Raw genomic sequence first — 56,189 nt, 5'->3', positions numbered from 1 at the left:
CGGAGCAGGTGCTGGATAAAGCGCGAATTGCCAAAAACGTCGGTATGACGATCGTCGCGTTTACCCGCGCCTCGGCCAATACGCTGGCGGGGATGGCGGACGTGCACTTTGCCCTCTATGACGAAGCGGTACACTTCGCCGCCGAAGCCGCGGGGGTGACGTCGTTTGAGTCGAATCTGGTGCTGCTGATGGATTTACTGCTGCTGGAAGCAACGGGGTGATATTCACCCCGCCGTAATCAGATGATGCGGTTGGTTTTGAGATCGCGCAGGAAGCCGCCCCAGCGACGCTCGTAGAACGGGGAGATGTGCTCGGTGATAAAGTGGCTGATGCCCTTCTCGCCGTTCTTCACCTGGCAGATATCAATCGGCTCGTCGCCCGGCAGCGTGTCGGTCGCCACGCTTCCCGCGGCCTGAATGATATCGTCGATATCGCCGTCCGCCTCAATACCAATCAGCAGAACCGGATGCTCGTCCGCACGCTCTTTAATGGAGCAGAGAAACGCGCGTCTAACCGGTTTCAGGGTTTTGAACAGCGTCGTCAGGGAATCAATCATCTGCGCGGGCGGCTCGGCCACTTCAGACAGCAGCAGCGTTTCGCCCCCTTCCAGCACTTCCTGGGTGCTGAGCGGGTTGCCCTCTTCACCTATCAGATGGCTGATTTCACGCGGGGTAAACTCTTTCCCGGTCGGCAGCTTCGCGTTAAGGAACAGCGTCTGGCCAAGCGTCATTTCGAACAGGGTACGCACCGGCATCACTACGAACGCCTGTTCGTCTTCTACCGCTTCCTGCAGGGCTTCCAGCGAGGTGAAGAACGGGATCACCGACGTGCCGTCGTCTTTCTCCCAGTGCAGCAGATCCAGCGCGCTGTCTTCGACAACCTGCTCACCTTCCGCCGCGGTGCCCGGCACCCAGACGGTGGATTCCAGCAGCGTGCGGAAAAATGCCGGACGGTGGGCGGGCTCGGTCGCCGCCTGCTCCAGCAGGGTTTCTAATTCGTTTTTGGTTTCGGACATAACAATTCCAGATGATGCATTTCCCCTCACCCCAGCCCTCTCCCTTGAGGGAGAGGGAGCAAACCATCCCCTCTCCCCTTGGGAGAGGGTTAGGGTGAGGGCAATAAAGATTACTCAGCCGTCAGCAGGTTCGCCACGGTACGCACGCCCAGACCGGTCGCGCCAGCGGACCACTGCTCAACCGCCGCTTTACGGTACGTTGCGGAACAGTCGATGTGCAGCCAGCCTTCGTGGTAGTTCTCAACGAAGTGGGACAGGAAGCCTGCCGCCGTGCTTGCACCCGCCGGGTACGCCGCGCTCGCGGTGTTGTTCAGCTCGGCAAAGTTGGACGGCAGCTGGCTGCGGTGGAACTCGGCCAGCGGCAGACGCCAGAACGGCTCGTTTTCCGCAGCGGCGCTTGCCAGCAGGCGAGCAGCCAGCTTGTCGTCAAAGCTGAACAGCGCGTGGTAGTCGTTACCCAGGGCGGTTTTTGCCGCGCCGGTCAGGGTCGCCATGTCGATAATCAGCTCTGGCTTCTGGGCAGACGCGTCGATCAGACCATCGGCCAGCACCAGACGGCCTTCGGCGTCGGTGTTCATCACTTCGACGTTTTTGCCGTTGCGATAGCGAATGATGTCGCCCAGCTTAAAGGCGTTACCGCTCACCATGTTATCAGCGCAGCACAGATACAGCTTCACGCGCTTGTTCAGACCGCGGGTGATGGCGAACGCCAGCGCGCCGGTGATGGTTGCCGCGCCGCCCATGTCGGACTTCATGGAGTCCATGAACGCGCTCTGCTTCAGGCTGTAGCCGCCGGTATCGAAGGTGATGCCTTTACCCACCAGGCAGGCAAAGACCGGCGCCGCTTTATCGCCGGTTGGGTTGTAATCCAGCGCCAGCAGGACCGGAGGACGCTCGGAACCACGGCCCACGGTGTGGATGCCCATGTAATTCTGCTCGCGCAGGTCTTCACCTTTGGTGATGCGGTAGGACATTTTCTCGCCCGCCACGCCGCACAGCAGGTCAACCGCGCGCTGCGCCAGCTGCTCAGGACCGAGCTCTTCCGCCGGGGCGTTGATGGTGTCGCGCACCCAGTCGATGATTTGCAGGCGGCTTTCCAGCTCTTTCTGACCGGCTTCGTCGAGGTTAGCCCACTCGATTTTGCGGGTGCCTTTCGGCCCTTTGTAGCCTGCCCAGAATGCCCAGCTGCGGTCGGTGTCCCAGCCTTCGCCTTCCAGGGACACATGCTTAATGCCCAGGCCGTCAATTTTGCGGGCGGCGCGCTGGATCAGGCCGGTATCATCTTTGCCCGTCAGGTGCAGGGTAATGCCGTCGTTATTAATGCTGTAGGTGGCTTTCTCGCCCCAGCGTGCGTCAGCAGGCTGATTCGAGAGCGTAATCTTCATCGCTTCGGTCATTTTATTTTTCCTTATTAGCAACTAGCAAACGGGCCGCCTGAAGGCAGCCCGTTATGTTATTTATTCTGCTTCATCTAACCAGACTAACAGAATCGCCTCCAGAATTTTTTCATTGGATGCGTTTGGATCGTCGTCGAAATCTTCTAAATCGCAGATCCACTGGTGCATGTCGGTGAATCGTACGGTCTTCGGATCGAGATCCGGGTTCGCGTCGTAGAGCGCTTCGCCGATTTCACGGCTGTCTGTCCACTTCAGTCCCATATCAATGCTCGCGTGCGTGGTTGATGGTGTAGCGTGGGAACTCCACGACCAGATCTTCATCGGTCACCGCGGCCTGGCAGCTCAGGCGGCTGTCAGGCTCCAGACCCCATGCTTTATCCAGCATGTCGTCTTCGTCTTCGGTGCTCTCGGCGAGAGAGTCGAAACCTTCACGCACGATGCAGTGGCAGGTGGTGCAGGCACAGGATTTTTCACAGGCGTGTTCCACTTCGATACCTGCACGCAGGGCAACATCGAGAATGGTTTCACCGGTCTTCGCTTCCAGAACAGCGCCATCCGGACAGAGGTCCGCATGAGGCAAAATAACAATCTTTGGCATATTAAACCTCGTCCACGGACTGGCCTTTCAGCGCGACGCGGACAGATTTGTCCATGCGGCGAGCAGCAAAGTCCTGGGTTTGTTTATCAACGTTTTTAATGGCTTCTTCTATTGCGTCAGCGTCATTGCCTTCTGCTACTGCGCTTAAATGCGCGGCAGCGTCGTCAATCACCTGGCGCTCAGCGGCGCTTAACAGCGCGGCATCGGCAGCGAGCGCGCCGTTCAGGCTCTCCAGCACGCGGGCGGCTTCAACTTTTTGTTCAGCCAGCATACGCGCCTTCACATCCTGTTCGGCGTAGCTCATTGAGTCCTGAATCATGGAGGCGATTTCGCCATCGGTAAGGCCGTAGGACGGCTTCACCTGAATGGACGATTCCACGCCGGTCGATTTTTCCATCGCAGTGACGCTCAGCAGACCGTCCGCATCCACCTGGAAGGTGACGCGAATATGCGCCCCGCCCGCAGGCAGCGCCGGGATACCGCGCAGCGCAAAGCGCGCCAGAGAGCGGCAGTCCTGCACCAGCTCGCGCTCGCCCTGCATCACGTGGATGGACATCGCGGTCTGGCCGTCTTTGAAGGTGGTGAACTCCTGCGCGCGCGCCACCGGAATGGTGGTATTACGCGGGATCACTTTCTCTACCAGGCCGCCCATGGTTTCTAACCCGAGCGACAGCGGGATGACGTCCAGCAGCAGCATTTCGCTGTCCGGCTTGTTGCCGACCAGGATATCGGCCTGGATTGCGGCGCCCACGGCAACCACTTTGTCCGGGTCGATGGAGGTCAGCGGCGTGCGGCCAAAGAATTCGCCCACGCGCTCGCGCACCAGCGGCACGCGAGTCGAACCGCCCACCATGACCACTTCCAGCACCTCGTTCGCCTCAACGCCCGCATCTTTCAGTGCGCGACGGCAGGCCAGCAGGGTGCGTTTCACCAGCGGGGCAATCAGATCGCTGAACTGGTCGCGGGCGATCTCACCCTGCCAGCCCGCAACGTTTACGCTAACCGTCTGCGCATCGCTCAGGGCGATTTTGGCGTCGATAGCCGCATCCAGCAATTCACGCTGCACGCGGGCATCGCTGCGATCGCTGATGCCCGCCTGCTCGCGAATATAATCCGCCAGCAGATGATCGAAGTCATCGCCGCCCAGCGCGGAATCCCCGCCGGTCGCCAGCACTTCAAATACCCCGCGGCTCAAGCGCAGGATCGAGATATCAAAGGTACCGCCGCCGAGATCGTAAACCGCAATCACCCCTTCCTGACCGGAGTCGAGGCCGTAGGCAATCGCCGCCGCCGTCGGTTCGTTCAGCAGGCGCAGCACGTGCAGGCCTGCCAGACGCGCGGCGTCTTTGGTGCCCTGACGCTGTGCATCGTCAAAATAGGCCGGAACGGTGATGACTACGCCGTCCAGATCGCCGCCGAGCGTCGCCGTAGCGCGAGCGGCCAGCGCTTTGAGGATGTCGGAGGAAACGCGAATCGGGTTCAGCAGACCGGCCGCGGTCGCAATCATCGGCAGGCCGTTTTCACTGGCCTGCAGCTGATACGGCAGATGCGGATAGCGGGTCTGAATATCGGCCAGAGAGCGGCCCATCATGCGCTTTACGGAGCTGATGGTGTTGGCCGGATCGCGCGCGGCGTTGGCGCGGGCGTCATAGCCGACCGCGTGACCCTGCTGCTGGTAGTGGACCACGGAAGGCAGCAGATGGCGGCCCTGCTCGTCAGCCAGCGTTTCCGCCTGGCCGCTGCGCACGGTCGCCACGAGGGAATTGGTGGTGCCCAGATCGATACCCACCGCCAGACGACGCTGGTGCGGTGCGGCACTTAAGCCAGGCTCACTAATTTGTAATAAGGCCATAATTGCTTCCGAAATTAAAAATCGAGCAGCTTTTCTTCGAGTTGTTCAGCACTGCTTCGCAGTTTATCGAGAAAACGGAGTTTGCGCACAGTGTCCGCCGCCGCGTCCCAGGTCTCGTTGTTCAGTTGCTCCACCATCTGCTGATGGCGGGTATCGAACATGCCCTTCACGCGCGTGATGAAGCTTTCCAGACGCGCTTCGTCTTTGGCCTGTTCAATCTCATCCAGCTCTTCGCGAAGCTCCAGCTGTTCCATCAGAAACGCGGTGTCGCGCACGGTATGCTGTTCGCTCGCCAGATCGAAACCGTGGAGCGAGAGCAGATATTCTGCACGCGCCAGCGGATGGCGCAGCGTCTGCCAGGCTTGGTTGATGGTCGCAGATTGGGAAACCGCAGCCAATTGCTCAGACTGAGTACCACTGGCGAATTTATCCGGGTGATACTGACGCTGAAGATCCTGAAAACGGATCGTCAGCGCCTGGAGATCAATCGGGTATTGAGCGGGTAGTCCGAAGAGAGTGAAGTAATCCATAACATTCTCAGGGGTAGCCTGTTAGAACAAACCCCACGCGCAGCGGGTAAGCCACGGTGGGGTTATACCTTCTTACTTCGCGCTGCAGATGCGTTGTCTGCGCTCGTTCACCCCAGTCACTTACTTATGTAAGCTCCCGGGGATTCACTCGCTTGCCGCCTTTCTGCAACGCGAATTAATCGGTATAACAGCGGAACGCGGTTAAACGTGGAAGCTTTCGCCGCAACCACACTCGTCTTTGACGTTCGGGTTCGTGAATTTGAACCCTTCGTTCAGGCCTTCTTTAACGAAGTCCAGCTGAGTGCCATTGAGGAATTGCAGGCTTTTGCCATCGACCACCACCTTCACGCCCTTGTCTTCAAACACGGTGTCGTCAGACGCCGGCTCGTCAACAAACTCCAGTACGTAAGCCATACCAGAACAGCCGGAGGTACGTACGCCCAGTCGCAGGCCAAAGCCTTTACCACGGTTCGCCAGAAAAGAGCTTACTCGCGCGGCAGCGCTGTCGCTAAGGGTAATCGACATACTCAAACCTCAATTATTTTGCTTCACGTTTGCTTTTGTAATCCGCAATGGCGGCTTTGATCGCGTCTTCTGCCAGAATTGAACAGTGAATTTTCACCGGTGGCAGTTCGAGTTCTTCAGCAATATCCGTGTTCTTGATTGCCTGTGCTTCGTCCAGAGACTTGCCCTTCACCCATTCGGTGACCAGGGAGCTGGACGCGATAGCAGAACCGCAGCCGTAGGTCTTGAAGCGCGCGTCTTCAATGATACCTTCATTGTTGACTTTAATCTGCAACTTCATCACGTCGCCACACGCCGGTGCGCCAACCATGCCGCTACCGACAGATTCGTCGCTGTTGTCAAAAGAGCCAACGTTGCGCGGGTTCTCGTAATGATCGATGACTTTTTCGCTGTATGCCATGATTGAATTCTCCTTATGTACCGATTAGTGATGTGACCATTCAATGCTGTTCAGATCCACGCCCTGCTTGAACATTTCCCACAGTGGAGAAAGGTCGCGCAGACGGCCGATGGAGTTGCGAACCAGCTTGATGGTGTAGTCAATCTCTTCTTCGGTAGTGAAACGACCTAAAGAGAAACGGATAGAGCTGTGCGCCAGCTCGTCGGTCATGCCCAGCGCGCGCAGCACGTAGGATGGCTCCAGGCTTGCAGACGTACAGGCAGAACCGGAAGAAACGGCCAGGTCTTTCAGCGCCATGATCAGCGATTCGCCTTCAACATAGTTGAAGCTGACGTTGAGGATGTTCGGAGCGCCCTGCTCGAGATCGCCGTTCAGATACACTTCTTCCATATCTTTCACGCCGTCCCACAGACGGTTACGCAGCGTGCGCAGGCGCGCCATCTCGGTTTCCATCTCTTCTTTCGCAATGCGGTACGCTTCGCCCATGCCCACGATCTGGTGAACAGGCAGCGTGCCGGAACGCATGCCGCGCTCGTGACCGCCGCCGTGCATCTGTGCTTCGATGCGGATACGCGGTTTACGACGAACGTACAGCGCGCCGATCCCTTTCGGGCCATAAATTTTGTGGCCGGAGAAGGACATCAGGTCCACTTTCAGCTGGCTCAGATCGATAGGCAGTTTGCCCACGCTCTGGGTCGCGTCAACGTGATAGATGATACCGCGCGCGCGGCACATTTCGCCGATGGTCGCGATGTCCTGAACGACGCCGATTTCGTTGTTAACGTGCATGATGGAAACCAGAATGGTGTCATCACGCATGGCCGCTTCGAGCTCTTTCAGGTCGATGATCCCGTTGCTCTGTGGCGCCAGGTAAGTCACTTCGTAACCTTCACGCTCCAGCTGGCGGCAGGTATCCAGCACGGCTTTGTGTTCGGTTTTGCTGGTGATGATGTGCTTGCCTTTTTTCTGATAAAAGTTGGCTGCACCTTTGATCGCCAGGTTGTCGGATTCGGTCGCACCGGAGGTGAAAACAATCTCACGCGGGTCGGCACCCACCAGGTCGGCAATCTGATTACGGGCGATATCAACCGCCTCTTCAGCATGCCAGCCAAAACGGTGTGAACGGGAAGCTGGGTTACCAAAGTTTCCGTCCAGGGTCAGACACTGCATCATTTTCTCGGCAACACGCGGGTCCACCGGCGTGGTTGCGGAGTAATCGAGATAAATCGGTAATTTCATTGCTCTTTAAACTCCGTACATCGCTTCAATGCAAGGAATCAGGCAACCGGCTGGATGTACGACCGAGTACGCGGGGCGTGACCGCCCCGGCCTGATTCTGAAATCTTTATCGTTTTATTACGCGCGCAGTTTGACGTCGATAGCGTCCTGCGCGCGGGTGCTGCGTTGGGAATCCTGACCGTGCTGACGACCAGAGACATCCAGAACTTCCTGGTTATTGACCAGTTCACCCAGGGTGATGTTGTTCAGGAAGCCGGTGAGACGGTCGCTCAGATCGCGCCACAGCGCGTGGGTCAGGCACTTATCGCCGCCCTGGCAGCCGCCTTTACCCTGGCAACGGGTCGCGTCAACGGATTCGTCAACTGCGCTAATCACTTCACCAACTGCAATACTGCCCGCGTCTTTACCCAACAGATAACCGCCGCCTGGGCCACGAACGCTGGAAACCAGTCCATTTTTACGCAGTCTGGAGAACAGCTGTTCCAGGTAAGAGAGGGAGATCCCTTGTCGTTCAGAAATATCAGCCAACGGAACCGGGCCCGCTTCGGAGTTGAGCGCAACGTCCAGCATCGCGGTCACGGCATAACGCCCTTTAGATGTCAGTCTCATGTCTTACTTAACCTCAAACTCGCCCCTGCCCGGGGTTTTTTATTGTAAAATGGGGGTATTGCATAGCAGGGCCAAGTCTGACATTCCTGACTAAAATGGTCAACTATTTACTTGACTGTTTTAGTCAGGTATTTAACGTTCCGTGCCTTCAAAATCCCGGTGCGGCCTGATGCCCTCACCCCAGCCCTCTCCCACGGGGAGAGGGGAAATCGACACTACTCTTTATTCTTCTGCTCAATCGACGCCAGAATCCCGCGCAGGATGTTAAGCTCCTGGCTTTCCGGGCGCGCGCGGGTAAACATGCGGCGCAGCTTGTTCATCACCTGGCCCGGGTGGCCTTCACGAATAAAGCCGGTTGAGAGCAGCGTCTGCTCCAGGTGACCGTAGAAGCGCTCAAGGTCGTCCACCAGCGGGTAGGCCGTTTCTTCTTTAGGCTCTACCTGTTTCTCCTGCGTCGCCAGCCACGCCATACGCACCTCATAGGCGATAACCTGCACCGCCATCGCCAGGTTCAGCGAGCTATATTCCGGGTTAGCCGCGATGGCGACGTGATAATGGCACTTCTGCAGCTCGTCGTTGGTCAGGCCAACGCGCTCGCGGCCAAACACCAGCGCAACCGGAGCCTGTTCCGCTTCTGAGACGCTTTTCAGGCCGCATTCGCGCGGGTCCAGCATCGGCCACGGCAGCGTGCGTGAACGCGCGCTGGTGCCAACAACGAGGCTGCAGCCGGCCAGCGCTTCGTCAAGGGTATCGACGATCTGAGCGTTGCCGATCACGTCGCTGGCACCGGCCGCCAGGGCGATAGCCTGCGAGTCAGGTTTGACCAGCGGGTTAACCAGCCACAGGTTCGTTAAGCCCATGGTTTTCATAGCGCGGGCAACGGAGCCCATGTTGCCGGTGTGCGATGTTTCGACCAGCACGATTCGAATGTTTTGCAGCATAATTTTTAATGTCTGAATTCAGCGTCTGAAGAATATTCCGGCATATTATCATAAACGGGAGACATAATCCGATCCCACTGCTATACTCTGCGCCGATTTTCCTGTTCTTTAACATCCAGTGAGAGAGACCGATGCATCCGATGCTGACCATCGCCGTGCGCGCAGCGCGCAAGGCGGGTAATGTAATTGCCAAACACTACGAAACGCCAGACTCCGTAGAAACCAGCCAGAAAGGCAGCAATGATTTCGTGACTAACGTCGATAAAGCCGCTGAAGCGATTATTATCGAAACGATCCGCAAATCTTACCCGCAGCACACCATCATCACCGAAGAAAGCGGTGAACATGAAGGTACCGATCAGGATGTTCAATGGGTTATCGATCCACTGGATGGCACCACCAACTTTGTTAAACGCCTGCCACACTTCTCTGTGTCTATCGCAGTACGCATTAAAGGCCGTACTGAAGTCGCCGTTGTTTACGATCCAATGCGTAATGAACTGTTCACCGCTACCCGCGGTCAGGGCGCACAGCTGAACGGCTACCGTCTGCGCTGCAGCAACGCACGCGATCTGGACGGCACCATTCTGGCGACCGGTTTCCCGTTCAAGGCGAAACAGCACGCGACCACCTATATGAATATCCTGGGCAAACTGTTTACCGAATGCGCTGACTTCCGCCGCACCGGTTCTGCCGCGCTGGATCTGGCTTATGTAGCAACAGGCCGCGTTGACGGTTACTTCGAGTTGTCGCTGAAGCCGTGGGACTTTGCTGCGGGCGAGCTGATCGCACGTGAAGCAGGCGCCATCGTGTGTGATTTCACCGGCGGCCATAACTATATGTCTACCGGCAACGTCGTTGCGGGTAACCCACGCGTTGTTAAAGCCATGCTGGCCAACATGCGTGATGAACTGAGCGATGCGCTGAAGCGTTAATCCCGGTCATTCCCTCTCCCCGTGGGAGAGGGAATCCCAACTAAAACGGCCGCAATCCTCTTCCCACCGGTACCGCGCTCATCCACATCGTCACCGCCGCTACCAGCAGAATCACGCCGCCCGCCAGCGCGAGCGTTGTCCAGCCAACCTGCCGCCACAGCACCGGGGTTTTATTGCCGCTGAGTTTGACCGCCAGCTGACGGAAGCTGTGAACCAGCAGAGCCAGAGACGAAATAGTCAATGACGTTCCCGCCGCCATCGCCAGCGCGGAAAGCATTCCCCAGCCAAACACGCCTATCACCTTGCTGAACAGCAGCACCATGATGGCCCCCGAACACGGGCGCATGCCCATCGAAAGAACAATCATCAGCCGCGCGCGCCAGTCGTCGCCGTTCTGCAATTGTTCCTGCGTGGGCAAATGCTGATGCCCGCAGCCGCAGTTTGCATCATGAACGTGGTGCGGCGTGAAGGTTTTGAATTTCGGTTTTTGCAGCAGCACGCGCAGCTTTTTCAGCGCCCGCCAGCAGAGGATCAGCCCCAGCACGCCCACCAGCGCGTAGCTTCCCTTCTCCAGCCAGAAACTGCTCATGTGCAGCTGGCGCGCGGGAAGCTGCAACAGCGAAAGCACGACTACGACGAGCGCAATCGCCACGCTGCCCTGAAGCAGCGAGGAGGCCAGCGTCAGCCCGATACTCGATTTCAGCTTCGACGGATGGGTGGCGAGCCAGGTCGTTATCACGATTTTGCCGTGCCCCGGCCCCAGCGCGTGCAGAACGCCATAGATAAAGCTGAACGCCAGCAGGGAACCACCCGCTTTGGTCGGGTTCTCGGCCACCGCCTTCAGCAGACCGCTCATCTGCTGGTTGACCTCACGCTGCCAGACGATGCTTTTCATCATGACCTGCGGCCAGGCCTGCCACAGCCAGAGCGAACCGCAAACGGCCAGCAGGAGAAAAAGCGCCAGCGGCCAGAGGTGCAGCCAGCGGCGCGGTTTCCGAACCGGAGAGGAGATCACTGACATTGTAACGTTACCTCCTGCGCGAACTGTTTACCCAACTCCATGTCCTCAGGCGGTGCATCTTCCTTATCAAGCGAGACCGCAAAGTTCAGCGTCTCCTCGCTGGGTTTCGGGGTGCGAACGCCAATTTTGCAGTTTTTTTGCAGAGCGTCCGGCAATCGTACGTCGCCGTCTTTGTCATAGCGCATATCGACATAGTAGGTAGGATCAAAAGTGGAAAACGTGTACGTTTGCCCGGCCAGCGGCTGCGGATGCGCCAGCGGGAGCACAAACGTCAGCACCGCCTGATGCCCGTCACGCGTCATCCCGTATTCCGTTGGCCGGTTCAGAAATTTGACCTTTTGCCCGTTGTGCCAGAATTCCGTGAAGTAGTGCTGGCCGAGCACGTTGGCCATCACTTCCGCCGCCAGCTTTTTCCAGATTTCATCGCCAGGCTTCGCGTTTCCCGCATCATAGAGCAGATCGGCCGAGGTGATTTCATCCATCGTCCAGCGCATCTTCAGGCCGCTCAGCTGCGTGCCGTCGGTAACCAGCTCGGTCTGGAGGTCAATAAAACTGTGAGGGTGTGCGCTGGCGGTGAAGCTGATAACCGCCAAAAATAACGCCATCGCACTTTGTTTAACTGTTTGCATCAATTCCTCACGTCAAAAATTCTGTGATGTTCCCCAGCAATCCTGAGTGAAAGGCCTGCCGGCGCGCTTTTCAGCGCTCATCCTTTAGCTATTCTTATCAAACATTCACACTGGATACCCGACAGATGATGACGACGCTTGAAATTCCATCTGTGCTTTCCAGTTCGCAGCGCCGCTGCCAGGTGCTTTTGATGCTTTACCTGCCCGATGCTGCCGTCACCGCACAGAGCATAATTGCTGCCAACGGGGTGGACGACGCGATGGCACGGCAAGATATAGCCGAGACGCGCGATGAAATCCAGCGCTATCACCGGCTGGACATCGTCACGCACCACGACGGCAGCTACCGGATTGAAGGCACAGCCCTGAATCAGCGTTTATGCCTGCTGCACTGGCTGCGCCGGGCGCTGCGGCTTTGCCCGCAGTTTGTCTCGCACCAGTTTACCCCCGCATTAAAAACCGCGCTTAAACAACACGGCATTGCGCGGCCGCTGTACGACGATGCGAACCTGCGGGCGCTGATCGGCTTCTGCTCACGCAAGCTGCAGCGCCAGTTTGAATGCCGCGACGTCCAGTTTTTACAGCTCTATCTGCAATACTGTCTTATTCAGCACCAGCTCGGGAATACGCCACAGTTTTCTCACGTTCAGCGCAGCTGGACCCAGTCGAGAGGGGAGTATTTTACGGCCCAGGAGATCGTGCGTCACTGGAGACGTCGCGTGCCGCAGGGAGCGCACGGGGATGAACAGCTGTTTCTGGCGCTGCTGTTTATGATGCTCCGCACGCCCGATCCGGTGCTCGATAAACACCAGCAGGATCAGCGCTTGCGCCGGGCCATAGTGCGCATGGTCGCCCGTTTTCGCTCGCAGACCGGGATGAACTTCAGCGATGAGCAAGGGCTGACCGATCAGCTGTATATCCATCTTGCTCAGGCGCTGGACCGCTCGCTGTTTGAAATTGGCATCGACAATAGCCTGCCGGAGGAGATCCATCGTCTCTATCCCCGGCTGTTACGCACCACGAAGGAAGCGCTGTTTGAGCTGGAAGCGGAGTTTGGGCTGCGTTTTTCTTATGAAGAGATGAGTCTTGTCGCGGTGATTTTCGGCGCCTGGCTGATGCAGGAGACCGATCTGCACGAAAAACAGGTGATCCTGCTGACGGGAGACGATAAAGCCAGCGAGGATCTGATTGAACAGCAGCTTCGCGAGCTGACGCTGCTGCCGCTCAACATTCGCTATCTGACGCTGCAGGCTTTCCAGAAAGAGGGGGCACCGCGCGAAGCCGCGCTGGTTATCACCCCCTACCCTACCGTTCTGCCGCTGTTCTCGCCGCCGCTGATACATGCCGTTGAAACATTGAACGCGCAGCAGCAAGAACATATTCGCGCCATGCTGGAATCATAGCGAGGCGCGAGCGGCCACTTTCGGGCGAACAACGATGGCGGGTAAGGCGACCAGCGCCATCACCCAGAAGACGCCATGCCCCAGATGCTGGTAGAGGAACCCCGCAAAGACCGTCATGATTGCGATACTGCCCCCCATCGCGACCGCCGAGTAGACGGCCTGCAGGCGAATAACGTCTCCGCCCTCGCGCGCTGCGATATAGCGCATAGCCGCCAGATGGCACACGGTAAAGGTGCCGCAGTGAAGAATTTGCGCCACTATCAGCCACGGCAGATCGGTCGTCCAGCCCATAATCCCCCAGCGCGCCACGCCGCACACGGCGGAAAGCAGCAGCAGGTCTCGCGCGCCAAAGCGACGGAACAGCTTTTTGCTCAGGGCAAAAATAATGACTTCGGCCACTACCCCCAGCGACCACAGATAGCCCACTGCGGAAGCAGAATATCCCGCCCCCTGCCAGTAGATGGCGCTGAAGCCATAGTACGCCGCATGCGCCCCCTGAAGCAGACAGACACACGCCAGAAAACGCCAGCTTTGTGCCACCAGGCTCCGCCAGGCGGGCCATCCTGCGCTCTCCTGATGGCGGCTTTCCCCTTGCGGCATCACCGACGGACGCAGCAGCATACCCAGCAGCATCGAGGCAATACCGATACTCAGCAGGGCGAGAATGGCGCGGTAATCGTAAAGGCTAACCAGTTTGCCCACCAGCGCGGAGCCAATCACAAAGGCAATTGAGCCCCACAGGCGCACGCGGCCGTAGTCCATGGTGATCTGCTTTTGCCAGGTGTTCGCCAGGGCATCCGTCAGCGGTACCAGCGGTGAGAAGAACAGGTTAAAGCCGACCATCACCACCATCAGCCAGGCAAACTGGTGGCTGACCCAGAAGCAGGCAACAAAGACCAGCGTCAGCAAAGCAAGAATGCGCACGGCCTTGATCAGTAAGGAGGGATCGCTGACGCGCGGGGCAATCAGCAGGCTGCCGAGGAAACGCGCCACCAGCCCGGCCCCCAGCAGGACACCGATAGTCTCAGGAGTCAGGCCGATACCCTTGAGCCAGACGCTCCAGAAAGGCAGAAAAATACCGTAGCTAAAGAAATAGGTGAAATAACTGAGCGCCAGCCAGCGCGTGGAATGCAAGACCATGAATCCCTCCCGAAATCGAGGCCATAGTCTGGCGAGAATATAAAAATTAAGCAAGTAGATAGCCTGCTATAAATTAACGAAAAATTAACATCTTGTGCAGTCGTCTGGCTTATGGCAGGGAATGAAAATATGTATTACGTTTAAATTACTCCACTTGCAGAGGTTTTTCTGCCATGAACTCACTACGTTATTTCGATTTCGGTCAGTCACGTCACCTGCTGCTGCTGATTGGCCGCATCGCGCTTGTCGTGCTGTTTATCATCTTTGGCTATCCAAAACTGACGGGGTTTAGCGGCACCGTACAATATATGACCTCGCTGGGTACGCCGATGCCCATGCTGGCGGCTATTATTGCGGTGGTGATGGAAGTCCCTGCCGCTATCCTGATCGTGCTGGGCTTTTTCACCCGCCCGCTCGCGGTACTGTTTGTATTCTATACGCTGGGCACGGCGATTATCGGTCACCATTACTGGGATATGACCGGTGATGCGGTCGTGCCGAATATGATTAACTTCTATAAGAACGTCAGTATTGCTGGCGCCTTTATTTTGCTGGCGATTGTCGGACCTGGAGCCATTTCCCTCGACCGGCGTTAAGCCATAAAAAAAGGCCGCAAGCGCGGCCTTTTTTATTTCTGCCAGGCAGAGGAATTACGCGTATACCGGGAAGCGTGCGCAGATATCCAGAACTTTACCTTTGACGCGCTCGATAACCGCTTCGTCATTGATGTTGTCCAGAACGTCACACATCCAGCCAGCCAGCTCTTTCACTTCCGCTTCTTTGAAGCCGCGGCGAGTCACGGCCGGAGAACCGATACGGATACCGGAAGTCACGAACGGGCTCTTCGGATCGTTTGGCACGCTGTTTTTGTTCACGGTGATGTTGGCGCGGCCCAGGGCTGCGTCAGCTTCTTTACCGGTCAGGTTCTTATCAACCAGATCCAGCAGGAACAGGTGGTTTTCAGTACCGCCGGAGACCACTTTGTAGCCACGGTTCAGGAACACTTCCACCATCGCTTTGGCGTTCTTAGCAACCTGCTGCTGATAAACCTTGAATTCTGGCTCCATCGCTTCTTTCAGCGCTACCGCTTTAGCCGCGATAACGTGCATCAGCGGGCCGCCCTGCGCGCTTGGGAATACAGCGGAGTTCAGTTTTTTGTACAGCTCTTCGTCACCGCCTTTCGCCAGGATCAGGCCACCGCGTGGACCCGCCAGGGTTTTGTGGGTGGTGGTGGTCACAACGTGAGCGTGTGGAACCGGGTTCGGGTAAACGCCAGCGGCAATCAGACCCGCAACGTGCGCCATGTCGACGAACAGGTAAGCACCAATGCTGTCTGCGATTTCACGCATTTTTGCCCAGTCAACGATACCGGAGTAAGCAGAGAAGCCACCGATGATCATCTTCGGTTTGTGCTCTTTAGCCTGCTTCGCCATGTCTTCATAGTCAATTTTGCCGGACTCATCAATACCGTAAGGGATGATGTTGTACAGTTTGCCGGAGAAGTTAACCGGGGAGCCGTGAGTCAGGTGGCCGCCCTGCGCCAGGTTCATACCCAGAACGGTATCGCCCGGCTGCAGCAGCGCGGTGTAGACCGCGAAGTTAGCCTGAGAGCCAGAGTGCGGCTGCACGTTCGCGTAGTCAGCGCCAAAGAGTTCTTTCGCACGGTCGATAGCCAGCTGCTCAACGATATCCACGTACTCGCAACCGCCGTAGTAGCGTTTGCCCGGGTAACCTTCAGCATATTTGTTAGTCAGCTGAGAACCCTGCGCCTGCATGACGCGCGGGCTGGTGTAGTTTTCGGAGGCGATCAGTTCGATGTGCTCTTCCTGACGTACTTTTTCCTGCTCCATAGCCTGCCACAGTTCGGCATCATAATCGGCAATGTTCATTTCACGCTTTAACATCCGCATCTCCTGACTCAGCTAACAAGTAAATTTTGGCCTGAAAAGGCAGTCCTGTTGGACGACGGGCAACAGTATAACTGATTAGTTCTGTGATAACAGGTCTTGACAAACGATTTTACGCAAACGTTTTCCTTCGCGCCACGCAAGGGTTTGAGGAATAAAGCTCTCGCCCTTTCCAGCGGATTTCTTTTCAGGTTTGTGATGCATATTTTTCATCTTGCAAAGAACCATTTACAACGCAGGGGTATTTTTTATAAGATGCATTTAAAATACATCATTAAAGTCACATCGGAAGGAAGCTGCCATGCTCGACGCTCAAACCATCGCTACCGTTAAAGCCACCATCCCCCTGCTGGTGGAAACCGGCCCTAAACTCACTGCCCATTTCTACGATCGCATGTTCACGCATAACCCGGAGCTCAAAGAAATTTTCAACATGAGCAACCAGCGTAACGGCGATCAGCGCGAAGCGCTTTTCAACGCCATCGCGGCCTACGCCAGCAATATTGAAAACCTGGCGGCACTGCTGCCCGCGGTGGAAAAAATCGCGCAGAAACACACCAGCTTCCAGATCCAGCCCGAGCAGTACAACATTGTGGGTAGCCACCTGCTGGCAACGCTGGACGAGATGTTCAGCCCGGGCCAGGAGGTGCTGGACGCGTGGGGTAAAGCCTACGGCGTGCTGGCAAACGTGTTTATCAACCGCGAAACGCAGATCTACAGCGAAAACGCCAGCAAGAACGGCGGCTGGGAAGGCACGCGCGCCTTCCGCATCGTTGAGAAAACGCCGCGCAGCGCGCTGATTACCAGCTTTGAATTTGAGCCGGTGGACGGACAGCCGGTTGCCGATTACCAGCCGGGCCAGTATCTGGGCGTGTGGCTGAAGCCTGAAGGTTTCCCGCATCAGGAGATCCGCCAGTATTCTCTTACCCGCAAGCCAAACGGCAAAGGCTATCGCATTGCGGTGAAGCGTGAGGACGGCGGTCAGGTCTCCAACTGGCTCCACAACGAAGCTAACGTGGGCGACGTGATCCATCTGGCCGCGCCGGCGGGCGATTTCTTCATGGCCATAGAAGCGAATACCCCGGTTACGCTGATCTCTGCGGGCGTCGGCCAAACGCCAATGCTGGCGATGCTCGATACGCTGGCGAAAGCCAATCACGGTGCGCAGGTCAACTGGTTCCACGCTGCGGATAACGGCGACGTGCACGCCTTTGCGGATGAAGTGAAAACGCTCGGGGCGTCCCTGCCGCGCTTCACCGCGCACACCTGGTATCGCCTGCCGACGGATGCAGACCGCGCGGCCGCACGGTTTGACACTGAAGGCCTGATGAATTTAAGCCAGATGGAAGGGGCGTTTAGCGCGCCAGACATGCAGTTCTACGTCTGCGGGCCGGTAGCGTTTATGCAGTATGCCGCCCAGCAGCTGGTGGATCTGGGCGTGAACAAAGACAACATTCACTACGAATGTTTCGGGCCGCATAAGGTGCTGTAATGAAAAAGCCCCTCGTTCGAGGGGCTTTTTTTTCGCCGGGTGGTTGCACCTTACCCGGCCTACAAAACCGTTGGTATTGTTAAATCGCGGCGTCGTCTTCTTCGCCGGTACGGATACGGATCACGCGCGCCACGTCAAAGACGAAGATTTTACCGTCGCCGATTTTGCCCGTCTGCGCGGTGCGGATAATGGTATCCACGCAGGTATCGACGATATCGTCGCTGACCACGATTTCAATTTTTACTTTCGGCAGAAAGTCGACCATGTATTCTGCGCCACGGTAAAGCTCGGTGTGGCCCTTCTGACGACCAAAACCTTTCACTTCCGTCACGGTCATCCCGGTGATGCCGACTTCCGCCAGCGCTTCACGCACGTCATCCAGTTTGAAAGGTTTAATAATCGCATCAATCTTTTTCATGGTGGGTCCTTAAACTCTTACCTGTAAGCTGCCTCGTAATCGATTGCTCACAGTATCATACGGCATTACTCTTTAAAATCGTTTGCTTCCAGCTCGTGGCGCGACAGCAGCTTGTAGAACTCGGTGCGGTTGCGTCCGGCCATGCGCGCCGCGTGGGTCACGTTGCCTTTGGTTATCTGCAATAGCTTGCGCAGATAGTTCAGCTCGAACTGATTCCGCGCTTCCGCAAACGTCGGCAGGGCCGTGTTTTCCCCTTCCAGCGCCTGCTCCACCAGCGCATCGCTGATCACCGGTGAGGAGGTCAGCGCCACGCACTGCTCAATCACGTTCACCAGCTGGCGCACGTTACCCGGCCAGCCTGCGGCCATCAGCCGCTTCATCGCGTCGGTGGAAAACGCGCGCACGAACGGTTTATGGCGATCGGCCGCCTGGCGCAAAAGATGGTTCGCCAGCAGCGGAATGTCTTCCGCGCGCTCCGCCAGCGCCGGGATCTTCAGATTCACCACGTTCAGACGGTAGTAGAGATCTTCGCGAAACTCGTTGCGCGCCATCACTTTTGGCAAGTCGCGGTGGGTGGCGGAAATAATGCGCACATTAATATCGATATCGCGGTTGCTGCCCAGCGGGCGAACTTTTCGCTCCTGCAACACGCGCAGCAGTTTGACCTGCAGCGGTGCGGGCATGTCGCCAATCTCGTCCAGGAACAGCGTGCCGCCTTCCGCGGCCTGGAACAGCCCTTCCCGGCTGCTCACCGCGCCGGTGAATGCGCCGCGGGCGTGTCCAAACAGTTCAGATTCGAGCAGCTGTTCCGGAAGCGCGCCGCAGTTAATGGCGATAAAGGCGTTTTTACTGCGCGGGCTGGCGTTATGGATCGCCTGCGCCAGGATCTCTTTCCCGGTTCCGCTCTGGCCGTTGATGAGCACGCTGACGTCGGACTGCGCCACCATCCGGGCCTGTTCAAGCAGACGCAGCATAATGGGGCTGCGGGTGACGATGGACTCCCGCCACGCTTCATCCCCCGCCGGGGCGGCATGTTCCAGCGCGCTGTCGATAGCCTTATACAGCGCGTCTTTGTCCACCGGCTTGGTCAGGAAGCTGAAGACCCCCTGCTGCGTCGCGGCAACCGCATCCGGGATCGACCCGTGCGCCGTCAGGATAATCACGGGCATACCCGGCTGCTGCTTCTGGATCTCCGCGAACAGCTGCAGGCCATCCATTTCGTCCATCCGCAGGTCGCTTATCACCAGATCGATTTTCTCGCGGCTGAGGATTTTTAGCCCTTCCAGCCCGCTTTCAGCGGTCACGACGCTGTAGCCTTCGCTCACCAGACGCATCCCCAGCAGCTTTAACAGCCCGGGATCGTCATCCACCAGTAAAAGATGGGCAGGTTTACGGCTCGTCATGCTTCACATCCTCTTGTTTCGGCGTATCGCTGTCCGGTGCAGCGGATGAGCTCCCCGGCTGATATTTACGCGACGAGAGCTGCCTTTCGATATCGGTCAGGTTTTCCAGCTTACGCGTCGTGGTATCCAGCTGCGTACGTAAATGTTGCTGCTGTTGACGCAGCGTATCAAGCTCGCTGTCGGTTGACTGCTGCAGCTTGCTGTAGCGGGAGCGCTCTTCAGACAGCTGAAGCTGTAATGTCTGCCCATCGCGCCAGAGCTGGTATACCGGGCGTACCTGCACGGGAAGATTGACCACGTACGTGTCCAGTCGGGTCACATTGACGCGACGTTCAACGGGGGTAATTTTCGCATCTGCGAGTAAAATCCCGCGCTTGAAAGCGTCCTGCCAGGTGTCGTCATCCAGCATCGCCGCCTTCGAGCGGGCGTCTACCGGCGCCAGACGCTGGGCGCAATCTATCCCACGCAGCCAGAACAGCGGGTTGCTTTCAACGTCATGTCCTGACAGGTTCCAGATGTCGTCACAGCGGGTTGAGAGGAAGTCTGCCAGCTGGTTATCGGGCCATTTATCTTCCTGTTTATCGCTAATGGCACTTTGTGGCGCATGGGAAACACACCCTGCCAGAAATAAACAGGGCAGGCTCAGGCGAAGCGTTTTGCTGGAAAACACCGCACGTACGGCGCGGAAAAAGACGTGTGACATACTCACCAGACATAGATTCATTTTATTGATTTTTCCGGCTCACGGGCAGTTCGATACGGAAGCAAACATCTGAACGTTCGTCCGCGGCAATGTTTAGCTCACCCTGCATGCGTCGTATGCAGTCCCGGGCGATGCTCAAGCCCAGACCGCTTCCTTTAACCGCGCCTTTCCGCTGATGACTTCCCTGGAAAAAGGGTTCGAAGATCATGGTTTTTTCGTCATCGGGGATCGGGGTGCCGGTGTTTGCGACGTCAATAAACACCCGTGAACCATTCGTATTACTTCGGATATAAATGTTACCGGATTCAGTACCATAGTGCACCGCATTGGAGTAAAGATTATCCAGAACGCTCATCAGCAGCATGGGTTCAGCCAGGCACGCAGGCGCATTCAGCTCGACGCCGGTATGCATCATTTTAGCTCTTGCTGGCAAGCTGTGGGCGGAGATCACCATATCCACCAGCGGCTCAATCTCAACGTTTTCCAGTTCAACCGCCCCGTCAGCCAGCTTGCGGTTGTAATCCAGCAGTTGCTCAATCAGCTTTTGCAGATTGCGGCTGCTGTTATCCAGGATCTCGACAATTTCTTTCTGTTCTGGCGTAAGGGGCCCGGCCACTTCGTCCGCCAGCAGCTCCGTCCCTTCGCGCATGCTGGCCAGCGGCGTTTTAAGCTCATGAGAGATATGACGCAGGAACTGATGGCGCTGTGATTCGAGCCACGCCAGGCGCTCGGACAGCCAGATAATGCGCTGGCCTACGGATCGCAGCTCGCGGGGACCTTTAAAGGCGACCGTATCCCCGAGCGATTTCCCCTCCCCCAGACGGTTGATCATACGCTGAATGCCCTTCACCGGGCCGATGATCATGCGGGTAAAGAGCAGTACCAGCCCGAGGCTCACCAGGAACAGCACCAGCGCCTGCCAGCCGAAAAACTGGCCGCGCTCGGCAATCTCCTGCTGGAGCTGCTGGCCGCGAGAGAAAATCACCGCGCGCGTAGACTGCACCATCTCGGTGTTGGCGCTGGCAAAAGCTTCGAGGCGCGCGGCGGCAACGGCATCCGGGCCGCTGTTGCTGCACTGCAGCTGCGCGAGATCGTTCAAATCCTGACGCAACGCCTGATAGAGCTTGTCATCAGGTAAGACCCCCGCGTGAGCGTCCAGCATTTCGCTGTAGCGTTTACGCTGGCTCTGATAAACCTTTTCCAGCGTCCGATCGTCAAGCACGCAATACTGACGATAGCTGCGCTCCATCTCCAAAGCGGCGTTGGTCATCGCTTCACTGCGTCTGGCGTCGATAAGCGTCGTACGGTTGGTCAAAGCCGCCTGCGCGCTCAACGCGTTCAGGCTTTGCCACGCCTGCCAGGCAAGGATCAGCAGCGGCAGCAGGATCAGCAGGAAGGCCATCATGACGAGCTGCCGCAGGGAGCGGGGGAAAACGGGCCAGCGTTTCAACGCATTACTCTCTTAATGGGGGTTTACGCAGAGCGTAACTGAGTCTGCCCTTCAGATACAACAAAGCCGGGTAAAAACCCGGCTTTGTCATGGAATGAGGCGGTGCCTAACTCGACGTTTCGCCCTGGCCTGATAAAGCATCGCTATGATCAGTAGTTGGACGGCAGGCACCTTTTTGTGCGTCATTCGAAGTTTATGTAGCGCGTCCCGAAGGGGCTGACATAAGAAGGTGAATGAGCCACTGGTTAATATTATGCAACACCCGTGCCAAAATGCAAAACAAAATATTAACACATTGAAATATATGGTTTTTACTCGTTTATCACGTTAATTATCGGTTGAATGATTTTCAGGCTAAGTGTCGCTATTCAGCAACACCTTAAGGGGAACCTTATCTGACATATATAAATCAAAGAGTTAAGTGTCTCCATTTGGAGACAGCCATGTTGCGGGTCTGTCGCGTAATTGCGACACAAATAAAAAAGCCCGGTCAAGCTTTCGCTTACCGGGCCTGGAAGGGGGTGGGGCTAAAACTTAACCCAGCTGCTTACGCGCGTTGCGGAAGATACGCATCCACGGGCTGTCCTCGCCCCAGTTTTCCGGGTGCCAGGAGTTGCTCACGGTACGGAATACGCGTTCCGGGTGCGGCATCATGATGGTCGCGCGACCGCTTTCGCTGGTCACTGCCGTAATACCGTTGGCGGAGCCGTTCGGGTTAGCCGGATAGGTTTCCGTCACCTTGCCGAAGTTATCGACAAAGCGCAGCGCTACCAGGCCTTTGCTCTCCAGCTGAGCCAGATGCGCAGCGTCGCGCACTTCTACCTGTCCTTCACCGTGGGAAACGGCGATTGGCATCTGTGAACCGACCATTCCCTGCAGCAGCAGAGACGGGCTTTGGGTCACTTCCACCAGGCTGAAGCGCGCCTCGAAGCGGTCAGACTGGTTGCGCACAAAGCGCGGCCAGGCTTCGCTGCCCGGGATCAGCTCGCGCAGGTTAGACATCATCTGGCAGCCGTTACACACGCCCAGCGCCAGGGTCTGCGGACGGTGGAAGAAGGTTTCGAACTCGTCGCGCACGCGGCTGTTGAACAGGATGGACTTCGCCCAGCCTTCGCCCGCGCCCAGCACGTCGCCGTAGGAGAAGCCGCCGCACGCCACCAGCGCCTGGAAATCTTCCAGACCGGTACGCCCGGCCAGCAGGTCGCTCATGTGGACGTCGATAGCGTCAAAGCCCGCGCGGTGGAAGGCGGCCGCCATCTCAACGTGGGAGTTGACGCCCTGCTCGCGCAGCACGGCCACTTTTGGACGCGCACCCGTCGCTATGTACGGCGCGGCGATGTCTTCGTTGATGTCGAAGGAGAGCTTCACGTTCAGGCCTGGATCCTGGTCATTCGCTTTCGCGTTATGCTCCTGATCGGCACATTCCGGGTTGTCACGCAGGCGCTGCATCTGCCAGGTGGTTTCTGCCCACCACATGCGCAGCGTGGTGCGGCTTTCGCTGAACACGGCGTGACCGTCTGCTTCAATGACGAAGCGGTCGCCCTGAACGGCTTTGCCCAGATAGTGCACGCAGTCTGCCAGACCATGCTTCGCCAGAATCGCTTCAACCGCGTCGCGATCTGCCGCACGCACCTGAATCACGGCGCCCAGCTCTTCGTTGAACAGCGCCGCCAGACGGTCTTCGCCCAGCGTCGCAATGTTCGCTTCCACGCCGCAGTGGCCGGTGAAGGCCATCTCTGCCAGGGTCACCAGCAGGCCACCGTCGGAACGGTCGTGGTAGGCCAGCAGCTTACGCTGCGCCACCAGCGCCTGAATCGCGTCGTAGAAGCCTTTCAGCTGCGCCACGTCACGCACGTCGGCTGGCTTATCGCCGAGCTGGCGGTAAACCTGCGCCAGCGCGGTAGCACCCAGCGCGTTGTGACCTTTACCCAAGTCAATCAGCAGCAGGGCGTTGTCTTCGGTCGCAAGCTGCGGCGTAACGGTGTGACGCACGTCTTCCACGCGGGCAAACGCGGTGATCACCAGCGACAGCGGAGAGGTCATCTCGCGCTGTTCGTTGCCTTCCTGCCAGCGGGTTTTCATCGACATGGAGTCTTTGCCCACCGGAATGGTCAGGCCGAGGGCAGGACACAGCTCCTCGCCCACCGCTTTCACGGCTTCATACAGGCCAGCATCTTCGCCAGGGTGGCCGGCAGCGGCCATCCAGTTGGCGGAGAGCTTGATACGTTTGATATCGCCAATCTGCGTCGCGGCGATGTTGGTCAGCGCTTCACCGACCGCCAGACGGGCAGAGGCCGCGAAGTCCAGCAGCGCCACCGGGGTGCGTTCGCCGAGAGCCATCGCTTCGCCGTAGTAGCTGTCGAGGCTCGCGGTGGTCACGGCGCAGTTCGCGACCGGGATCTGCCACGGGCCGACCATCTGGTCGCGCGATACCATACCGGTCACGGTGCGGTCGCCGATGGTCACCAGGAAAGTTTTCTCTGCCACAGCAGGCAGGTGCAGCACGCGGTTTACCGCTTCTGCCACGGTGATGCCCTGGCGATCGAGCGCTTTGCCGGCCGCTTTGCGGGTGGTTACGTCGCGGGTCATCTTCGGCGTTTTACCGAGCAGAACGTCGAGCGGCAGATCGATCGGCTGGTTGTCAAAGTGGGTGTCGCTTAAGGAAAGGTGCTGCTCTTCGGTCGCTTCACCGATGACGGCATACGGCGCGCGCTCGCGGCGGCACAGCTCGTCAAACAGCGGCAGCTGGTCGGCAGCAACCGCCAGCACGTAGCGCTCCTGGGATTCGTTACACCAGATTTCCAGCGGGCTCATGCCCGGCTCATCGCTCAGGATGTCGCGCAGGTTGAAGCGCCCGCCGCGGCCACCGTCGCTCACCAGCTCCGGCATGGCGTTGGACAGACCGCCCGCGCCCACGTCGTGGATGAAGAGGATCGGGTTGGCGTCGCCCAGCTGCCAGCAGCGGTCGATCACTTCCTGGCAGCGGCGCTCCATCTCAGGGTTGTCGCGCTGCACGGAGGCGAAGTCGAGATCCGCATCAGACTGGCCGGAGGCCATAGAAGAGGCTGCGCCGCCGCCCAGACCGATGTTCATCGCCGGGCCGCCCAGTACGATCAGCTTCGCGCCGACGACGATCTCGCCTTTCTGCACGTGATCGGCACGGATGTTGCCGATCCCGCCCGCCAGCATGATCGGCTTGTGGTAGCCGCGCAGCTCTTCGCCGTTGTGGCTGTCCACTTTCTCTTCATAGGTACGGAAGTAACCGTTCAGCGCCGGACGACCAAATTCGTTGTTAAACGCCGCGCCGCCCAGCGGGCCTTCGGTCATGATATCCAGGGCGGTCACGATGCGCTCTGGCTTGCCGAAATCTTCTTCCCACGGCTGCTCAAAGCCCGGGATACGCAGGTTGGAGACGGAGAAACCGACCAGACCCGCTTTAGGTTTAGCGCCACGACCGGTCGCACCTTCATCGCGGATTTCACCGCCGGAGCCGGTCGCCGCACCCGGCCACGGGGAGATCGCCGTCGGGTGGTTGTGGGTTTCCACTTTCATCAGGATATGCGCGGGCTCCTGATGGAAGTCATAGCGCCCTGCTTCGCGATCGGCGAAGAAGCGGCCCACCTCGGAACCTTCCATTACCGCGGCGTTGTCTTTATAGGCAGACAGCACGTGGTCAGGGGTTTGCTCCATGGTGTTTTTGATCATTTTGAACAGCGACTTCGGCTGCTGTTCGCCGTCAATAATCCAGTCGGCGTTGAAAATCTTGTGGCGGCAGTGCTCAGAGTTAGCCTGCGCGAACATGTAAAGTTCGATGTCGTTCGGGTTACGGTTGAGCTTAACAAACGCATCCTGCAGGTAGTCGATTTCGTCTTCTGCCAGCGCCAGGCCGAGACGCAGGTTGGCGTCAATCAGCGCCTGACGGCCCTGCCCCAGCAGGTCTACGCTCTGTACCGGCGCAGGCTGATGGTGAGAGAAAAGCTTCTGCGCGTCATCGAGAGAGGTAAATACGCTCTCCATCATGCGATCGTGCAGTTCAGCCGCAACCGCCTGCCACTGCGCGTCGCTCAGGGTAGAGGCTTCCACGTAGTACGCCACGCCGCGTTCCAGACGGTTAATCTGGTTCAGGCCACAGTTGTGGGCGATATCGGTGGCTTTGGAAGACCAGGGGGAGATGGTGCCCGGACGAGGCGTAGCAAGGATCAGTTTGCCGGTTGGCGTATGGCTGCTCAGGCTTGGACCATACTTGAGCAGGCGTTCCAGCTGTACGCGCTCCTCTGCATTCAGGGGGGCATTCAGGTCAGCAAAATGGACATACTCAGCGTAAATATTGCTTACCGGAAGGTCGGCCGCCTGAAAACGTGCCAGCAGTTTAGTGATACGGAAGGCAGACAGTGCAGGCGAACCACGCAGAATTTCCATCATAAGTCTCTCGTCTTCGAAGCGCCGGGGCGCTTACAGTGTGCGCAAGGGGGGAAAACGGGCGTCATTATAGAGAATCCTGAGCGCCGACGAAACCGTTTGCGTCGAAATAAAATTTGCACAGAGATTTAACAATAGATGTGACCTGTCTCTCTAATTGGTTGCCAAGTGGCGCAAGTTTACGCAAAATGCCGCTCATTCAATGGCAAACCTTATGATTAACATGGCTACAGCAGACTGAGGCAACCGGCGTCGCAGAGAATTAACTAATTGAAAAAATTAAAGATTAATTATCTGCTCATCGGCATTGTAACGTTGCTGCTGGCAGTGGCCCTCTGGCCTTCCATCCCCTGGTTCGGCAAAGCCGAAAACCGTATCGCCGCCATTCAGGAGCGGGGGGAATTGCGCGTCAGTACCCTCAACTCGCCGCTGATTTACAGCGACGTCAACGGCAAAATCATTGGCCTGGATTATGAACTGGCACAACAGTTCGCCGATTATCTTGGCGTGAAGCTTAAAATCACCGTCCGCCAGAATATCAACCAGCTGTTTGACGACCTCGATAACGACGATGCCGATATGCTCGCCGCCGGGCTGGTGTATAACAGCGAGCGCAGTAAGAACTACCAGCCAGGCCCGACCTACTACTCCGTTTCTCAGCAGCTGGTTTACCGCGTCGGGAGCCTGCGCCCGCGCTCGCTGTCCACGATTAACGATCGGCAGCTGACGATTGCGCCCGGCCACGTGGTGATTGACGATCTGCGGGAGCTTAAGGAGAAGAAATATCCCGACCTGAGCTGGACGGTGGATCCGAAACTCGGCACGACGGAGCTGCTGGAGCAGGTAAAAGATCAGAAGGTGCCCTACACCATCGCCGATTCGGTCGCGATCAGCCTGTTTCAGCGGGTGCATCCTGAAATCGCCGTGGCGCTGGACGTCACCGACGAGCAGCCCGTGACCTGGTTTAGCCAGCTTGATGACGACCAGACCTTTTCTGCCGCGATGCTTGATTTCTTCAACACCATCAATGAAGACGGTACCCTGGCGCGTCTGGAGGAAAAGTACCTCGGGCACGGCGATGACTTTGACTACGTTGACACCCGCAGCTTCCTGCGCGCGGTAGACAGCGTCCTGCCGGACCTGCAGCCGCTGTTCGAAAAATACGCCCAGGAGATTGACTGGAAGCTGCTGGCGGCTATTTCGTATCAGGAATCCCACTGGGACACCCAGGCCACCTCACCCACGGGCGTACGTGGTTTGATGATGTTAACCAAAAATACCGCGCTGAGCCTGGGCGTGAACGATCGTACCGATGCCGAACAGAGCATCAGCGGCGGCGCGCGATACCTGCAGGACATGATGGCTAAAGTACCGGAAACGGTGCCGGAAGAAGAGCGGATCTGGTTTGCGCTGGCGGCCTACAATATGGGCTATGCGCATATGCTTGATGCACGAGCGTTGACGGCCAAAACGAAAGGCAATCCGGACAGCTGGTCAGACGTTAAGCAGCGCCTGCCGCTGCTGAGCCAGAAGCCATGGTATAACAAGCTGACATACGGCTACGCGCGCGGACATGAAGCCTACGCCTACGTGGAAAACATCCGTAAATATCAGATCAGCCTGGTCGGGTATCTGCTGGAGAAAGAGAAAGAGGCGACGGAGGCCAAACAGCTGGCTCAAAGTTACCCTGTCGTAGCGCCGGACGAGCTTAATTGCCCAACAGCTTCAGTTCTGCCTTTTGCTGCTTTTTCTGCTGACGGCGCATTCGAAAGAAATCGCTTAATAGCCCCGAACACTCTGGTGCAAGCACCCCACCGATAGTCTTCACCTGGTGGTTCATACCCGGGTGACCCAGCACGTCCATCAGCGAACCGGCCGCACCGGTTTTTTCATCCCGCGCGCCGAAAACCAGAGTCCCGATCCGGCTGTGCACCATCGCGCCGGAGCACATCACGCACGGCTCCAGCGTCACATACAGCGTGGTATCAAGCAGGCGATAGTTTTGCAGAACCAGACCGCCCTGGCGAAGCGCCATAATTTCGGCATGCGCAGTAGGATCGTGGCGGCCAATAGGACGGTTCCACCCTTCGCCAATCACCTGGTTGTTATGAACCAGCACCGCGCCCACGGGCACTTCGCCCTCGTCCCAGGCGCGTTGAGCCAGCGTCAGCGCGTGGCGCATCCAGTATTCATGATTGTGTTCAGGGTTGGACAAAGGCTGATACTCCAGTCGAAAAGCGGGCGGCATTATACACGCCCATTATGGATAAGCCTATTCGAGTTGCTGAAGTTCGCCTGATGGCGTGACGCGCCAGCGGTGCTGGCAAAAATAGAGCAGCGGGTTGTCCTGCTTGCTGTCGCTGTAGCCGCTGTACAGGCGCAGCGGCGTACCGATGCGTTTCTCCAGCTGGACCACTTTTTCATGCCCCAGGCAGCGCAGGGTCAGCACCCAGCCGCCGTAACCGCGGGCAATTTGCGTGGCGATAAGATTCACGCGCGGAAGCCAGGGGGTATCAAAGTAGACCTGCTCCACCAGCGTCTGCGGGGAGCCGGTAATCAGCCAGATGTCGGCATCATTCGCGTCGAGGTAGCTGGTCAGGCGCGCCTGCACCACCGGAAAGGCGGCGACGTGGCCGCGAAACCAGTGCGCAAAATCCTTTTCGAGCTGCTTAAGCCGCGCTTCGCTGTGCCCAAAGGTACATCCCCACAGCAGCAGACTCATCGGCCATCGCGCTGCCCGGCCTTTGACCAGCAGCGCGATCCCGATAACCGGTAAGAGCGGCAGCACGAGCAGCGCATTCAAAGGCTGACGCCGCAGCAGGTAACGCATAAACGTGCCAAACATATCCTGCTGATGCAGCGTTCCATCCAGGTCGAAAAAGACAACGCGACGCGCGTGATTTGCCAAACCTTACTCCTCTGGGTCGTTGAAACCTAACAGCCAGGTAAACAGGAACCCGGCGATCACCGCTACTAAATAGCCTAACAGATAGAGCATCACTTTTCCGGTCACGATGGTTAATGCCAGCGGTAAACCGGAGAGCCCAAAGGTGATAACGGTAGCGACTTTCCAGTAGCTGATCAGCGCCCCGCCTACCGCGCCGCCCAGACAGGCGGCGAGGAACGGTTTACCCAGCGGCAGCGTAACGCCGAAAATCAGCGGCTCGCCAATGCCGAGCAGTCCTACCGGGAGCGCGCCTTTAATCATTTTTTTCAGACGCGCGTTGCGGGTTTTCATCAGTACGGCAATCGCCGCGCCGACCTGCCCCACTCCCGCCATCGACAGGATAGGCAGCAGCGCGTTATAGCCGTGCGCCTGCACAAGCTCGACGTGGATCGGCACCAGCCCCTGGTGCAGGCCGGTCAGCACCAGCGGCAGGAAGGTACCTGACAGCACCGCTCCCACCAGCAGGCCGCCGCGGTCAATAGCCAGAGACGCGCCGTGAGCGATGGCTTCAGAGATCCATCCGCCTAGCGGCTGGAGGGCCACAATCGCTACGCTACCGGTAATCAGCGTGGTCAACAGCGGGTTGAGAATAAGCTCGATCGAGCCAGGCAGAACCGCGCGCAGCCTTTTCTCGATCCAGCACATCAGGATGACCACCAGCAGCACGGCGATTACCCCGCCGCGCCCGGGCTGGAGCGCCTCGCCAAACAACGTGATCTGCGCCAGCTGCGGGCTGGACAAGATGCCCGCCATGACCCCGCCCATGGCCAGCGATCCGCCAAACACCTTCGCGGTATTCACCCCGACCAGAATGTTCATAATGGCGAAAACAGCGCTGCCGAAGATCCCCAGAATCCCCAGCAGGTTCGGATAGTGCGTGGCGAAATCCCCCACAATATCCGGTCGCTTGAGGATATTGATGATCCCGGTGATCAGGCCGGAGGCAATAAACGCCGGGATCAGCGGAATAAAGACGTTTGCCAGCTGACGCAGCGCATCGCTCATGGGGGCTTTGTATTTGGCCTTTGCCTGCGCTTTGGTGCGCTCCGCATCGTCAATCGACGCGCTCGCGCTTACGCCCATCAGCGCACGCATGGCATCAACAACCTGCGCCGCTTTCCCCGGCCCGACGATCAGCTGATGCTGCTGCCCCTGTTTAACGTAGCCGCTGACGCCGGACAGCTGCTTCAGGCGCGGCACGTCGAGTTGGTCGTCGTTATGCACCTCGACGCGCACGCGCGTCATGCAGTTTTCGAGACGCTGAATGTTTTTTTCCCCACCGATTCCCTGCAGGATATCGCTGGCGAGCGCTGCTGTTTTGTCCATAGACGCCTCTGTTAGTTTTCTAATGCCGCCCGTAAGAAGCCGCTATGCGCATCGAGTTTGGCTCTCGCGGCCGCCGCATCCAGCCCGCTCAGGATCATCAGAATGGCCGGTTTAACATCGTGATCGGTCTGCTTGAGTACCGCTTCTGCCTCTTCACGGCCTGCGCCTGTCGCCTCCATCACCATGCGGCAGGCTCTGTCCACCAGCTTGACGTTGGTGGCCTGCATATCCACCATCAGGTTCTGATAAACCTTGCCGAACTTCACCATCGCGCCGGTGGAGATCATATTGAGCACCAGCTTTTGCGCGGTCCCGGATTTCAGGCGCGTGGAGCCGGTGAGCGCTTCCGGCCCGACAACCGGAGAGATAGCAATAGCGGCCACCTGCGCAATCGGTGAGCCAGGGTTACAGGAGATGGCGACCGTCGTGCAGCCCGTCAGGTTGGCGTATTCCAGCCCGCCAATGACGTACGGGGTGCGCCCGGATGCCGCCAGCCCGACCACCAGATCCTTCTCGGTCAGATTCAGCTCCTTCAGGTCATCCTCACCCAGCTGTGCATTGTCTTCCGCTCCTTCAACGGCTTTCAGCAGCGCACCGGGTCCACCGGCAATCAGCCCAACGACCAGACCGTGCGGCACCCCAAAGGTGGGCGGACATTCTGACGCATCCAGCACCCCAAGACGCCCGCTGGTGCCCGCCCCCATGTAGATAATGCGACCGCCGGCCTTGAGGGCTTCCGCCGCCGCATCGACCGCTTTCGCCACCTCGGGTAATGTCTCTTTCACAGCCTGCGCGACCAGCGTATCCTGTTGATTAAAGCGGTTAACCAGCTCCAGGGTGGAGAGTGCATCCAGATCCATGGTTTGCGGGTTACGCGTTTCAGAAACAAGTGAGCCAAGATTCATTTTTGTACCTCAAGAATTTTTAATTCATAATAATCACACTATAATGGAATATAAAATTCATTCAGGCGAGCAAAATTCGTATTTGCGCAGATAATCACATTTTCGCCAGGAGACCCTATGAACTGTTTAATTCGCATTCGCCAGCGCTACGCAGGCTTTGCCCAAAGCGACAAGAAGCTGGCGGATTTTCTGCTTTCTCAACCCGATCGCGCGCGCCATCTCAGCTCGCAGCAGCTGGCGAGTGAAGCCGGCGTGAGCCAGTCCAGCGTGGTGAAGTTTGCCCAGAAGATTGGCTTTAAGGGGTTCCCCGCCCTCAAGCTGGCGATCAGCGAAGCGCTGGTGAGCAACCCCAACCCGCAGTCAATGCCGGTGCATAATCAGATCCGCGGCGATGACCCGATGCGGCTGGTTGGCGAAAAGCTGATCAAAGAGAACGTGGCGGCTATGCACGCGACGCTTGATGTGAACACCGAAGAGAAGCTGCTGGAGAGCGTGGCGATGCTGCGCGGCGCGCGGCGAATCATCCTGACCGGTATCGGGGCGTCCGGACTTGTGGCGCGTAACTTTGGCTGGAAGCTGACTAAAATTGGGCTTAACGCCATCGTCGAGCAGGATATGCACGCCCTGCTGGCGACCGTACAGGCAATGGATCCTGACGATCTGCTGCTGGCCATCTCTTACTCCGGCGAGCGCCGTGAAATCAACATGGCAACCGATGAAGCGCTGCGCGTCGGCGGTAAAATTCTGGCGATCACCGGTTTTACGCCGAATGCCCTCCAGCAGCGGGCAACGCGCTGTTTATATACTATTGCCGAAGAACAGGCCACGCGCAGCGCGGCTATCTCGTCCACCAGCGCGCAAATGATGCTGACGGACCTGCTGTTTATGGCGCTGGTGCAGCAGGATCTGGAGCGCGCGCCCGAGCGCATTCGCCACAGCGAAGAACTGGTAAAGAAACTGGTTTGACGCGTATAATGCCCGCCCGGTTTGTGTTGTTTCTGAGAATTTCCTGATGGCGCTGTTAATTACCAAAAAATGCATTAATTGCGATATGTGCGAGCCCGAATGCCCGAACCAGGCGATTTCGATGGGCGACAGCATCTATGAGATTAACAGCGACCGCTGCACGGAATGCATCGGCCACTATGAAACGCCGACCTGCCAGAAGGTGTGCCCGATCCCGAATACCATCCTGAAGGATCCGGCCCACGTCGAGAGCGAAGAGCAGCTATGGGATAAGTTTGTCCTGATGCACCACGCGGACAAACTTTAACTTTCGATGATCACCGTCGCGCTGGCATAGTGACGTTCATCCGCGATCGTCACGTGCATATGATTCACCCCCAGCTTTTCCGCCAGCTTTTGCGCTTCACCCCACAGACGCAGGCTCGGTTTGCCCAGCTCATCGTTAAACACTTCGAACTGATTAAACGCCAGGCCGTTACGAATGCCGGTCCCGAAGGCTTTGGCCGCAGCCTCTTTTACCGCAAAGCGCTTTGCCAGAAAACGCACCGGCTGCTGATGCGCTTCCCAGATGGCCCACTCGTTATCGCTCAGCACGCGTCTTGCGAGGCGATCGCCGCTACGGGCGATCACCGCTTCAATGCGGGCTATTTCAACGATATCGGTGCCTAAGCCCAGGATAGCCATTACTGACGCGCTTCCTGCATCAGGCGTTTCATCTCAGAGACCGCCTCTTTCAGACCGCTCATCACCGCACGGCCAATGATGGCGTGGCCGATGTTCAGCTCGTGCATTTCCGGCAGGGCGGCAATGGCCTTCACGTTGTGGTAGGTCAGGCCGTGACCGGCGTTAACCTTCAGTCCCAGGCTTGAGGCGTACGTGGCCGCTTTAGCGATACGCTCCAGCTCTTTGGCCTGTTCGGCATCGTTTTTGGCATCGGCATAGCAGCCGGTGTGGATTTCGATATACGGTGCGCCCACGTCGGCCGCCGCTTTAATCTGGGCGAAATCGGCGTCGATAAACAGAGAAACCAGGATACCGGCATCCGCCAGGCGCTTGCAGGCGTCGCGCATTTTGTCGAGCTGACCGGCCACGTCCAGACCGCCTTCGGTGGTCACTTCCTGGCGTTTTTCCGGCACCAGGCAGCAGAAATGCGGCTGGGTCTCGCAGGCAATCGCCAGCATCTCTTCGGTGACTGCCATCTCCAGATTCATACGGGTGTCCAGCGTCTGGCGCAGAATGCGCACGTCGCGATCGGTGATATGGCGACGGTCTTCACGCAGGTGAACGGTAATGCCGTCGGCGCCAGCCTGTTCAGCGATAAATGCCGCCTGAACCGGATCGGGATACGCCGTGCCGCGCGCGTTACGCAGCGTGGCGATGTGGTCGATGTTGACGCCTAACAGTAATTCAGCCATGACAATCCTCGGTATTTTGGTTCATTTCTCTTCCCCCTCTCCCTCCGGGAGAGGGCTGGGGTGAGGGGTAAAACGTTAACGTTTCGGCACAAATTGCCTGAATAATTCGCGGCTCTTTAAGGGCTTGCCGCCAAGATACTGCTTGAGGGCAATCCGGGTAAAGCGTTTTGCTGCGCGCAGGGTGTCCAGATCGGGAAACTCGCGCTCATACAGCGCCCGGAGCTGGCGCCCGGTAAAGGTGCTGTTGTCTATCACGATACTGGCAATGAAGCCCTTTTCTTCGCGGTAGCGGTAGGTCATGGTGTCTTCTATCTCATCACCGCTGCCCGCGCAGTGCAGAAAATCTACGCCGTATCCGAGGTGGCCCAGCAGCGCCAGTTCAAAACGACGCAATGCGGGTTCGGGCGTGCCGGTTGCGCCAGCCAGCGACTGGATACAGTGCAGATAATCGAAGAAAAGTTCAGAGAAGCGGGTCTCATGTTCAAGAACGCGTGAGATGAGTTCGTTGACATACAGACCGCTGTAGAGTGTGATGCCGGAAAGAGGAAGCGCCAGGGAGACGGCTTCGGCACTGCGCAGGGTTTTCACTTCCCCTCGCCCACCGAAGCGTACCAGCAGCGGCGTGAAAGGCTGTAGGGCACCTTTCAGGTTAGAACGTTTGGAACGTGCGCCTTTCGCAACAAGGCGCACGCGGCCCGACTCTTCCGTGAAGACGTCCAGCATGAGGCTGGTTTCGCTCCAGGGACGACTATGCAGGACAAAGGCGCGCTGCCATCCATCCATATGCTCGTCGTCTTATGTTACTGGTCTTCGCCGTAACCGAGGCTGCGCAGAGCACGCTCATCATCGGCCCAGCCAGATTTCACTTTCACCCACAGTTCGAGGTGAACCGGCGCTTCGAACATTTCCATCATGTCCTTACGGGCTTCGATACCGATGGTTTTGATCTTGGCCCCTTTGTTGCCGATAACCATCTTCTTCTGCCCTTCGCGCTCAACGAGGATCAGGCCGTTGATATCGTAGCCACCGCGCTCGTTGGTCTGGAAACGCTCGATCTCTACCGTTACGGAGTACGGCAGCTCAGCGCCCAGGAAACGCATCAGCTTTTCACGGATGATTTCAGACGCCATAAAGCGCTGAGAGCGATCGGTGATGTAGTCTTCCGGGAAGTGATGAATCGCTTCCGGCAGATGCTTCCGCACGATGCCCGCGATGGTATCCACGTTCAGGCCGGTCTCAGCAGACAGCGGAACGATATCAAGGAAGTTCATCTGGCTACCGAGCCACTGCAGATGCGGCAGCAGGTCGGCCTTTTCCTGCACGTTATCCACTTTGTTGACCGCGAGGATGACCGGCGTTTTGCCGTCACGCAGCTTGTTCAGCACCATCTCGTCGTCCGGCGTCCAGCGGGTGCCTTCCACAACGAAAATCACCAGCTCTACGTCGCCGATCGAGCTGCTCGCCGCCTTGTTCATCAGTCGGTTGATGGCACGCTTCTCTTCCATGTGCAGGCCGGGGGTATCGACGTAGATCGCCTGATACGCGCCTTCAGTATGGATGCCGACGATGCGGTGACGCGTGGTCTGCGCCTTACGCGAGGTGATTGAAATCTTCTGCCCAAGCAGATTATTCAGCAGGGTGGATTTGCCAACGTTCGGACGTCCGACGATGGCAATAAATCCGCAATAGGTTTTATCTTCGCTCATTCCAGCTCCAGCATTTTTAACGCCTGTTCGGCGGCAGCCTGTTCAGCCTTACGACGGCTTGAACCTGTGCCCACCACCGGTTCACTCAGGCCACTGACCTGGCAATGGATGGTAAATTCCTGATCGTGCGCTTCGCCACGCACCTGCACCACCAGATAAGACGGCAGCGGCAGATGACGACCCTGCAAATATTCCTGCAGACGCGTTTTCGGATCTTTTTGTTTATCGCCCGGGCTGATTTCGTCCAGACGGGTCTGATACCAGTTCAGGATCAGCTTTTCTACGGTCTGGATATCGCTGTCCAGGAACACACCACCAATTAATGCTTCGACCGTATCGGCAAGAATAGATTCACGACGGAAGCCGCCGCTTTTCAGTTCACCCGGTCCAAGACGCAGACATTCGCCCAGCTCAAATTCGCGAGCGATTTCCGCAAGGGTATTACCCCGAACCAGCGTGGCACGCATGCGGCTCATATCACCCTCGTCCACACGCGGGAAACGATGATAAAGCGCATTCGCAATCACGAAACTTAAAATAGAGTCGCCTAAAAACTCGAGACGCTCATTATGTTTGCTGCTGGCACTGCGGTGGGTTAATGCCTGTTGCAACAACTCCTGATGATGAAAAGTGTAGCCCAGCTTCCGTTGAAGCCGATTAATTACGATGGGGTTCATGCGATACCAATAAATGAATGCGTCAAAAATGCAGCACACGAAACCGACCTGAGAAAACCAACGCGGTTTCGTGTGCCGTGGCACCCTTGCAGGGCCAACCTTAAACTTCGGGGGAATATTCTATACACAACGACAGGGGATGTCGTTAGTTCGAAGAGATTTATCGTGGAAATAATTCACGTAGCCGCTAATTAAAGCGGCTACGCGTTCATTTATTGAGAATTAATGGATTCCGCCGATACGATTCAGGCGTACACCGGTCGGCCATTCGCCTTCCTGCTTCTCAAAACTCATCCAGATGGCGGTGGCTTTACCGACCAGATTCGCTTCCGGCACAAAGCCCCAGTAACGGCTGTCCGCAGAGTTATCGCGGTTGTCACCCATCATGAAGTAATGTCCTGGCGGTACAATCCAGCTCGCCAGCTGCTGGCCAGGCTGGCGATAGTACATACCCAGCTGATCCTGCGCGATTGGCACGGTGAGGATTCGGTGCGTCACATCGCCCAGCGTCTCTTTGCGCTCAACCAGACGGATGCCGTCCTCTTTGGTTTCACCTTTCGAAACCTGGAAGAACCCGCTGGTCGCTTCGCCGCCGTTACGACGGGCAAAGGTCTGCACAAAGTCACTTGGCTCAACGTTTGAGTAAGTGATTGGCAGCGCGTTTTCACAGGCGGTACCGGAGCTGCAGCCCGGCTGAACGGTGACTTCTTTCGCAACCGGATCGTAAGTGACTTTATCACCCGGCAGACCTACCGCGCGCTTGATGTAGTCCAGGCGCGGATCTTCCGGATATTTAAACACCACGATGTCGCCACGTTTCGGATGACCGGTTTCGATCAGCGTTTTCTGGTAGATAGGATCTTTAATGCCGTAGGCAAACTTCTCTACCAGAATAAAATCACCAATCAGCAGCGTTGGCATCATTGAACCTGATGGGATTTGGAACGGCTCGTAAATAAACGAACGTACCACCAGCACAATCGCCAGCACCGGAAATACCGAGGCGCCCGTTTCCAGCCAGCCCGGTTTCGGGCCGACTTTCTTCAGGGTTTTCGCGTCAATCCCATCTCCAGTGGCTGCCTGAGCGGCAGCCTGACGTTCACGACGTTTTGGGGCGAAGATAAACTTATCCAGACACCACAGCAGACCTGTTACCAGGGTAGCAATGACCAGGATCAGGGCAAACATGTTCGCCATGCCAACTCCTTAGGGTTATTTGCCGTCTTTACCAACATGAAGGATGGCAAGGAATGCTTCCTGCGGCAGCTCGACGTTACCGACCTGCTTCATACGCTTCTTACCTTCTTTCTGCTTCTGCAGCAGCTTTTTCTTACGGCTGACGTCACCGCCATAGCACTTCGCCAGAACGTTTTTACGCAGCTGTTTCACGGTTGAACGCGCGATAATGTGGTTGCCAATCGCCGCCTGAATCGCGATATCGAACTGCTGACGCGGGATCAGATCTTTCATCTTCTCAACCAGCTCGCGACCGCGGTACGGCGCATTGTCGTTGTGGGTGATCAGCGCCAGCGCATCCACGCGCTCGCCGTTGATCAGCACGTCCACACGCACCATGTTGGAGGCCTGGAAGCGTTTGAAGTTGTAATCCAGTGACGCATAGCCACGGGAGGTCGACTTCAGACGGTCGAAGAAGTCGAGTACCACTTCCGCCATCGGGATCTCATAGGTCAGCGCCACCTGGTTACCGTGGTAAACCATGTTGGTCTGCACGCCACGCTTCTCAATACACAGCGTAATGACGTTCCCCAGGAATTCCTGCGGCAGCAGCATGTGACACTCTGCAATAGGCTCACGCAGCTCCTGAATGTTGTTCAGCGGCGGCAGCTTGGACGGGCTATCGACGTAGATCACTTCTTTCGAGGTGGTTTCAACTTCATAGACTACCGTCGGCGCCGTGGTGATCAGATCCAGATCGTATTCACGCTCCAGACGTTCCTGAATGATCTCCATGTGCAGCAGACCGAGGAAGCCACAGCGGAAGCCGAAGCCCAGCGCCGTTGAGCTTTCTGGCTCGTAGAACAGGGAAGCATCGTTCAGGCTCAGTTTACCGAGCGCGTCACGGAAGTTTTCGTAGTCGTCAGAGCTGACCGGGAACAGACCCGCGTAAACCTGCGGTTTCACCTTTTTAAAGCCTGGCAGCGCTTTATCTGCCGGGTTACGTGCACCGGTCAGGGTATCGCCCACCGGCGCGCCGAGGATGTCTTTAATGGCGCAGACCAGCCAGCCTACCTCGCCGCATCTCAGCTCGGTACGGTCAACCTGTTTTGGCGTAAAGATGCCCAGACGGTCTGCGTTGTAGACCTGTCCGGTACTCATTACCTTAATTTTGTCGCCTTTACGCATGGTGCCGTTTTTAATGCGCACCAACGAGACAACGCCCAGGTAGTTATCGAACCAGGAGTCGATAATCAGCGCCTGCAGCGGGCCATCCGGATCGCCTTCCGGGGCCGGAATGTCACGTACCAGGCGTTCCAGCACGTCGGTCACGCCCACACCGGTTTTCGCGGAGCAGCGCACGGCATCGGTCGCGTCAATGCCGACGATATCTTCAATCTCTTCCGCTACGCGTTCAGGATCGGCGGCTGGCAGGTCGATCTTGTTCAGAACCGGCACAACTTCGAGATCCATTTCCATCGCGGTGTAGCAGTTTGCCAGGGTCTGGGCTTCAACGCCCTGCCCGGCATCCACCACCAGCAGCGCGCCTTCACAGGCCGCGAGCGAGCGTGAAACCTCATAGGAGAAGTCAACGTGGCCTGGGGTGTCGATAAAGTTCAGTTGATAGGTTTCACCATCAGCCGCTTTGTAATCAAGCGTAACGCTCTGCGCTTTGATGGTGATACCGCGTTCGCGTTCCAGGTCCATGGAGTCCAGAACCTGGGCTTCCATTTCACGATCAGACAGGCCACCGCAAATCTGGATAATACGGTCAGACAGCGTCGACTTACCGTGGTCAATGTGAGCAATGATCGAAAAGTTACGTATGTTCTTCATATAGTTAAATAATTATGCCTTACGAATTCCTGGAGGCCGCTGTTCTTAGCCTGACGTTTTTCAGTGCGAAAACGCAGCATTCTACACTACATCCTCGCTACCTGGAAATGCACTTAGAAGCAGGTATAGCGTGAAGAAAGGCCGTTTTCTGTTTTAGGGTGTAAAAAATGATAAAGCCCGATGGATCACCGGGCCTCAGAAGAGAGCGTTTCAACACGAAGCTGGTCTGGCGCCAGCCCAACACTGAGAATGACAGGCTGCCACTCCTCGCGCGCGGCGAGCGTCGGAGAGAGCCCTTTGGCAAGCCAGAATCCCCCTACGCCACCCAATGCAGCACCGCACATAGCGGCCACATCGGTACCAAACAGCATCTGAAACAGGCCGCCCATGATAAACAGGCCGACCAGCGGAGAGAGATACACCAGCATAGCGGAGCTGAGCAGGCTGCCTTCCGCGATGCCCAGTTCCACCTTCTGCCCCGCCATCAGCGGCTGTTCACTTGGCACAGAAATCGTGTGCGATGTTTGTGGCCCAAGCTTATTCAACACGCGGCTGCCGCAGCCGGCGCGGGATGCGCAGCTATTACATGAGGCTTTAACATCGCAGCTCACCAGCGCAATGCCGTTTTGCCAGGAGACAACCGTCGCCCACTCTTTGATCATTGTGCAGCCCTGAATTTAATGCTGTCGGAGATGCGCTTCGCCGTCTGCGGAGGGAGTTCTCCCACAATGGTGATCTCTGCGTTATCGCGTACCGTTGTACTCACCGTACGGCGCCCGGTACGCAGCATTTGTTCGGCGCTGTTTGCCGTTGCGCGATTAATATTCACCGAGAAGCTGAACAAACCATCCGAATAGAGGCGCGATTCTACCGGCGTTTCAATCGTTGGCAGCTGACGACGGCTGCTGGACACTTCGCTAAACCCTTGCGGGATCCAGGCAGGTACCCAGTTGAAATTAACGGAATCCCCGGCAGGAACAGAAAGCAGCGGCGGCAGGCTGGCCTTAGCCAGATTCTGCATGCTGTTGCCAACCTGATTGTTCACGCTGAAGGAGATAACCCGGAACTGTTCCAGCGTTTCACCGTCACGGTCGAGCAGGTCAACACGCATGGGGAGTTTGGTTTCGGCATCAATCCAGACGATGTAGCTGTAGCGCGTTCCGTCCCGGGCAACAACGCGAATTACCTCGCACAGTCTGTCCGCGATGCGGGTACGCCCTACTGAAATAAAATCGTAGTAAGGGGCAAGCCGTTTGAAGTCGGTGTAAATGAGTGACGGCAGGGAATCAACGATATAGTCGCCATTCAGCGTGAAAGGCTCCAGGCCTGGCTCGAAATAGCTGATTTCATTACCACGTTGGACCACTTCCCGACGCGGGCCATCCATCTGTAAAAGCTGGGCGAGCGGCTGCTTATCAAGACGGGCATGACGATAGCGTAACGACTCGACGCCCTGCTTATTGATGCTGATAAATGCCAACTCATAATTGAGTGACTGGCTGGCCAGATTCATTTGCTGCAACAACGCCCCGGATGAAACATCAGCCGAGGCGTTGGCAGAGAAGAACAGGCTACCCGCCATCAGAGACATGGCGAACCAAAGTTGCTTCATTACTGCGATTGCGTTCCTAAAGTTTGGTTTCCGGGCACCTGCACAGCAGCTTGCTGTGTCTGCGCCTGCTCAAACTGAAGCTGTTCAGAGTGCAGACGACGCTGCAACTCGTAATCCTGCAACATCGCATTAATGCGACGGCGCTGCTCCTGAACCTGCTGTTGCTGACCGCCGCTGGCGGATGCATCAGCCGGTACGCCCAGGCTTACCGGGCTGGCTTTGCCCATCATCGGCAGTGTGTTAAACACTGGCGCTTCTGGCTGCTGATTAGTTTCAGACTGAGTATTATAGTGCTGGACGCCAACAATAACTGCAAGCGATACGCATGCAGCCACACCCATTTGGGTAAGCTGGCTGGCCCACGGACGCACCTTTTGCCAGAACGGCATTTTCTGCCATTGGTGAGGCGCGGGTTGAGCTTCAGGAATCAGCGGAGTGGTCTGATGAACAGGCTCATTCTCAATCGCCGCCATGACGCGGGCTGAGATATCGAAATGGAGAACCTCGCCGGTGTCACCGCGAAGGGTGTCACGGATGAGATGGTAACTCTCCCAGGTCTCTTGCATTTCGGGTGAATGAGACAGCTCGTTGAGCAGCTCACTATCCACCGTTTCACCATCCATTAAAGCGGAAAGTTTTTCTTTCTGCATGCCTAATACCTTTTCCAGTATCCCGCTATCGTCAACGCCTGATAAGCGGTTGAACTTTATTATCAATAGCTTCTCGCGCACGGAAAATTCGTGAACGTACCGTGCCGACCGGACAATCCATGATCGCGGCTATCTCTTCATAGCTCAGACCATCCAGCTCCCGTAACGTAATTGCCATACGTAAATCTTCCGGGAGCGACTCGATCGTGCGAAAAACGATTTGTCTCAGTTCTTCTGACAACATTAAGTTCTCAGGGTTCGAAATTTCTTTCAACGCGCCGCCGCTTTCAAAGTTTTCGGCGTCGATTGCGTCCACATCACTTGAAGGCGGACGACGGCCCTGAGCGACCAGATAATTCTTTGCCGTATTGACCGCAATACGGTACAGCCAGGTATAAAAAGCACTATCTCCCCGGAAAGAATCCAGCGCGCGATAGGCCTTAATAAAAGACTCTTGCACCACATCAGGCACATCGCCTGACGGTACATAGCGGGAAACCAGGCTCGCCACCTTATGCTGGTAGCGGACCACCAGTAGGTTAAAGGCTTTCTGATCTCCCTTCTGGACCCGTTCAACCAGGACCTGGTCCGTTAACTGCTCGCTCATCCGAGGTAATGTCTCCCCAAACCTAAATTCCACGCGTTATCGAAACGCCACTCTAAAAATACCGCACTTTGAGCAAGCACCATTTAGAGTGTCTGATCTTCAATAAGTTCCGTAACGCCTTTGTTTTTGTTCATCGCGCCGCAGACCGTTTATTTTCTCTCATTATAAGTCTGTTCACGATACGCACCACTTTATGACAAGAAACATCTTTTTCCCGCCAGAAGAGTAACGCAACACAGGCTTTATTTCACCACAAAATCTGACGCTAACGATCTGCTTCGCAAAATAATTTCACTCATTTACCCTCCGTTTACCTCCGCTTACGCGTTTAGCCATTGCGACAGCCTCTAAAAAAATACGTGCGATATATCGCATTCAGGTGCTATTCTGACCCAACACTGTTTAGTAAATTAAACAACAATCATGAACACAACACCTGAACTCCATTGTGATGTACTGATCATCGGCAGCGGCGCTGCCGGTCTCTCTCTGGCGCTGCGCCTGGCCGAGCATCAAAACGTTATCGTTCTGAGTAAAGGACCGATAAGTGAAGGTTCCACGTTTTATGCCCAGGGCGGCATTGCCGCCGTGTTTGATGAGACAGACAGCATTGCATCCCACGTCGAGGATACGCTCATTGCCGGGGCCGGGATCGTGGATGCACACGCCGCAGAGTTTGTCGCCAGCAATGCCCGTCACTGCGTTCAGTGGCTCATCGACCAGGGCGTCTTATTCGATACTCAGGTTCAACCCAACGGTGAAGAGAGCTACCACCTGACTCGCGAAGGCGGCCATAGCCACCGCCGCATCCTGCACGCAGCGGATGCCACCGGAAAAGAAGTGGAAACCACGCTGGTCAGCAAAGCGCTGAACCATCCTAATATTCGGGTTCTCGAGCGAAGCAATGCCGTTGACCTGATTATCTCTGACAAGATTGGCCTGCCCGGCACGCGTCGCGTGGTGGGCGCCTGGGTCTGGAATCGTAATAAAGAGAAGGTGGAAACCTGCCGGGCGAAGGCTGTGGTACTGGCGACGGGCGGCGCCTCCAAAGTGTATCAGTACACCACGAACCCGGACATTGCCTCCGGCGACGGTATCGCGATGGCCTGGCGCGCTGGCTGCCGGGTGGCAAACCTCGAGTTTAATCAGTTTCACCCCACCGCCCTGTTCCACCCTCAGGCACGCAACTTCCTGCTGACGGAAGCCCTGCGCGGTGAAGGCGCTTATCTGAAACGCCCTGATGGCTCCCGCTTTATGCCCGACTTTGACGCCCGGGGTGAACTGGCCCCGCGTGACATCGTTGCCCGCGCCATCGATCATGAAATGAAGCGCCTTGGCGTAGACTGCATGTATCTCGATATCAGCCATAAGCCAGCAGAGTTCATTCGCCAGCATTTCCCGATGATTTATGAAAAGCTGCTCAATCTTGGCATTGATTTAACGCGCGACCCGGTGCCCATTGTGCCAGCGGCCCACTATACCTGCGGTGGCGTAATGGTTGACGATCATGGACGTACTGACGTAGACGGTCTGTATGCTATCGGTGAGGTTAGCTATACCGGACTTCACGGCGCGAACCGTATGGCCTCTAACTCGCTGCTTGAGTGTCTGGTGTACGGCTGGTCGGCGGCGGAAGACATCACGAAGCGCATGCCTTACGCCCGCGAGACAGAGCGCCTGCCAGCCTGGGATGAAAGCCGCGTGGATAATCCGGACGAGCTGGTCGTGATCCAGCACAACTGGCATGAACTACGGCTGTTTATGTGGGACTACGTAGGGATTGTGCGCACCACGAAACGCCTGGAACGCGCCTTGCGCCGCATCACCATGCTGCAGCAGGAAATTGATGAGTACTATGCTAATTTCCGCGTATCCAATAATCTGCTTGAGCTGCGCAATCTGGTGCAGGTTGCCGAGCTGATTGTTCGCTGCGCGATGATGCGTAAAGAGAGCCGCGGGCTGCACTATACCCTGGACTACCCGGATCAGCTTGCTGAATCCGGCCCGTCGATACTCGCCCCGCAGGTTTACATAAACAGATAAAACGCCTGGGTCAGGGCAGTGTAATCTTCGGAATAACGCTGGTCTGGCCCACGGATCACCATTCGGTCATTAAAGCATTCACCCTCTTTTGGCGACAGAGCCAGCAGTACGCGGTGCGGCAGTCGACCTTCCGTATCCGAAATATCGGTACGCAGACGTAACGTCCAGCCGATCTCCTGCGCGATACCGATGAACGTGTTGCCGGTACTCTCTGGCAGGACCACACAGAAAAAACCCTCTTCGGAGATCAGTTCTGCCGCGCTGGTGAGCAGCGCTTTATGATCGAGGGAGCCGGTATAACGCGCCTGTTCACGCTCGGGTGTCCCGCACTCAACGCCGGGCTCGTAGTAGGGAGGGTTGCTGACGATCAGATCGTAACGCGCGGTTTGTTCAGGCGCCCAGGCGAGCACGTCTGCGCATTCCACTTTCATTCGGACTGCCCAGGGGGATTCGGCCATATTGTCACTCGCCTGCTCTGCGGCCTGCGCGTCCAGTTCGACGGCATCAATGATGACATGTTCTTCCGTACGCTGCGCCAGCATCAGCGCCACCAGCCCGCTGCCGGTACCGATATCAAGAATACGCTTAACACCTGCGACAGGCGCCCACGCTCCCAGTAAAATACCGTCTGTACCAACCTTCATGGCACAGCGATCGTGAGCGACAAAAAATTGTTTAAACGTAAAACCATCGCGGCGCAGCTGCGCTTTGAGTTGAGACATGTCAGGGCAACCTTCTAAGTGAAACTGGAGTAGCATAGGGGAAAGCGAAGTGGCCGAAAAGCGATATCCATACAAACAGATGAAGATTACAGCCGTAACGTCTATAATCAGCGCCCCACACAGAGGTAGAACATGACTGTAACGACTTTTTCCGAACTTGAACTCGATGAAAGCCTGCTCAATGCACTTGAGAGCAAAGGCTTTACACGCCCGACCGCCATTCAGGCAGCGGCCATTCCGCCTGCGCTTGAGGGCCGCGATGTGCTCGGTTCTGCGCCAACCGGCACGGGGAAGACAGCAGCCTATTTGCTGCCTGTGTTGCAGCATCTGCTCGACTTCCCGCGTAAAAAATCTGGCCCGCCGCGTATTTTGATCCTGACGCCTACGCGCGAACTGGCAATGCAGGTTGCCGATCACGCGCGTGAACTCGCGGCAAATACTCATCTGGATATTGCCACCATCACCGGCGGCGTAGCGTACATGAACCACGCCGAAGTGTTCAGCGAAAACCAGGACATCGTCGTTGCGACGACGGGACGCCTGCTGCAGTACATTAAAGAAGAGAACTTCGACTGCCGCGCGGTTGAAACGCTGATCCTCGACGAAGCCGACCGCATGCTGGACATGGGCTTCGCACAGGATATCGAGCACATTGCAGGGGAAACGCGCTGGCGTAACCAGACGATGCTGTTCTCTGCCACCCTCGAAGGGGAAGCGATCAAAGACTTCGCAGAGCGTCTGCTGGAAGATCCGGTGGAAGTCTCGGCGACGCCGTCCACCCGTGAGCGTAAGAAGATCCACCAGTGGTACTACCGCGCGGACAACCTTGAGCACAAAGTCGAATTGCTGAAACACCTGCTCAAACAGGAAGATGCTCTGCGCACAATCGTGTTTGTGCGTAAGCGCGAGCGCGTGCACGAGCTGGCTGAGATGCTGCGTAACGCCGGGATCAACAACTGCTATCTTGAAGGCGAGATGGCGCAGATCAAGCGTACCGAGGGCATTAAGCGCCTGACCGATGGCCGCGTTAACGTGCTGGTTGCGACTGACGTTGCCGCACGCGGGATCGACATCCCGGACGTCAGCCACGTCATTAACTTCGATATGCCGCGCAGCGGAGATACCTACCTGCACCGTATTGGTCGTACCGGCCGCGCGGGCCGCAAAGGGATTGCGATTTCACTGGTCGAAGCGCATGACTACCTGCTGCTGCAGAAAATTGGCCGCTATGTTGATGAGCCGCTGAAAGCGCGCGTTATTGACGAACTCCGCCCGACCACGCGTGCGCCGAGTGAAAAGATGACGGGTAAACCGTCCAAGAAAGCGCTCGCAAAACGTGCTGAGAGAAAAGAGAAAGAAAAAGAGAAACCGCGCGTGAAGCAGCGCCACCGCGATACCAAAAACATTGGTAAGCGCCGTAAGCCAAGCTCTGCCGCACCAGAGACGAAAACTGAAGAGTAAAAAAAGCCGGGGAAATCCCCGGCTTTTTTATTCCCCCCTGCTGAAGCCGTTACAGGCTTTCAGTAAAGGTACGTGCGATAACGTCGCGCTGCTGTTCTGGAGTCAGTGAGTTAAAGCGAACCGCATAGCCGGACACGCGGATAGTCAGCTGTGGGTATTTTTCTGGATGCTCAACGGCATCCATCAGCGTTTCGCGGCGCAGCACGTTTACGTTCAGGTGCTGACCACCTTCCACGCGCACTTCCGGCTGCACTTCCATAGGAACTTCACGGTATTCGATTTCGCCCAGTTTGTTTACCGGTACGATTTCATCTTCAGCAAAACCCGCTTTCGCAACGACGCAGCGCGCTTCGTTCTTCTCGCTGTCCAGCAGCCAGAAAGAATTGAGCAGATCGTCATTTGCAGCTTTAGTAATCTGGATACCTGTAATCATGTGTTGCCTCCCTTAGGCTACATTAACTCGTGTCGGCCTCTCGCGGCCAATTGGTAAAACCATTGTTTCTTGTGTGTATATATAACATTCACACCCCGGCGATTTATTGATTTAAATCAACAAAAGCACCAACCACATAAAGAGTGTGGTTTTAATTTATTGTTTTAGATCAATTTAACAGCCTTGCCAATTCAACTTACCCTGTATCTTTTCAAAATAAATTTAGCCACTTAGCACGTATTTCAGCGCGTAATTTTGCTCACCGGGGTGAAACAGGTAAGCTAGTCAGAGATTGAGATTCGCAGGAGAGCGAGATGACGACACCTTTAACCTGGCATGACGTGCTGGCAGAAGAAAAGCAGCAGCCTTATTTTATCAATACGCTCAGCACCGTTGCCGCTGAGCGTCAGTCCGGACAGACGATTTACCCGCCGCAAAAAGACGTGTTCAACGCCTTTCGCTACACCGAACTGAGCGATGTGAAAGTGGTCATTCTGGGCCAGGATCCCTATCACGGCCCCGGGCAGGCGCATGGGCTGGCGTTTTCCGTTCGTCCGGGCGTGGCTATCCCCCCTTCTCTGCTCAACATGTATAAAGAGCTTGAAGCAACCGTGCCCGGTTTTACCCGGCCAAACCACGGTTACCTGGAAAGCTGGGCGCGCCAGGGCGTGCTGTTGCTGAATACGGTGCTTACCGTACGGGCGGGTCAGGCGCACTCGCACGCCAGTCTGGGCTGGGAGACGTTTACCGATAAAGTCATCAGCCTTATCAACGAGCATCGTGAAGGGGTGGTGTTTTTACTCTGGGGTTCTCACGCGCAGAAGAAAGGGGCGATTATTGACCGTCAGCGTCATCACGTGCTGAAAGCACCGCACCCGTCACCGCTGTCTGCGCATCGCGGTTTCTTTGGCAGTAATCATTTTGTTCTGGCGAATGAATGGCTGGAAAAACGTGGCGAAAAGCCGATTGACTGGATGCCTGTATTACCGGCAGAGAGCGAGTAGTTTGAGTTTGTATGCCCGGCTCACCGGGCATACAAAAAGCATAATGGCTTATGCCTTGTTCTGACGCCACCATTCGGCCAGCAGTACGCCGGTCGCAACGGATACGTTCAGACTTTCCACATTGCCTGTTCCGTCGATAGAGACGCTCAGATCCGCACTGGAGAGCGCCGCGTCAGACAGACCATCACGTTCCTGACCTAATACCAGCACCATTTTGCGCGGCAGCGTCGCTTTAAACAGCGGCGTACCGGCATGGCTTGAGGTGGTCACGATGGAATAACCCGCTTTACGGAACTGCTCGAGTGCGTCCAGAACGCTGTCGCCGGTGATCGGCTGTACGTGCTCGGCTCCGCCTTCCGCAGTACGGATCGCGGCACCGGATTCCAGCAGCGCGGCATCCTGCAACAGCACGCCTTTCACGCCAAAGTGCGCGCAGCTACGCATCATTGCGCCCAGGTTGTGCGGGTTGCCCACATCTTCCAGGGCCAGCACGCAGTCATCGGCATCCGCCTGGCTGACCCACTGCTGCACGGTCGTGCCGTTACGCTTTTTGATCAGGAAGCAGACGCCGCCGTGGTGTTCAGTGCCGGACGCTTTGGTCAGCTCGGCATCATCAACCACGTGGTAGGCTTTACGGTTCGCGGCCATCCAGCGCAGCGCTTCTTTGAAGCGCGGGGTCACGCTCTGGATAAACCAGGCGCGGACGATACACTCAGGACGGCTCAGGAACAGCGCCTGGCAGGCGTTCTCGCCATACACGCGGGTCTCTTCCGCACGCTGACGGCGCAGCACTTCCGGGTCGATAAAGCTTTTACCGCTGATACCGCCGTGATCGGCTTTTTCCGGCGTCTCATCGCCAGGGGCGCGAGAAACGGTGCGCCACGGGGAGGCGTTATCACGTGAGAAGTCATCACGCGGACGATCGTCGCGTGGACGGTCACTGCGTGGGCGGTCGGAACGCGGACGGTCATCGCGTTTGCGATCGTCACGTTTGCGGTCATCACCGCGGTTATTTCTGTCATCGCGGGCGGGGCGACGGCCACCGTCTGCACGAGAAGACGCCGGACGCCCGCCACCTTTTCCGGTACGCGGATTTTGGGTGCGTTTATCAGAGTCATCATCACTGCGGACATACATCACTTTGACCTTGCCGCTTTTGTTTTTCATTTCGTCGTTCATGCTTTTCTCCACCAGCGCTGCGCGAAGCGCGCAGATTACCCGATGTGCCAGCGCATAGCCATAATTTCGTACAAAAGCCTGTGACTATTGTTCTCATTGAATAAAACGCATTGTTGTTTCAAACAGGCTCATTGATAATATGTAACATATTAGAAACATTATCGGCGTTGTGACGCTGTCCCACGGCTCTATCAGAGGTTAGTTATGAATACCGTATGTGCCAACTGTCAGGCTCTTAATCGCATTCCGGACGATCGGATGGAAGATGGTGCGAAATGCGGACGTTGTGGCCATGAATTATTTGATGGCGATGTCATTAACGCGACGGGTGCTACGCTGGACAAACTCCTCAAGGACGATCTTCCTGTCGTGATTGATTTCTGGGCGCCATGGTGCGGCCCTTGCCGTAGCTTCGCGCCGATTTTCGAAGATGTTGCCGAAGAGCGCAGCGGAAAAATGCGGTTCGTTAAGGTCAATACCGAAGCCGAACCCGAACTGAGCGCACGTTTTCGTATTCGCAGCATCCCGACCATTATGATTTTCAAAAATGGCGAAGTGATCGATATGCTCAACGGTGCGGTTCCAAAAGCACCTTTTGAAAGCTGGTTAAACGAGTCGCTGTAACATTCACGGGGCACGTCTTGTGCCCCGCTCCCGCCTCTGCGAAAATAGCGTTTTTCCTGCATTTCGCCCATGACTAATAACGCCGTTCTTAAATTACGCGCCGAACGCCTTGCGCGCGCCACCCGACCGTTCCTCGCCCGAGGCAACCGTATTCGCCGCTGTCAGCGCTGCCTGCTGCCGCTGAAGGTTTGTCTGTGCGAGACGCTGGCACCGAGTACGGCACAGAGCCGTTTTTGTCTGGTCATGTTCGATACCGAGCCGATGAAACCCAGCAATACGGGGCGTCTTATCGCCGATATTCTGCCGGATACCGCCGCGTTTCAGTGGTCCCGTACAGAGCCGCCTCAGGCCCTGCTCGATTTAGTGACCAGCCCCAACTACCAGCCGATGGTCGTCTTCCCCGCGTCATATGCAGGTGTGGATCGCCAGGTGCTTTCAGCGCCGCCATCCGGTAAACCACCGCTGTTTATCATGCTGGACGGTACCTGGACCGAAGCGCGAAAAATGTTTCGCAAAAGCCCTTATCTCGACGCGCTGCCGGTGATTTCTGTCGATCTTTCCCGCGTCTCCGCCTACCGCCTGCGTGAAGCACATGCTGACGGGCAATACTGCACCGCCGAAGTGGCAATTGCGCTTCTGGATTTAGCGGGAGATACCGCTGCGGCTGGTGCCCTGGGCAACCATTTCTCATGCTTCCGGGAGCGCTATCTGGCGGGAAAAACCGTTCATAAGGGCAGCGTCACATCGCCCGAGCCAGAAAGCGTTTAAAATCATCAGGTCGCTTGCATTCACAGGAGGCCTGCATGAGCCAGCGAGGGTTAGAAGCGCTACTTCGTCCTAAATCCATTGCCGTTATCGGCGCATCAATGAAGCCGGATCGTGCTGGCTATCTGATGATGCGTAATCTGCTGGCCGGGGGATTTAACGGCCCCGTCATGCCCGTCACGCCGTCTTATAAGGCCGTTCAGGGGGTACTTGCATGGCCTGATGTACAAAGCCTGCCTTTCGTGCCGGATCTTGCCGTACTCTGTACAAACGCGAAGCGCAACCCGGAACTGCTGGAATCACTCGGCAAGAAAGGGTGTAAAACCTGCATAATTCTCTCGTCTCCGCCTGAACAGAAAGCCGAGCTTCTGGCCTGCGCCAGCCGCTATCAAATGCGCATTCTTGGGCCAAACAGTCTGGGCCTGCTCGCCCCCTGGCAGGGGCTGAATGCCAGTTTCTCCCCGGTCCCGATCCGCAAAGGCAAACTGGCGTTTATCTCGCAGTCGGCTGCGGTATCGAACACCATCCTCGACTGGGCGCAGCAGCGTGAAATGGGATTCTCCTACTTCATTGCCCTGGGCGACAGCCTGGATATCGACGTTGATGAGCTGCTGGATTTTCTGGCACGTGACGGCAAAACCAGCGCGATCCTGCTTTATCTTGAGCACCTCAGCGACGCGCGTCGTTTTGTCTCGGCTGCGCGAAGCGCTTCGCGCAATAAGCCGATCCTGGTGATCAAAAGCGGACGCAGCCCTGCGGCACAGCGTCTTCTGCATTCGCATTCCGGCATGGATCCCGCCTGGGACGCCGCCATTCAGCGCGCGGGGTTGCTGCGGGTACAGGATACGCACGAGCTTTTTTCCGCCGTTGAGACGTTAAGCCATATGCGCCCGTTGCGCGGTGAGAAGCTAATGATTGTCAGTAACGGTGCGGCCCCTGCCGCGCTCGCGCTGGACGAGCTGTGGCGGCGCTTCGGCAAGCTGGCAACGCTGAGTGAAGAGACGCTGCAGCGCCTGAAAGAAGCGCTTCCGACCAGCGTGACGCCCGGCAATCCGCTTGATTTGCGCGATGACGCCAGCAGCGACCGCTATATCAGGGCGATATCCATTTTGCTGGATAGCCAGGATTTCGATGCGCTGATGATTATCCACTCCCCCAGCGCGGTCGCGCCGGGCAGTGAAAGCGCGCGCGCGCTCATTGACGCCGTGCGCAACCATCCGCGAGGTAAATACGTTACCCTGCTCACCAACTGGTGCGGTGAGTTTTCCTCTCAGGAGGCGCGGCGCTTGTTCAGCGAGGCCGGGCTGCCAACCTACCGCACGCCGGAAGGCACCATCACCGCGTTTATGCATATGGTGGAATATCGCCGCAACCAGAAACAGCTGCGTGAGACGCCGGCTTTGCCGGGTAATCTGACGGCGAACACCGTCGACGTTCACCGGCTGTTGCAGCAGGCCATTGAAGAAGGCGCGACCTCGCTTGATACGCATGAGGTCCAGCCCATTCTGGGCAGCTACGGGATGCAAACCCTGCCGACCTGGATCGCCAGCGACAGCGCAGAGGCCGTGCATATAGCCGAACAGATTGGCTATCCGGTGGCCCTGAAGCTGCGTTCCCCGGATATTCCGCATAAGTCTGATGTTCAGGGGGTTATGTTATACCTGCGTACGGCGACTGAGGTGCAGCAGGCAGCTGATGCCATTTTTGATCGGGTCAAAATGGCCTGGCCGCAGGCAAGGATCCACGGATTGCTGGTGCAAAGCATGGCAAACCGCGCAGGGGCTCAGGAATTACGGGTGGTGGTCGAACACGATTCCGTCTTCGGCCCGCTCATCATGCTGGGAGAGGGTGGCGTTGAGTGGCGTCCGGAGGAGCAGGCCGTGGTGGCGTTACCGCCGCTGAACATGAACCTGGCGCGTTATCTGATCATCCAGGCGATCAAAAGTAAAAAGATCCGTGGCCGGAGTGCGCTGCGCCCGCTTGATATTGCCGGGTTAAGTCAGTTCCTGGTGCAGGTGTCTAACCTGATTGTGGATTGTGCCGAAATCCAGCGGCTGGACATTCATCCGCTACTCGCCTCGGGCAATGAGTTTACGGCGCTGGACGTGACCCTGGATATCGCGCCATTCGAAGGAGACAGAGAGAGCCGTCTGGCGATCCGCCCGTATCCCCTGCAGCTGGAGGAGTGGGTTGAGATGAAGAATGGAGAACGCGCCTTGTTCCGCCCTATTCTGCCGGAAGATGAGCCCCAGCTGCGGGCCTTTATCTCTCAGGTCACGAAAGAGGATCTTTATTATCGCTATTTTAGCGAAATCAACGAATTTACCCACGATGATTTAGCCAATATGACCCAGATCGACTACGATCGAGAAATGGCGTTTGTTGCCGTTCGTCGCTCCGATAAGGGGGATGAGATCCTCGGCGTCACGCGTGCGATTTCTGACCCGGATAACGTCGATGCGGAGTTTGCGGTGCTGGTGCGCTCCGATCTTAAAGGCCTGGGTCTGGGGAGACGGCTGCTGGAAAAACTCATCAGTTATACGCGAGATCACGGATTGTTACGCCTCAATGGCATTACTATGCCTAACAATCGCGGTATGGTGACCCTGGCGCGAAAACTTGGGTTTGACGTTGATATTCAGCTGGACGAAGGTATTGTGGCCTTGTCCCTCAGTCTGACATCAACAGACAAACGCGAGTAAGCTACTGGAAATGTTACCCACTTTGGACGGGACTGGTGGTATCATTGTCCGCTTATGTTGTTTGCATGGTACAGACAACCCTTCAATGAACAGAGAAGAAACGCACTGTGATGTTGTCAAAATTTAAGCGTAATAAACATCAACAACACCTTGCTCAACTACCGAAGATTTCTCAGTCAGTTGATGATGTAGAGTTCTTTTACGCTCCCGCTCATTTTCGGGAGACGCTTCTGGAAAAGATTGCCAGCGCCACGCGACGCATTTGCATTGTAGCGCTCTATCTTGAACAGGATGAAGGCGGGCGCGCGATCCTGAACGCGCTCTATGAAGCCAAACGTCAGCGCCCGGAACTCGATGTTCGCGTGCTGGTCGACTGGCATCGCGCTCAGCGTGGCCGTATTGGCGCTGCCGCGTCAAACACCAATGCCGACTGGTATTGCCGCACGGCGCAGGAAAATCCTGGCGTTGATGTGCCTGTTTATGGCGTCCCGGTTAATACCCGTGAAGCGCTCGGCGTACTTCATTTCAAGGGCTTCATCATTGATGACAGCGTGCTTTACAGCGGCGCAAGTCTGAATGATGTTTACCTTCATCAGCTCGATAAATATCGCTACGACCGCTACCATCTGATCCGTAATCCGCAGATGGCCGATATCATGTTTAACTGGGTTGATAAAAATCTGGTCCATGGCCGCGGTGTTAATCGCCTTGACGATCCCGAACGTCCTAAAAGCCCGGAAATCAAAAACGATGTTCGCGCCTTCCGCCAGGAGCTGCGTGATGCGGTCTATCATTTCCAGGGCGATGCGAACAACGAAGAGTTATCCGTTACCCCGCTGGTAGGGCTCGGTAAATCAAGCCTGCTGAACAAAACGATCTTCCATCTGATGCCGTGCGCGGAGCAGAAACTCACCATCTGTACGCCGTACTTCAACCTCCCTGCCGTGCTGGTGCGTAATATCATTCAGCTGCTGCGCGACGGTAAAAAAGTGGAAATCATCGTTGGTGATAAAACCGCAAACGACTTTTTCATTCCTGAAGATCAGCCGTTCAAAATCATCGGTGCGCTGCCTTATCTCTATGAGATCAACCTGCGCCGTTTCCTGAGCCGTTTACAGTATTACGTAAACACTGACCAGTTGGTTGTGCGTCTCTGGAAAGATGAAGACAACACTTACCATCTGAAAGGAATGTGGGTCGACGATGAGTGGATGCTGCTGACCGGTAATAACCTGAACCCACGCGCGTGGCGACTGGATCTGGAAAACGCTATCCTGATCCATGACCCGCAGCACGAGTTAGCCGCAAAACGTGAACGTGAGCTGGAGCTGATTCGCACGCATACCACTGTGGTTAATCATTACCGCGAACTGCAGAGCATTGCCGATTATCCGGTAAAAGTCCGCAAGCTTATCCGCCGCTTACGTCGTATCCGTATCGACCGACTTATCAGCCGTATTCTGTAATGTCCAGGCCCTGCCACCCGCAGGGTTTTTTTATGGAGCCGTTGATGCGTATTCCTCTGTTACTTAGCGTCCTCTTTCTGACTGGCTGTAGCCATATGGCCAACGATAACTGGTCCGGACAGGATAAAGCCCAGCATTTCCTCGCTTCCGCGATGTTGTCCGCAGCCGGCAATGAATATGCGCAGCATCAGGGATACAGCCGGGATCGTAGCGCGGCGATAGGGTTGATGTTTTCAGTCAGTCTTGGAGCATCAAAAGAACTGTGGGATAGCCGCCCCGCAGGGAGCGGCTGGAGCTGGAAAGATTTCGCCTGGGATGTCGCCGGCGCAACGACCGGCTATGCCGTGTGGCAGATGGCGCGCTATTAAAGTCGAATGCCTTTACCTTTGCGATGCAGCATCAGCGAAACAATAAAGGCCAGTGCGCCCATTATCGTTACGTACCAGAAGAATGTCGTTTCACTTCCCCATGATTTAAGCGACAACGCAACGTACTCCGCCGATCCGCCAAACAACGCATTAGCTACCGCATAAGAGAGCCCTACCCCTAAAGCACGTACCTGCGCCGGGAACATTTCAGCTTTCAGTATTCCGCTGATAGAGGTATAGAAACTGACAATCACCATCGCCAGCATCACCAGCGCAAACGCCGCATACGGCGAAGTCACATGCTGAAGGGCCGACAGAATAGGTACGGTACATAATGCCGACAGGCCGCCGAAAATCAGCATCGACGTACGTCGACCGATTTTATCCGAGAGCGCACCGATAATGGGTTGTATGAGCATAAAGACAAACAGCGCCACGGTCATGACTACGCTGGCGACGTTTGCGTGCATGCCGGTGGTGTTCACCAGGTACTTCTGCATATAGGTGGTGAACGTGTAAAAACTGAGAGAGCCGCCCGCAGTAAAGCCCAGCACCATGAGGAAAGCTTTGCGGTTACGCCATAACCCTTTGAATGTTCCCGCCTCCTTCAGCGTTCTGACTTCCTTCTGAGAGGTTTCATCTAACTGACGGCGTAGCCAAAGTGCGACCACCGCCAGTACTGCACCCATCGCGAAAGGAATTCGCCATCCCCAGGCGTGAAGTTGTTCATCCGTCAGAATTTGCTGCAGGATCACAACCACAAGAATGGCCAGCAGTTGACCACCAATCAGCGTGACGTACTGGAATGAGGCGTAAAAACCTTTACGGCCTTCCAGGGCAATCTCACTCATGTAGGTCGCACTGGTACCGTATTCACCCCCTACCGATAATCCCTGGAATAAGCGGGCCAGTAATAGTAGCGCCGGTGCCCAGGTACCAATCGATTCATATCCCGGTAAGCAGGCGATCACCAGAGAACCAAAGCACATCATGCACACCGAGATCAGCATAGAAGCCTTACGGCCGCGACGATCCGCAATGCGGCCAAACAGCCAGCCCCCGATGGGCCGCATTAAAAACCCTGCGGCAAATACCCCCGCCGTTTGTAGCAGCTGCGTTGTGGTGTTGCCGGAAGGGAAGAAAATATGTGCGAAGTAGAGTGAACAGAATGAGTAGACGTAAAAGTCGAACCATTCAACCAGATTCCCTGAAGAGGCGCTGACGATTGCCCATACCCTTCTTCGGGTATCACTGTTAGCCAGCGTCCCGTTTGATGTAATGCTTTCTGTCATTGTGATTATGCTCCTGCCATAAACAGCGGCGTATTGAGCCAAGAGACTCAATTACCTCGTAAATGAAATGTTATAATTTTGTTATAAATAACATTGCGACAAGGATCACACATTCCATTAGCAGGATAAGGGATTAAGAGAAAGGCCAGAAAGGGTAAGCACAAAGCAAAAAACCCCGCACCTTACGGTACGGGGTTCTTCTAATTGATGCCTGGCAGTTCCCTACTCTCACATGGGGAGACCCCACACTACCATCGGCGCTACGGCGTTTCACTTCTGAG

56 protein-coding genes (1 of these 56 running past the window's edge) are annotated in these 56,189 nt (G+C 56.6%); 16 read left to right on the top strand and 40 right to left on the bottom strand.

Going from position 1 to position 56,189, the window contains the following annotated elements; translation table 11 throughout:
• Positions 1 to 221: the final stretch of a MurR/RpiR family transcriptional regulator gene (locus HCH49_RS00285; protein WP_045888294.1), read on the top strand. Its footprint begins 550 nt before the window's first position; the window shows 221 of its 771 coding nt (coding positions 551-771); the start codon falls outside the window, past its left edge; it ends in the stop codon at positions 219 to 221.
• A 17-nt stretch (positions 222 to 238) separates the two neighbouring features.
• Here HCH49_RS00285 and sseB read toward each other — a convergent pair whose 3' ends face one another.
• The 11 genes from sseB to trmJ all read right to left on the bottom strand — a co-directional run bounded on the left by sseB (position 239) and on the right by trmJ (position 9,106).
• The gene (gene sseB / locus HCH49_RS00280) at positions 239 to 1,015 is read right to left on the bottom strand and encodes an enhanced serine sensitivity protein SseB (RefSeq protein WP_221701962.1); all 777 of its coding nucleotides are present in this window, start codon (positions 1,013 to 1,015) and stop codon (positions 239 to 241) included.
• A gap of 110 nt (positions 1,016 to 1,125) precedes the next feature.
• The gene (pepB, locus tag HCH49_RS00275; protein ID WP_047060761.1) at positions 1,126 to 2,412 is read right to left on the bottom strand and encodes an aminopeptidase PepB; all 1,287 of its coding nucleotides are present in this window, start codon (positions 2,410 to 2,412) and stop codon (positions 1,126 to 1,128) included.
• Positions 2,413 to 2,472: 60 nt separating this feature from the next.
• The gene (gene iscX, locus HCH49_RS00270) at positions 2,473 to 2,673 is read right to left on the bottom strand and encodes a Fe-S cluster assembly protein IscX (protein ID WP_003860650.1); all 201 of its coding nucleotides are present in this window, start codon (positions 2,671 to 2,673) and stop codon (positions 2,473 to 2,475) included.
• Between the two features lies 1 nt (position 2,674).
• Positions 2,675 to 3,010, bottom strand: coding sequence for an ISC system 2Fe-2S type ferredoxin (gene fdx, locus HCH49_RS00265; RefSeq protein WP_003860652.1), 336 nt, complete (start codon positions 3,008 to 3,010; stop codon positions 2,675 to 2,677).
• Between the two features lies 1 nt (position 3,011).
• Positions 3,012 to 4,862, bottom strand: coding sequence for a Fe-S protein assembly chaperone HscA (gene hscA / locus HCH49_RS00260; RefSeq protein WP_048978841.1), 1,851 nt, complete (start codon positions 4,860 to 4,862; stop codon positions 3,012 to 3,014).
• A gap of 14 nt (positions 4,863 to 4,876) precedes the next feature.
• Positions 4,877 to 5,392, bottom strand: coding sequence for a co-chaperone HscB (gene hscB / locus HCH49_RS00255; RefSeq protein WP_182071376.1), 516 nt, complete (start codon positions 5,390 to 5,392; stop codon positions 4,877 to 4,879).
• Between the two features lie 201 nt (positions 5,393 to 5,593).
• Complete coding sequence (gene iscA, locus HCH49_RS00250) at positions 5,594 to 5,917, bottom strand: iron-sulfur cluster assembly protein IscA (protein ID WP_003860659.1); 324 nt, start codon at positions 5,915 to 5,917, stop codon at positions 5,594 to 5,596.
• Positions 5,918 to 5,930: 13 nt separating this feature from the next.
• Entirely contained in the window at positions 5,931 to 6,317 is a 387-nt protein-coding gene (gene iscU, locus HCH49_RS00245; protein ID WP_003860661.1) for a Fe-S cluster assembly scaffold IscU, read from the bottom strand.
• 24 nt (positions 6,318 to 6,341) lie between these two features.
• A complete protein-coding gene (gene iscS / locus HCH49_RS00240) occupies positions 6,342 to 7,556 on the bottom strand; it encodes a cysteine desulfurase (protein ID WP_008502157.1) in 1,215 nt (404 codons plus the stop codon).
• 117 nt (positions 7,557 to 7,673) lie between these two features.
• On the bottom strand, positions 7,674 to 8,165 hold the full coding sequence (iscR, locus tag HCH49_RS00235) for a Fe-S cluster assembly transcriptional regulator IscR (protein WP_023308826.1): 492 nt from the start codon (positions 8,163 to 8,165) through the stop codon (positions 7,674 to 7,676).
• 215 nt (positions 8,166 to 8,380) lie between these two features.
• Complete coding sequence (gene trmJ, locus HCH49_RS00230) at positions 8,381 to 9,106, bottom strand: tRNA (cytosine(32)/uridine(32)-2'-O)-methyltransferase TrmJ (protein WP_033146224.1); 726 nt, start codon at positions 9,104 to 9,106, stop codon at positions 8,381 to 8,383.
• A gap of 131 nt (positions 9,107 to 9,237) precedes the next feature.
• Here trmJ and suhB point away from each other — a divergent pair, with 131 nt between their 5' ends.
• Positions 9,238 to 10,041 carry an inositol-1-monophosphatase gene (suhB, locus tag HCH49_RS00225; RefSeq protein ID WP_023308828.1) on the top strand — a complete coding sequence of 268 codons (804 nt, stop codon included), beginning with the start codon at positions 9,238 to 9,240 and terminating at the stop codon, positions 10,039 to 10,041.
• 40 nt (positions 10,042 to 10,081) lie between these two features.
• On the opposite strand, the gene HCH49_RS00220 is transcribed toward suhB, so the two are convergent.
• Positions 10,082 to 11,062, bottom strand: a complete 981-nt coding sequence (locus tag HCH49_RS00220; protein ID WP_167819327.1) for a nickel/cobalt transporter — start codon at positions 11,060 to 11,062, stop codon at positions 10,082 to 10,084.
• Complete coding sequence (locus tag HCH49_RS00215) at positions 11,053 to 11,691, bottom strand: DUF1007 family protein (protein WP_167819328.1); 639 nt, start codon at positions 11,689 to 11,691, stop codon at positions 11,053 to 11,055. Before HCH49_RS00215 ends, HCH49_RS00220 begins: the two co-directional genes overlap by 10 nt.
• A 125-nt stretch (positions 11,692 to 11,816) precedes the next feature.
• Here HCH49_RS00215 and csiE point away from each other — a divergent pair, with 125 nt between their 5' ends.
• Positions 11,817 to 13,094, top strand: coding sequence for a stationary phase inducible protein CsiE (gene csiE / locus HCH49_RS00210; protein WP_221701961.1), 1,278 nt, complete (start codon positions 11,817 to 11,819; stop codon positions 13,092 to 13,094).
• On the opposite strand, the gene HCH49_RS00205 is transcribed toward csiE, so the two are convergent.
• The gene (locus HCH49_RS00205) at positions 13,089 to 14,234 is read right to left on the bottom strand and encodes a 3-phenylpropionate MFS transporter (RefSeq protein ID WP_008502163.1); all 1,146 of its coding nucleotides are present in this window, start codon (positions 14,232 to 14,234) and stop codon (positions 13,089 to 13,091) included. The two genes, csiE and HCH49_RS00205, sit on opposite strands and share 6 nt — an antisense overlap.
• A 173-nt stretch (positions 14,235 to 14,407) precedes the next feature.
• Between HCH49_RS00205 and HCH49_RS00200 the strand changes: the two genes are divergently transcribed.
• Positions 14,408 to 14,830 carry a DoxX family protein gene (locus HCH49_RS00200; protein ID WP_029741147.1) on the top strand — a complete coding sequence of 141 codons (423 nt, stop codon included), beginning with the start codon at positions 14,408 to 14,410 and terminating at the stop codon, positions 14,828 to 14,830.
• Positions 14,831 to 14,884: 54 nt separating this feature from the next.
• Here the strand turns inward: HCH49_RS00200 and glyA are convergent, their stop codons facing one another.
• The gene (gene glyA, locus HCH49_RS00195) at positions 14,885 to 16,138 is read right to left on the bottom strand and encodes a serine hydroxymethyltransferase (protein WP_008502165.1); all 1,254 of its coding nucleotides are present in this window, start codon (positions 16,136 to 16,138) and stop codon (positions 14,885 to 14,887) included.
• A 304-nt stretch (positions 16,139 to 16,442) separates the two neighbouring features.
• Between glyA and hmpA the strand changes: the two genes are divergently transcribed.
• Entirely contained in the window at positions 16,443 to 17,633 is a 1,191-nt protein-coding gene (gene hmpA, locus HCH49_RS00190) for an NO-inducible flavohemoprotein (protein ID WP_221701960.1), read from the top strand.
• A gap of 79 nt (positions 17,634 to 17,712) precedes the next feature.
• On the opposite strand, the gene glnB is transcribed toward hmpA, so the two are convergent.
• The 5 genes from glnB to purL form a co-directional block, all read right to left on the bottom strand.
• Positions 17,713 to 18,051, bottom strand: a complete 339-nt coding sequence (gene glnB, locus HCH49_RS00185; protein WP_003860685.1) for a nitrogen regulatory protein P-II — start codon at positions 18,049 to 18,051, stop codon at positions 17,713 to 17,715.
• 65 nt (positions 18,052 to 18,116) lie between these two features.
• Complete coding sequence (gene glrR, locus HCH49_RS00180) at positions 18,117 to 19,454, bottom strand: two-component system response regulator GlrR (RefSeq protein WP_023308835.1); 1,338 nt, start codon at positions 19,452 to 19,454, stop codon at positions 18,117 to 18,119.
• Positions 19,441 to 20,178 carry a two-component system QseEF-associated lipoprotein QseG gene (gene qseG / locus HCH49_RS00175; protein ID WP_033146230.1) on the bottom strand — a complete coding sequence of 246 codons (738 nt, stop codon included), beginning with the start codon at positions 20,176 to 20,178 and terminating at the stop codon, positions 19,441 to 19,443. Before qseG ends, glrR begins: the two co-directional genes overlap by 14 nt.
• 1 nt (position 20,179) lies before the next feature.
• Positions 20,180 to 21,607, bottom strand: coding sequence for a two component system sensor histidine kinase QseE/GlrK (gene qseE / locus HCH49_RS00170; protein ID WP_221701959.1), 1,428 nt, complete (start codon positions 21,605 to 21,607; stop codon positions 20,180 to 20,182).
• Between the two features lie 534 nt (positions 21,608 to 22,141).
• Positions 22,142 to 26,029, bottom strand: a complete 3,888-nt coding sequence (purL, locus tag HCH49_RS00165) for a phosphoribosylformylglycinamidine synthase (RefSeq protein WP_033146232.1) — start codon at positions 26,027 to 26,029, stop codon at positions 22,142 to 22,144.
• A 267-nt stretch (positions 26,030 to 26,296) separates the two neighbouring features.
• On the opposite strand from purL, the gene mltF reads away from it, so the two are divergent.
• Positions 26,297 to 27,847 (top strand): membrane-bound lytic murein transglycosylase MltF, encoded by a 1,551-nt coding sequence (gene mltF, locus HCH49_RS00160; protein WP_221701958.1) that lies wholly within the window; start codon positions 26,297 to 26,299, stop codon positions 27,845 to 27,847.
• Here mltF and tadA read toward each other — a convergent pair.
• Genes tadA through murQ form a run of 4 tightly spaced genes read right to left on the bottom strand, consistent with a single transcriptional unit; the run spans position 27,735 to position 31,204 of the window.
• Positions 27,735 to 28,274 (bottom strand): tRNA adenosine(34) deaminase TadA, encoded by a 540-nt coding sequence (tadA, locus tag HCH49_RS00155; protein ID WP_221701957.1) that lies wholly within the window; start codon positions 28,272 to 28,274, stop codon positions 27,735 to 27,737. The two genes, mltF and tadA, sit on opposite strands and share 113 nt — an antisense overlap.
• 24 nt (positions 28,275 to 28,298) lie before the next feature.
• Complete coding sequence (gene yfhb / locus HCH49_RS00150; protein WP_039263757.1) at positions 28,299 to 28,934, bottom strand: phosphatidylglycerophosphatase C; 636 nt, start codon at positions 28,932 to 28,934, stop codon at positions 28,299 to 28,301.
• Positions 28,935 to 28,937: 3 nt separating this feature from the next.
• The gene (locus HCH49_RS00145) at positions 28,938 to 30,299 is read right to left on the bottom strand and encodes a PTS transporter subunit EIIC (RefSeq protein WP_064673773.1); all 1,362 of its coding nucleotides are present in this window, start codon (positions 30,297 to 30,299) and stop codon (positions 28,938 to 28,940) included.
• An 11-nt stretch (positions 30,300 to 30,310) separates the two neighbouring features.
• Positions 30,311 to 31,204, bottom strand: coding sequence for an N-acetylmuramic acid 6-phosphate etherase (murQ, locus tag HCH49_RS00140; protein WP_221701956.1), 894 nt, complete (start codon positions 31,202 to 31,204; stop codon positions 30,311 to 30,313).
• A 117-nt stretch (positions 31,205 to 31,321) separates the two neighbouring features.
• Between murQ and HCH49_RS00135 the strand changes: the two genes are divergently transcribed.
• Together HCH49_RS00135 and HCH49_RS00130 are read left to right on the top strand one after the other, a co-directional pair.
• On the top strand, positions 31,322 to 32,170 hold the full coding sequence (locus HCH49_RS00135) for a MurR/RpiR family transcriptional regulator (RefSeq protein ID WP_023333056.1): 849 nt from the start codon (positions 31,322 to 31,324) through the stop codon (positions 32,168 to 32,170).
• A 46-nt stretch (positions 32,171 to 32,216) separates the two neighbouring features.
• Entirely contained in the window at positions 32,217 to 32,477 is a 261-nt protein-coding gene (locus HCH49_RS00130) for a YfhL family 4Fe-4S dicluster ferredoxin (protein WP_008502177.1), read from the top strand.
• Here HCH49_RS00130 and acpS read toward each other — a convergent pair.
• The 12 genes from acpS to rseD form a co-directional block, all read right to left on the bottom strand.
• Positions 32,474 to 32,854 (bottom strand): holo-ACP synthase, encoded by a 381-nt coding sequence (gene acpS / locus HCH49_RS00125; protein ID WP_023294331.1) that lies wholly within the window; start codon positions 32,852 to 32,854, stop codon positions 32,474 to 32,476. The genes HCH49_RS00130 and acpS overlap by 4 nt on opposite strands.
• Complete coding sequence (gene pdxJ / locus HCH49_RS00120; RefSeq protein ID WP_032659491.1) at positions 32,854 to 33,585, bottom strand: pyridoxine 5'-phosphate synthase; 732 nt, start codon at positions 33,583 to 33,585, stop codon at positions 32,854 to 32,856. The genes acpS and pdxJ overlap by 1 nt, the downstream gene beginning before the upstream one ends.
• 75 nt (positions 33,586 to 33,660) lie before the next feature.
• On the bottom strand, positions 33,661 to 34,368 hold the full coding sequence (gene recO / locus HCH49_RS00115) for a DNA repair protein RecO (RefSeq protein ID WP_221701955.1): 708 nt from the start codon (positions 34,366 to 34,368) through the stop codon (positions 33,661 to 33,663).
• Between the two features lie 17 nt (positions 34,369 to 34,385).
• On the bottom strand, positions 34,386 to 35,291 hold the full coding sequence (era, locus tag HCH49_RS00110; protein WP_023308847.1) for a GTPase Era: 906 nt from the start codon (positions 35,289 to 35,291) through the stop codon (positions 34,386 to 34,388).
• Positions 35,288 to 35,968, bottom strand: a complete 681-nt coding sequence (rnc, locus tag HCH49_RS00105) for a ribonuclease III (RefSeq protein WP_003860711.1) — start codon at positions 35,966 to 35,968, stop codon at positions 35,288 to 35,290. Before rnc ends, era begins: the two co-directional genes overlap by 4 nt.
• 222 nt (positions 35,969 to 36,190) lie before the next feature.
• Positions 36,191 to 37,165, bottom strand: a complete 975-nt coding sequence (gene lepB, locus HCH49_RS00100) for a signal peptidase I (RefSeq protein WP_069303186.1) — start codon at positions 37,163 to 37,165, stop codon at positions 36,191 to 36,193.
• 15 nt (positions 37,166 to 37,180) lie between these two features.
• Positions 37,181 to 38,980, bottom strand: coding sequence for a translation elongation factor 4 (lepA, locus tag HCH49_RS00095; RefSeq protein ID WP_032659499.1), 1,800 nt, complete (start codon positions 38,978 to 38,980; stop codon positions 37,181 to 37,183).
• A gap of 185 nt (positions 38,981 to 39,165) precedes the next feature.
• The gene (rseC, locus tag HCH49_RS00090) at positions 39,166 to 39,642 is read right to left on the bottom strand and encodes a SoxR-reducing system protein RseC (RefSeq protein ID WP_023308850.1); all 477 of its coding nucleotides are present in this window, start codon (positions 39,640 to 39,642) and stop codon (positions 39,166 to 39,168) included.
• On the bottom strand, positions 39,639 to 40,592 hold the full coding sequence (gene rseB, locus HCH49_RS00085; RefSeq protein ID WP_033146239.1) for a sigma-E factor regulatory protein RseB: 954 nt from the start codon (positions 40,590 to 40,592) through the stop codon (positions 39,639 to 39,641). Before rseB ends, rseC begins: the two co-directional genes overlap by 4 nt.
• Entirely contained in the window at positions 40,592 to 41,242 is a 651-nt protein-coding gene (rseA, locus tag HCH49_RS00080; protein ID WP_008502186.1) for an anti-sigma-E factor RseA, read from the bottom strand. The genes rseB and rseA overlap by 1 nt, the downstream gene beginning before the upstream one ends.
• A 31-nt stretch (positions 41,243 to 41,273) precedes the next feature.
• Positions 41,274 to 41,849, bottom strand: a complete 576-nt coding sequence (gene rpoE / locus HCH49_RS00075; RefSeq protein WP_006176728.1) for an RNA polymerase sigma factor RpoE — start codon at positions 41,847 to 41,849, stop codon at positions 41,274 to 41,276.
• Positions 41,846 to 41,932, bottom strand: coding sequence for a rpoE leader peptide RseD (rseD, locus tag HCH49_RS22150; RefSeq protein WP_223862639.1), 87 nt, complete (start codon positions 41,930 to 41,932; stop codon positions 41,846 to 41,848). Before rseD ends, rpoE begins: the two co-directional genes overlap by 4 nt.
• Before the next feature lie 340 nt (positions 41,933 to 42,272).
• Between rseD and nadB the strand changes: the two genes are divergently transcribed.
• Positions 42,273 to 43,892, top strand: coding sequence for an L-aspartate oxidase (gene nadB / locus HCH49_RS00065; RefSeq protein WP_033146240.1), 1,620 nt, complete (start codon positions 42,273 to 42,275; stop codon positions 43,890 to 43,892).
• Here the strand turns inward: nadB and trmN are convergent.
• Positions 43,877 to 44,614, bottom strand: a complete 738-nt coding sequence (trmN, locus tag HCH49_RS00060; RefSeq protein WP_033146241.1) for a tRNA(1)(Val) (adenine(37)-N(6))-methyltransferase TrmN — start codon at positions 44,612 to 44,614, stop codon at positions 43,877 to 43,879. The two genes, nadB and trmN, sit on opposite strands and share 16 nt — an antisense overlap.
• Before the next feature lie 132 nt (positions 44,615 to 44,746).
• Between trmN and srmB the strand changes: the two genes are divergently transcribed.
• Positions 44,747 to 46,075, top strand: a complete 1,329-nt coding sequence (gene srmB, locus HCH49_RS00055) for an ATP-dependent RNA helicase SrmB (protein WP_023308854.1) — start codon at positions 44,747 to 44,749, stop codon at positions 46,073 to 46,075.
• Positions 46,076 to 46,124: 49 nt separating this feature from the next.
• On the opposite strand, the gene grcA is transcribed toward srmB, so the two are convergent.
• Complete coding sequence (gene grcA / locus HCH49_RS00050) at positions 46,125 to 46,508, bottom strand: autonomous glycyl radical cofactor GrcA (RefSeq protein WP_029741127.1); 384 nt, start codon at positions 46,506 to 46,508, stop codon at positions 46,125 to 46,127.
• Between the two features lie 314 nt (positions 46,509 to 46,822).
• Between grcA and ung the strand changes: the two genes are divergently transcribed.
• A complete protein-coding gene (ung, locus tag HCH49_RS00045; RefSeq protein ID WP_023308856.1) occupies positions 46,823 to 47,512 on the top strand; it encodes a uracil-DNA glycosylase in 690 nt (229 codons plus the stop codon).
• A 48-nt stretch (positions 47,513 to 47,560) separates the two neighbouring features.
• On the opposite strand, the gene HCH49_RS00040 is transcribed toward ung, so the two are convergent.
• Positions 47,561 to 48,691: a tRNA/rRNA methyltransferase gene (locus tag HCH49_RS00040; RefSeq protein WP_029741125.1), complete on the bottom strand. Its 1,131-nt coding sequence runs from the start codon at positions 48,689 to 48,691 to the stop codon at positions 47,561 to 47,563.
• A 204-nt stretch (positions 48,692 to 48,895) separates the two neighbouring features.
• On the opposite strand from HCH49_RS00040, the gene trxC reads away from it, so the two are divergent.
• From trxC to HCH49_RS00010, 5 genes are all read left to right on the top strand, one after another.
• Positions 48,896 to 49,315, top strand: coding sequence for a thioredoxin TrxC (gene trxC, locus HCH49_RS00035; RefSeq protein ID WP_023308858.1), 420 nt, complete (start codon positions 48,896 to 48,898; stop codon positions 49,313 to 49,315).
• Between the two features lie 69 nt (positions 49,316 to 49,384).
• On the top strand, positions 49,385 to 50,083 hold the full coding sequence (locus HCH49_RS00030; protein WP_221701954.1) for a tRNA-uridine aminocarboxypropyltransferase: 699 nt from the start codon (positions 49,385 to 49,387) through the stop codon (positions 50,081 to 50,083).
• 35 nt (positions 50,084 to 50,118) lie between these two features.
• Entirely contained in the window at positions 50,119 to 52,782 is a 2,664-nt protein-coding gene (locus HCH49_RS00025; RefSeq protein ID WP_221701953.1) for a bifunctional acetate--CoA ligase family protein/GNAT family N-acetyltransferase, read from the top strand.
• 110 nt (positions 52,783 to 52,892) lie between these two features.
• Positions 52,893 to 54,248, top strand: coding sequence for a CDP-diacylglycerol--serine O-phosphatidyltransferase (gene pssA, locus HCH49_RS00015; RefSeq protein ID WP_023333068.1), 1,356 nt, complete (start codon positions 52,893 to 52,895; stop codon positions 54,246 to 54,248).
• Positions 54,249 to 54,292: 44 nt separating this feature from the next.
• Positions 54,293 to 54,616, top strand: coding sequence for a YfiM family lipoprotein (locus tag HCH49_RS00010; protein WP_033146245.1), 324 nt, complete (start codon positions 54,293 to 54,295; stop codon positions 54,614 to 54,616).
• Here the strand turns inward: HCH49_RS00010 and HCH49_RS00005 are convergent.
• Positions 54,613 to 55,908: an MFS transporter gene (locus tag HCH49_RS00005; protein WP_029741120.1), complete on the bottom strand. Its 1,296-nt coding sequence runs from the start codon at positions 55,906 to 55,908 to the stop codon at positions 54,613 to 54,615. The two genes, HCH49_RS00010 and HCH49_RS00005, sit on opposite strands and share 4 nt — an antisense overlap.
• Between the last annotated feature and the right edge of the window lie 281 nt (positions 55,909 to 56,189).

Source organism: Enterobacter sp. Y17, assembly GCF_019730495.1.
In the GTDB taxonomy this organism is placed as follows: Bacteria; Pseudomonadota; Gammaproteobacteria; order Enterobacterales; family Enterobacteriaceae; genus Enterobacter; species Enterobacter asburiae_B.
Note: the sequence above shows the minus strand (reverse complement) of the source record. Positions and strands in the feature narration are given on the sequence as shown.

What these genes read in the sequence shown, in the direction of transcription:
- sseB (WP_221701962.1), bottom strand. Translation starts at nt 1,015, where the DNA reads ATGTCCGAAACCAAAAACGAATTAGAAACCCTGCTGGAGCAGGCGGCG.
- pepB (WP_047060761.1), bottom strand. Translation starts at nt 2,412, where the DNA reads ATGACCGAAGCGATGAAGATTACGCTCTCGAATCAGCCTGCTGACGCA.
- iscX (WP_003860650.1), bottom strand. Translation starts at nt 2,673, where the DNA reads ATGGGACTGAAGTGGACAGACAGCCGTGAAATCGGCGAAGCGCTCTAC.
- fdx (WP_003860652.1), bottom strand. Translation starts at nt 3,010, where the DNA reads ATGCCAAAGATTGTTATTTTGCCTCATGCGGACCTCTGTCCGGATGGC.
- hscA (WP_048978841.1), bottom strand. Translation starts at nt 4,862, where the DNA reads ATGGCCTTATTACAAATTAGTGAGCCTGGCTTAAGTGCCGCACCGCAC.
- hscB (WP_182071376.1), bottom strand. Translation starts at nt 5,392, where the DNA reads ATGGATTACTTCACTCTCTTCGGACTACCCGCTCAATACCCGATTGAT.
- iscA (WP_003860659.1), bottom strand. Translation starts at nt 5,917, where the DNA reads ATGTCGATTACCCTTAGCGACAGCGCTGCCGCGCGAGTAAGCTCTTTT.
- iscU (WP_003860661.1), bottom strand. Translation starts at nt 6,317, where the DNA reads ATGGCATACAGCGAAAAAGTCATCGATCATTACGAGAACCCGCGCAAC.
- iscS (WP_008502157.1), bottom strand. Translation starts at nt 7,556, where the DNA reads ATGAAATTACCGATTTATCTCGATTACTCCGCAACCACGCCGGTGGAC.
- iscR (WP_023308826.1), bottom strand. Translation starts at nt 8,165, where the DNA reads ATGAGACTGACATCTAAAGGGCGTTATGCCGTGACCGCGATGCTGGAC.
- trmJ (WP_033146224.1), bottom strand. Translation starts at nt 9,106, where the DNA reads ATGCTGCAAAACATTCGAATCGTGCTGGTCGAAACATCGCACACCGGC.
- suhB (WP_023308828.1), top strand. Translation starts at nt 9,238, where the DNA reads ATGCATCCGATGCTGACCATCGCCGTGCGCGCAGCGCGCAAGGCGGGT.
- HCH49_RS00220 (WP_167819327.1), bottom strand. Translation starts at nt 11,062, where the DNA reads ATGTCAGTGATCTCCTCTCCGGTTCGGAAACCGCGCCGCTGGCTGCAC.
- HCH49_RS00215 (WP_167819328.1), bottom strand. Translation starts at nt 11,691, where the DNA reads ATGCAAACAGTTAAACAAAGTGCGATGGCGTTATTTTTGGCGGTTATC.
- csiE (WP_221701961.1), top strand. Translation starts at nt 11,817, where the DNA reads ATGATGACGACGCTTGAAATTCCATCTGTGCTTTCCAGTTCGCAGCGC.
- HCH49_RS00205 (WP_008502163.1), bottom strand. Translation starts at nt 14,234, where the DNA reads ATGGTCTTGCATTCCACGCGCTGGCTGGCGCTCAGTTATTTCACCTAT.
- HCH49_RS00200 (WP_029741147.1), top strand. Translation starts at nt 14,408, where the DNA reads ATGAACTCACTACGTTATTTCGATTTCGGTCAGTCACGTCACCTGCTG.
- glyA (WP_008502165.1), bottom strand. Translation starts at nt 16,138, where the DNA reads ATGTTAAAGCGTGAAATGAACATTGCCGATTATGATGCCGAACTGTGG.
- hmpA (WP_221701960.1), top strand. Translation starts at nt 16,443, where the DNA reads ATGCTCGACGCTCAAACCATCGCTACCGTTAAAGCCACCATCCCCCTG.
- glnB (WP_003860685.1), bottom strand. Translation starts at nt 18,051, where the DNA reads ATGAAAAAGATTGATGCGATTATTAAACCTTTCAAACTGGATGACGTG.
- glrR (WP_023308835.1), bottom strand. Translation starts at nt 19,454, where the DNA reads ATGACGAGCCGTAAACCTGCCCATCTTTTACTGGTGGATGACGATCCC.
- qseG (WP_033146230.1), bottom strand. Translation starts at nt 20,178, where the DNA reads ATGAATCTATGTCTGGTGAGTATGTCACACGTCTTTTTCCGCGCCGTA.
- purL (WP_033146232.1), bottom strand. Translation starts at nt 26,029, where the DNA reads ATGATGGAAATTCTGCGTGGTTCGCCTGCACTGTCTGCCTTCCGTATC.
- tadA (WP_221701957.1), bottom strand. Translation starts at nt 28,274, where the DNA reads ATGCCGCCCGCTTTTCGACTGGAGTATCAGCCTTTGTCCAACCCTGAA.
- HCH49_RS00145 (WP_064673773.1), bottom strand. Translation starts at nt 30,299, where the DNA reads ATGGACAAAACAGCAGCGCTCGCCAGCGATATCCTGCAGGGAATCGGT.
- murQ (WP_221701956.1), bottom strand. Translation starts at nt 31,204, where the DNA reads ATGAATCTTGGCTCACTTGTTTCTGAAACGCGTAACCCGCAAACCATG.
- HCH49_RS00135 (WP_023333056.1), top strand. Translation starts at nt 31,322, where the DNA reads ATGAACTGTTTAATTCGCATTCGCCAGCGCTACGCAGGCTTTGCCCAA.
- HCH49_RS00130 (WP_008502177.1), top strand. Translation starts at nt 32,217, where the DNA reads ATGGCGCTGTTAATTACCAAAAAATGCATTAATTGCGATATGTGCGAG.
- acpS (WP_023294331.1), bottom strand. Translation starts at nt 32,854, where the DNA reads ATGGCTATCCTGGGCTTAGGCACCGATATCGTTGAAATAGCCCGCATT.
- pdxJ (WP_032659491.1), bottom strand. Translation starts at nt 33,585, where the DNA reads ATGGCTGAATTACTGTTAGGCGTCAACATCGACCACATCGCCACGCTG.
- recO (WP_221701955.1), bottom strand. Translation starts at nt 34,368, where the DNA reads ATGGATGGATGGCAGCGCGCCTTTGTCCTGCATAGTCGTCCCTGGAGC.
- era (WP_023308847.1), bottom strand. Translation starts at nt 35,291, where the DNA reads ATGAGCGAAGATAAAACCTATTGCGGATTTATTGCCATCGTCGGACGT.
- rnc (WP_003860711.1), bottom strand. Translation starts at nt 35,968, where the DNA reads ATGAACCCCATCGTAATTAATCGGCTTCAACGGAAGCTGGGCTACACT.
- lepB (WP_069303186.1), bottom strand. Translation starts at nt 37,165, where the DNA reads ATGGCGAACATGTTTGCCCTGATCCTGGTCATTGCTACCCTGGTAACA.
- lepA (WP_032659499.1), bottom strand. Translation starts at nt 38,980, where the DNA reads ATGAAGAACATACGTAACTTTTCGATCATTGCTCACATTGACCACGGT.
- rseC (WP_023308850.1), bottom strand. Translation starts at nt 39,642, where the DNA reads ATGATCAAAGAGTGGGCGACGGTTGTCTCCTGGCAAAACGGCATTGCG.
- rseB (WP_033146239.1), bottom strand. Translation starts at nt 40,592, where the DNA reads ATGAAGCAACTTTGGTTCGCCATGTCTCTGATGGCGGGTAGCCTGTTC.
- rseA (WP_008502186.1), bottom strand. Translation starts at nt 41,242, where the DNA reads ATGCAGAAAGAAAAACTTTCCGCTTTAATGGATGGTGAAACGGTGGAT.
- rpoE (WP_006176728.1), bottom strand. Translation starts at nt 41,849, where the DNA reads ATGAGCGAGCAGTTAACGGACCAGGTCCTGGTTGAACGGGTCCAGAAG.
- rseD (WP_223862639.1), bottom strand. Translation starts at nt 41,932, where the DNA reads ATGGTGCTTGCTCAAAGTGCGGTATTTTTAGAGTGGCGTTTCGATAAC.
- nadB (WP_033146240.1), top strand. Translation starts at nt 42,273, where the DNA reads ATGAACACAACACCTGAACTCCATTGTGATGTACTGATCATCGGCAGC.
- trmN (WP_033146241.1), bottom strand. Translation starts at nt 44,614, where the DNA reads ATGTCTCAACTCAAAGCGCAGCTGCGCCGCGATGGTTTTACGTTTAAA.
- srmB (WP_023308854.1), top strand. Translation starts at nt 44,747, where the DNA reads ATGACTGTAACGACTTTTTCCGAACTTGAACTCGATGAAAGCCTGCTC.
- grcA (WP_029741127.1), bottom strand. Translation starts at nt 46,508, where the DNA reads ATGATTACAGGTATCCAGATTACTAAAGCTGCAAATGACGATCTGCTC.
- ung (WP_023308856.1), top strand. Translation starts at nt 46,823, where the DNA reads ATGACGACACCTTTAACCTGGCATGACGTGCTGGCAGAAGAAAAGCAG.
- HCH49_RS00040 (WP_029741125.1), bottom strand. Translation starts at nt 48,691, where the DNA reads ATGAACGACGAAATGAAAAACAAAAGCGGCAAGGTCAAAGTGATGTAT.
- trxC (WP_023308858.1), top strand. Translation starts at nt 48,896, where the DNA reads ATGAATACCGTATGTGCCAACTGTCAGGCTCTTAATCGCATTCCGGAC.
- HCH49_RS00030 (WP_221701954.1), top strand. Translation starts at nt 49,385, where the DNA reads ATGACTAATAACGCCGTTCTTAAATTACGCGCCGAACGCCTTGCGCGC.
- HCH49_RS00025 (WP_221701953.1), top strand. Translation starts at nt 50,119, where the DNA reads ATGAGCCAGCGAGGGTTAGAAGCGCTACTTCGTCCTAAATCCATTGCC.
- pssA (WP_023333068.1), top strand. Translation starts at nt 52,893, where the DNA reads ATGTTGTCAAAATTTAAGCGTAATAAACATCAACAACACCTTGCTCAA.
- HCH49_RS00010 (WP_033146245.1), top strand. Translation starts at nt 54,293, where the DNA reads ATGCGTATTCCTCTGTTACTTAGCGTCCTCTTTCTGACTGGCTGTAGC.
- HCH49_RS00005 (WP_029741120.1), bottom strand. Translation starts at nt 55,908, where the DNA reads ATGACAGAAAGCATTACATCAAACGGGACGCTGGCTAACAGTGATACC.